Raw genomic sequence first — 57,671 nt, forward strand, 5'->3', positions numbered from 1 at the left:
TCAATCATTTGATGAATGATACGCTCGACTGCACCGAGTGCTAAAATCGACCACATATCTTAAGCCTTACAATTTGAATCCGCGGTGAACTGCAACAATACCACCGGTTAAGTTGTGGTAGTCACAGCTTTGGAAGCCTGCATTTTCCATCATGCCTTTGAGGGTACGTTGGTCTGGATGCATACGAATTGATTCTGCAAGATATTTATAGCTCTCAGAATCATTTGCCACTAATTTACCCATGATTGGAAGTGCGGTGAATGAGTAAAAATCGTAGAGTTTTGAAAATGGTTCAAAAACAGGTTTTGAGAACTCAAGTACCAATAAACGACCACCTGGCTTAAGTACGCGGTACATCGCTTGTAAAGCCGCATCTTTGTCCGTCACGTTACGTAAACCAAAACTGATTGTCACTAAATCAAAACTATTATCGGCAAATGGTTCTAAAGTTTCTGCATTGGCCAGTACGAAATCAACATTGGTACAACCTGCATCAATTAGACGATCACGACCAACGTTCAGCATTGATTCATTGATATCTGAAAGAACAACATGTCCTTGAGGACCCACTTCACGGCTAAACACTTTGGCTAAGTCACCAGTACCGCCAGCGATATCTAGCACGTGCTGACCACGACGAACGCCTGACATATTGATCGCAAAGCGTTTCCATAAACGGTGAATACCAAATGACATCAGGTCATTCATGATGTCGTATTTGCTCGCCACGGAATGAAAGACTTCTGCAACTTTTTGTGCTTTTTCATCACTGCTTACGGTTTGGTAACCAAAGTGTGTGGTTTCACCGACATTGCCTGTATTGGCACCACGCGGCAAGTTGTATTTCGGTACTGAACCTGTAGGTGTCGAAGCAAGACCTTGTTGTAATGATTGTTGCTGACCTTGTGGTGTGCCTTGAGGCAGTGGCGAGCTTAGGAATGGACTGACTTTGTCTGAACTTGGTTTTTGCTCAACTTCTGGGGTAGGCTGTTGGTTTTCGTTAGACATTGTTTTCTCCTAAACTTTCGTTCTAGCGGCACGAATCAGCATGCATAATGACAGATTTTGTATTTTTTTACAGGCTTTGCTGCGTAATTGTTATGAATAATATACAGAAACTCATTTTCCCAAAAGTTTTTTTAAATTGAATTGGCGAGTGATAAATCTCCCTCTACATTGAGAGGGAGCAATGCATCACTTTAAGCTTGGAACGGGTTTGGATGTCCAGCATGGACTTTATCAATAATTTCACGTTCTTTTTCTGTAAAGGTTTGGATAAAGCTGGCTGCTGACTTCATCGGTTTCATCGCTGCAAAACCTTCTTGAATAAAGGCATACATGCGTTCAAATTGATATTTATTGGCGATCCCTTTACACATTTTAAACGCAGCATACATCATGGTCGAGCGCATATATTTGTCTAATGTTAGGCCTAGCTCATCCAGTAACTGTAATTGTTCATATCGAGCTTCACCTTGATCCAATTTGATTAAGGTTTGACGCATGATTTCATCTGTGAGCGGTGTGTCCAAAGGGTAATCTTGTAAGAGCTGAATCGCGACTTGTTCATCCAATTGTGTTGCGAGGACTGCAAGACTGACCGATTTGGTTCCTGTTTTGATTGCATTTTCAGGGAGCAGGCTTTCTGCTTTATGCGCATATTTCAAGAGACGTTCGATTTGCTGAGCCATGGCATCAAAATCAGGCCCGCCATATAAACGATTTAAAAAATACTGAGCCATCAGTTGATTCTCAGGTAGGGCAAAAAACGCTTGGTGTGTAGCCGCGATACGAGTCTTCATCCATGCTTGAACTTCATGCAGACGTTGTGCAATCGCTGGATCTTGGTGGTAATTTAAATTTTGATATTTTAATAAAAGATCATCAAATGCAGCGAGTTTTGACATATTTGAACTCTATGAAAATAAAACCATGAAATCATAGGCTGCATCATACCCAAGAACTATGACAGCATAAACGTTAAATGTTTAACAATTGGTCACTGTGGCTATACACTGACAATATCTACAGAAATTGTACATTTGTGTTTCTAAACACCAAAGCAGTTATGACTATACTCGATGTTATTAAATCATGCACTTAGGGTGAAAAATGAATGCGCAAACCCCTGTATTTGAATTGCGAGATGAAGATGAGCTGTCTTTAGATTTGATCGAAGCACAATATGCTTTAAGAGAGAGTCGGGACCAGAAAAATGCAAAAAGTGTTTTGGTCTTGGTGAGTGGGATTGAGTTGGCCGGAAAAGGTGAAGCCGTTAAACAATTGCGAGAATGGCTGGACCCTCGTTATTTGCGAGTAAAAGCGGATGCTCCTCAGCGCTTATCAAACGATCAGGCATTTTGGCAGTCTTATACTCGATTCATCCCCGCAGAAGGACAAATTGTGGTGATGTTTGGCAATTGGTATAGCGATTTACTTGCAACCGCGATGCAGGATCCCAAAGCATTCAAAGACAGTACCTTTGATCAATATGTTCAGAAGATGCGTGATTTTGAAAATGATTTGCGACAAAATCATGTCCATGTGATCAAAGTTTGGTTTGATCTCTCATGGAAATCCTTACAAAAGCGTTTAGATCAGGTTGATCCATCTGAACAGCATTGGCATAAATTGCATGGATTAGATTGGCGTAATAAAAAACAATACGATACTCTGCAAAGTTACAGTCAGAGATTTACGGATGATTGGTTCATCATCGATGGTGAGGATGAAAAGCGCCGTGATCAATACTTTGCTCAATATATATTACAAACCTTACAGGCTTTACCAGAGCATCCAACACAAGTCGAGCAGACATGGCAACAGGCCAGTATTCCTAAAGAATTATTAGTACCAGATCAGAACATATTGGAAAAAGAGCAATATAAAGATCAGTTAAATGAACTCACCCGTAAAGTCGCTGAAGCGATGCGTTGTGATAAGCGGAATGTCATTATTGCCTTTGAAGGCATGGATGCTGCAGGTAAGGGTGGGGCTATCAAACGTATCGTCAAGAAACTTGATCCACGCGAATATGAAATTCATACCATTGCAGCACCAGAGCGTTATGAGTTACGTCGTCCATATTTATGGCGGTTTTGGAATAGATTGAATGATAGTGGCAAAATCACCATTTTTGACCGAACTTGGTATGGGCGTGTCTTGGTGGAGCGAATTGAAGGTTTTGCATCCACAGTGGCGTGGCAACGTGCCTATGATGAAATCAATCGGTTTGAACAGAATCTAACGGATTGTCAGACGGTGATTGTCAAAATCTGGTTAGCAATCAGTAAGGATGAGCAAGCGCGTCGTTTTAAAGAACGCGAACAGACCTTGCATAAGCGCTTTAAAATTACGGAAGAAGATTGGCGTAACCGAGATAAATGGGATCAATATTTAGAAGCCGCCGCAGATATGTTTGAACGAACGGATACTGCAAATGCACCTTGGCATGTGATTGCGACAGATGATAAATACACTGCAAGAATTGAGGTTTTGAAAGCGATATTAAAACAGCTGAACGTTGATTAAGCGTTCAGCTGTAAAAGGTGCATACGCTTTTATTTATCAGAAATAAGTGCAGCGTGTTGATCAATTGAATGTTGATGGGTTGAGACGTTGCCACGAATCATTTGCTGTTGGCGGAAAATGATTAAGGTGGCAATCAAGCTAATGATTGCAGCAAGCATTAACCAAAAGGCTGGCATACTTTTGCTACCAGAACTTTGTACCAGATAGGTCGCAATCATTGGCGTTAGCCCACCAAATACCGAGGTCGCTAAACTATAAGCAACCGAGAAACCTGCGATTCGAACTGAGCTTGGCATGATTTCGGTGAGAGAAACCACCAGTGCGCCATTATAAAAACTATAAAGTAGTGATAACCACAGCAATGCGAGCAGCATATGAGCCAAACTGATGTCATGGGCTAACCAGTTCAGTAAAGGATAGGCACTCAGAAAAATCAGTACCGAGGTGATAATCAGTAATGGTTTTCGACCAAATTTATCAGAAAGATGACCACCAATAGGGAGGAGCAAGAAGTTACTTGCGCCAACCATGACGGTTGCAATTAAACTTTCAGTGCTGCTGAGGTTGAGGACTTCTTTACCATAGGTCGGTGTGTAAACAGTAATGAAATAAAACATGGTGGTGGTGGTTGCAACCATGCACATTCCAAGCAACACAATTTTCCAGTTTGCTGCCAGCGTGCGCATGATTTGTCGCGTGGTTGGATGTTCCTTACGAGCACTAAATGCTTCGGTTTCTTGCAATGATTTTCGTAACCAAAAAATGAAAGGAATAATTGCGCAACCGACGAAGAACGGAATACGCCACGCCCACGCATCGACTTGCGCCTTGGTGAAAATGAGACTGACAATATAGCCCAACGTGGCGGCAAAAATGACAGCGACTTGTTGGCTAGCGGATTGCCAACTGGTAATAAAACCACGATTATGAGGTGCTGCGATTTCTGATAAATATACTGAAACACCGCCAAGTTCTACGCCTGCTGAAAATCCTTGAGCGAGTCGACCGATGAAAATAAGAACGGTGGCTGCAAACCCAATGCTGGCATAACCAGGCGTCAGTGCGATCAATAATGAACCGGCTGCCATAATACTTAAGGTGACCATTAAGCCTTTGCGTCTTCCGATGCGATCAACGTATGGACCAAGGACCAAAGCACCAATTGGACGCATTAAAAAACTCACCGCAAAGATCAAAAAAGTTTTCATCAGTGCGGCATAGCTACTATCAGCGTGGAAAAAGGTTTCTCCTATGGCTTTTGCGTACAGCCCAAATAGAAAGAAATCATATTGTTCGAGGAAGTTCCCACTTGTGACATTAAAAATGGCACGTATTTTTGACGTTGTTTGTCCGTGTTGCACAACGACTCTCCATCATTTATTTGTCATCGTGGGATGGAGAATAAAAATATAATCTTGATCTAAACTTAAAAAATTAAGTGAATATTAACGTTTCTGTAGTTTTTGTGTATGTGATCGCCGTCCTTTGAATCTATCGTTTCAAAGGACGGCTTTGATGAATATTTTTATTAGGTCGAAGCAAAGTTAGTTCGGTGCAAGACTTTTCTGTTGGATTCTTTTCGCAAGGTTATAACAGTCTTGGATGTGTAATTCGGTAATTTTTTTCATCATAAAATAACCTAAACTTGCAGCAACGATTTGCCCGCCTAAAGGAATAAATTTGGTGACTTGCTTGGTTGCGATTTTTGCAAAAAAGCCGTTAAAGGATTTTTTCATAGCAGTACGCGCGACCAATAAGCCTGAAAACTCAAATCCACGCTTACGAAGTTCATTCCAATGAATTTTTTTAGTTTCAGGGTCATATACACTGATGTGTTCGGGTGCAAGACCAAAACGGGCATTAATCTCTGGAATAATGTGAGTGAGCATACTGAGATCGACCACCACATCAAAGAAAGGAATCGGAACAATCGCTGCTCCTGCTGAGTAATAAGCAGTTTTTTTGGTACGTTCTAAGCATTCTTGGCGAATTTGTTCCAAATTTAAATTTGGGTCAATAAAGTCAGGCGCTTTTTCAATTTTCATAAAGTAATACCTAAGTTTGTCCCTTGAATATTGGATTTTGAAGTGTATATATAACGAGTAAGCAATCCATTATTCAATCGTATTTAAAATAAATTTATATTTCATGTTGCCTAACGTGACATAGTTCTACAAGCTTGTATAGTGATGATTGTGTACGAATTTGTGCATAAATAGGGTGTTTTTGATCAATGGGGTTCAGTTAAGCATGGGTATTCATGTTATTCAAAGTCAAAGCCTTGAGGTGTTATTAAAAGGCGTGATGACAGCAATCACCCAACCAAGTCACTCTCCATTGCAAGTATTTCATACGCAGCATTTTATTGTGCCAAGTCCTGCTCAAGAACAGTGGCTGACCCAGAAGATTGCTGAACAGCAGGGAATGACGGCAAACTATCAGTTTCATCATCGTATTCGCGGATTTCAATGGTTTGCCTATCAACAGGTCCTTGATAATAAGGAAAAAGTACGTAAAGCCAATATTCCACGTCTGATTTTAAAATGGCGTATTCATCAAGCTTTGCAACCCTTTATTCAGGCTGAACAGATCACTCTTGAGCCTGAACATCCTCTCTATTCGATTGTGCAACGAATTTATAATAGTGCGGACCAGTTGCAACAAAGCACTGAAAAGCAACTCAAAAAACAAAGCATGTTGTATTGGGTCGCTGAACAAGTTTCGCATTTATTTAATAACTATATGATCTACAGGGGACATTGCCAAAGAGGCTGTGGTGATGCTTGTACATGCTTGACCAATTGGCTTTCGACTTGGGGGCAAAATAAAGCACTCGATATCGAAAATTTGATCTCAAAAACGGATCAGCAGATCTCAGCATTTAGCTTACAACAAACGCAACAATTAGAAGCATGGCAGCGTTGGTTATGGCAAAACCATTTTCATGATGACTATGTGGAAATGCAAACGATCGATGCGGAGTTTTGGCAGCTTTTAGACAACCAACAGAGCCGTGCACAAGCATTGGAGCAATTACCAGCACAAGTGATTGTGTTTACCTTATTAGATTTGCCGCCCAGTCAATTACAGTTTTTACGCCGTTTGGGACAATATCTAGACGTGTTGATTTTGCACTATAACCCCTCTCAGGAATATTGGGCAGATAGTGTCGATCCGTTGTGGAAGCAGCGTTATGACTTGGGGGTGAAAGAACGTTTTATTGGCAAAAATCCAAAAGCCACTGACGCTGAAATCTCAGCATTTTTTGAAAGTTTTAGTTTAGGTTTTAATGCGTTAAATCGTGAATCGCGACATCCGCTTTTGACGCGTTTGGGTAAACAAGCACGAGATCATTTCTCCTTGTTGTCACAATTGGCAACGGGAGAGGAAGGGAAGTGGGTCGATGCTTTTATTGATCATTTTCCTGAAACTTTACTCGGAAGAATTCAGTCTGATATTTTTTATTTAGCCGAACCTAAAGCCGAACAATATGAATTGGCTGCTGAAGATCATTCGGTTCAAATTCATGTGTGTCACTCCAGTTTAAGGCAACTGGAAGTCCTCAAAGAGCAATTAATTCACTGGTTATCACAAACGGATGCAGTACCACGCCGTCCGAGTGATGTCTTGATTTTAACGCCAAATTTGGCGGAATTAGAACCTCTGATTCGCAGTGTATTTCCTGCGGTTCCAAATGAACACGATGTATTTTTACCCGTCAAAATTGCAGGCGTGGCACAACTGGATGCTTTAAATGCTTGGCGTGCAGTAGTAGGTCGGTTGCAGCTGACACAAGGTCGTTTTACACAAGATGATTTTGCCGATTGGCTCAATCTTGCTGCGACCCAACAACGCTATGGTTTGGATTACACACAAACCCAGCGGGTTTTAGATTTACTCAATGATGCAGGCTTTAAACGTGGTTTAGATGAAGCACATCTCAAACAAACACTTAGTGCTGAGGATAGGGATTACCGCTATAGCTTTAAGTTTGCTCTAGATCGCTTGGCCTTAGGTATTGCTGTACCTGCACATGTGATGGTGCAGCAAACCTTGAGTTATGCGTTGGTGCAGCCCAGTGATTTTGAATTGATTGGTATTCTGATTCAGATTTATCAGGATCTGTCTGCGCGCCGAGATTGGTTGGTGGTGCATGAACAGGGACAGCGTTTACCTGTAGAAATATGGTTAAAACGACTTAAAGAAGATATACAAGAATTTGAGCAAGCTGACATTGTGGCATTAAAAACCGTTCGTGAGATTATTCAAAAACAAGAACGTATGCTGACTTTGGCAAGCTATTACGATGATGCTGAAACACAGCTTCGCGAAATATCTTTACCGTTGCCTTATATCCTCGAGGAAATCCAACGCACTTTAGAGAGTCAATCTGCGCAAGTGGAACCCACAGGACAAATCACGTTTAGCCAAATTGGACAGATCCGCCCGATTCCTTATCGCTTAATTGTGTTGTTAAATTTAGATACAGGTAAATTTCCAAATCGCGATAGCCATATTCCATTTGATTTGATGGATGCACTACGCCAACAACTGGGTGATCGTTCTCGTTTAGAAGATGATCAAGGGGCTTTTCTGGATGCGGTGCTATTGGCGCAAGAGCAATTATGGTTGTTCTATAATGGCTTTGATATTAATGACGGTGAGGTCCGAGAACCTTCAAGTATTTTGCAAGGTTTCCGTGATCACTTGGCATTGGTTGTGAAAGCCCCTCTCTCTAAATCTCTCCCAGAGGGAGAGACTTCCTTTAATTCTTTTGGGGAAGACTATGAGAAACTCCAGATTCCACCACAGCTCTACCCACTTTATCATCTGCATCGCTTGCAACCTTTTGATCCACTCGGTTTTTTAGCAGAGCAAAGTTATACGCGTTTTCAAGATCATTGGTTTAAAGTGGCATCACAAATTCAGCAAGTCAAAGGTGAGCGCCAAGCTTGGGTCAATAGTACTTATCCAATTGAGCTGAATGAAATGGTGATCTTAGATAGTCAGCAATGGATTCAGGATGTTACCTTTCCAGCAAGACTATATCTAAAAACATTAGGGGTAGAGAATCTCAGTGCCACTGACTTGGTTGATCAAAACGAGCCTTTGCTATTAGATGGTTTAGGTAAATATACAATCCGCCATTTTTTACAACAACAGGATAATCAAGCGACGCCAGCAGTTTTGCAAGATCAGTTGCCTGTAGGGAAAGTGCAGCAAAGTGCTTGGCAACAAAGTTGTCTAGAACAACAGCGTTTGTTGGAGCGACTACAACAATATGCAGTCGCACCGACTGAAACAACGCAGCGAGTTTGGCGCATTTCCAAACAACTTCAGATGAGTTGTGTAGTCCCAAAACAAAATACACAAGACTGGGTTAGCTTAGATGCATCGAGTGCACGTGCTAAACGCTTCGCTAAAGTGTGGCTGGAATATTTACTGTGGTTGGCGATATTGAATCATGATTCAGCAGTCTCGAAACGCCGTATCGTAGTGTTTAGCGATCAGACTGTGATTTGCGAAGGTTTAAGTGCTCAGCAAGCGCAGCAGTATTTACAAGCATGGTTACAACTTTGGCAAACTGGGCAACAACAACCAGTGGTGTTGCCAGCAGCTTTACTGCTTAAGCCGCTGGAAAAAGGCAAACACTATGATTGGGTTGAACAGGATAGCCAGCAGGTTTTAGTCGACGACAGCCAAAGGCAGGTGTTGAAAGATTGGAATGATACCGGTGATTTTTCAGGTTTTGATATGACACAAAATGAAGCCTGTAAACTGCATCGAGATTGGCAATTTATTCTACAAGAACAAGATGCGAGCGCATTATTGCAATACGCCTGTGATCATTATAGCTATGCGCTGTATCAACCCATTTTTGAATTTTTACGCGTGGAGTAAGGCATGAGTTCAAAATTTCCTGTGTCTTATCAACCCATCTGTGATATTCAATTTGAAGGTTTGCATCTGATTGAAGCATCGGCTGGAACAGGTAAAACGTATACTTTATCGAGTTTGATGGTTCGCATTTTCTTAGAAAAATATTTACCGAATCAAGTGATTGCCACGACCTTTACCCGCGCTGCTGCTGCGGAGTTAAAGAGCCGTATCCGTGCTCGATTGATTGAAGTACAACAATATTTAGAACCATTACGTACGGTATTGGAAAGTGATATTTACACTCGTGCAGCACAAGAATCTGATCCGTTAAAGCAGCATTTACTTAAAACTTTTGCTCCGCGTATTGCCTATGCCTGTGAACGTTTAAAACTGGTGGTCGACCAGTTAGATGAGCTGTTCGTAGGAACACTGGATAGCTTTAGCCAAAAGTTATTACGTGAGTTTGCCTTTGAAAGTGGCAAGATCGAACGTGCTCAAATCACTGAAGATGCGAAAGCTTATACACGTCAATTGATCCATGATGTATTACGAGAATGGATTCAATCACAACCCCAACATGTCATTGATGCACTTTATAGTGTGGGTGCGCTTAAAAGTGTGGATCATTTTGTCGGGATGGTTGAGAGCTCTTTAAATTTTAGCTCCGCACACTTTAAATTACCTGACATGCCTGAAATTGAACTGGCTCAATTACAACAGTGGCAACAACAAGCACAGCAAATTGAACTCAGTGCTTTGACCGAATATTTTAATTTAGATGGGGCATATTATTCTCATATTAATGGCACCTCTTTTCGTAACAATGCTTTTAATAAACTCTTTTGTGAGTCTTTACCGCAGCTATTAAAAGCGCTTGCAGATTCGCAAAATGTACAGGTTTTTGATGGTTATCTTTCTGATGCTCGAGAGACTGTTTTTAAATTCTTAGACAAGCTCGACAGTCAGAAGATTTTTAAAAAATGTCCCGCTGAAGTTTCGGATGGGTTTTATCAGCATCCTACGATTCTACACATTCAAAAACTTTGCCATTCTTTAAAAGAAACACAACAACAATTTGAACAACTCCAGGTGTATCTAAAAGCGTATCTGTGTATTGAAGTCAAAAAACGCTTACCGCAAGTGTTACAGCAAAAAGGCGAAACCACTTTTGCACAACAAATCAAAACCTTGTCAGAAGCATTAAAAGGTGAGCAAGGTCAACGTTTTGCGGTATTTGTACAGGCACATTATCCCTTGATTTTGGTGGATGAGTTTCAAGATACCAACCAAGATCAGGATGATATGTTGGCGACCATTTGGCGACATCCACAACGTTACCAAAAAGGCTGCATGATCATGGTGGGCGACCGTAAGCAGGCAATTTATGGTTTCCGCGGTGGTGATATGCTGACCTTTTTAAATGCTTATCAAGATATTATGTCGAAGCAGGGTCGTGAATATAAGCTGATTCATAACCATCGCTCAGTCAAAGAGTTAGTTGAAGTTGTGGATGTGTTGTTTCAACGGCAAATGGATTTTGGTGAACAGGTAGTTTATGACCCAATTCAAGCGGGGGCACGTCCGCATCCAGCATTGATTGAAAATGAACAAGTCAATCCTGCACCATTACGTTGGTTACAACTACAAGATGGCAATGAACAAGCAACCCAAGTGGCTTGGAAGATTCAAAGTTTACTCAATCAAGCCCATTTGCAACAGTTATATCTAGATGGAGAAAATCACCAAGTCATCAGTGAAGATGACATTGCGGTACTTTCACGTAGTCATCGTCAGCTAGATGAAGTTCAATATGCTTTAGAGCGATTAGGTATCCGTGTCAATCGTCCATCAAAGCGCAGTGTGTTTGATTCAAAGATCGCGCAAGATGTTGGCGCATTACTCACCGCATTGTTGCATCCTTATGATGAAGCGAAGTTGAAGCGTGCTTTACTCAGCCGTTTATTTGGTTTTGATCTGTCACAACTAGTCGCACTTGAGCAAAGTGCAGAAGGGCTGAGTCATTATATTCAGCAGTTCGATGACATCCGCGAAATGTGGCGCAATCAAGGCTTCTTGGTGGCATGGCAACGTTGTTTAAATCAATTTGAAATTTGGCAGCAATTGGTCGCAACGCAAAGTAAAGATAATGAACGGGCAGTGGTCAACTTACGCCATCTCACTGATATTTTGAGTCAGCACAGTGAGCATGTTCAAGGTATTCACAACCTCTATCATTGGTATTTAAAACAACTCCACTCTCCAAGTGACCGAGAATGGGAGTTGGAGCATAAGCTATCCAGTGAAGCGGGTGTGCAGTTGATGACCATTCATCAATCCAAAGGTCTAGAATTTAAAATTGTATTTTTACTTGGCGCGAACAAAGCATTTTCTGAAATGCAGAAGACCTTAAATTTCTCCACCACTGAAATTCAAATCCCTGAGACAGGACAGACTCGAACCCAGCGTGTAGTGGCAATTGCAGATAAAAACTTTTTGCAACAAAATGAACTCGATCAGCATAAGCAACGTGCGCAGGCTGAGCAAAATCGATTATGGTATGTGGCATTAACGCGTGCGAGTCACCGTGTTTATGCGATATTTGAACCTGAAAAAGGCGATAAAAATAAATTATCAGGTTTGGCATTTTGGAAAAACCAAGGGGATATTTTTCAGCATCCATATAGTGTTGAAGATCATTTGTTGTTGGAACAGCCAGCTTCATTACGAACACAAGAAACTCAGCCAGAGCGATTATTAGCCGCTGAGCCTTTACCTACACAACGTTTTTATGCGCGCGGAAAAACCAGTTTTAGTTATTTGGCGCAGCATCTTAAACATAAAGCCAATCGCCTTGATCGTTTAGCGAATGCAGATCAACAGTTTGATCAGGCTGAAGATGAGTTTGATCTTTTAACAGTTGAAAGTGGTGCGGTATCACAGCCGATTGCTTGGATTAAACACTATTTTCCAAAAGGAACATTGGCAGGAAATTTCCTGCATGAGATTTTTGAGCAGATTGACTTTCAGCATCCTGAAACATGGATCGAGGAAATTCGCCGCCGTTTTAAAAATACTTATCAAGGTTTATGGGTCGCATTATTAGAACAATATCAGCAACATTTTCCTGAGCAAGAGAATGGTGAGCAGCAGTTATATCAATGGATTGCGTTGTGGTTAGCAGATGTACTGCAAACACCACTCAACCAAGGTTTTCAATTACAACAATTAGTCGCAGGACAGTATTTATCAGAGTGTCCGTTTTACTTAGCGTTATCTGATCGTGTGTTAGCGATGCAGCGCGTACAACAGTTATTTGAAGAATATGACATTCAAATGCCTGAGTTTATTGATGCGAAATCAGCACGTTATTTGAATGGTTCGATTGACTTAGTTTTCTTTGATGGACAGCGATATCATATTGCTGATTATAAGAGTAATTATTTGGGTGAGAATCAAGCAGATTATCAATCTACACAAATTGCTGAAAGCATGTCTTTATCCAGTTATTGGCTTCAAGCCGCTTTATATTTGGTGGCATTGCACCGTTATTTAAGCGTGAAATTACAAAATTATCGTATTGATCAGCATTTAGGTGGTGCGTCTTATTTATATTTGCGTGGTATGAATGGACAAGCAGATCAAGGCTATTTTTATTGGAAACCTGAGGATGAGTTTGTCTTGCGTTTAGACGCAATATTGGGATATTTCTCTGAGGATAAACTAGGAAAAGGTGTGTAGATAAAATGGCTAAATTTAAATTAAACAAAATCTTATCTTGTGGATAAGCTTGTTTATAACCTTGTGGACAAGCGTGTGGGTAAGTTTGAGGATAACTCTGTGGACAAGCTAATCAGTGATCAGTCAGAACAAATGACTTGGATAAATATGTGGAGTCGTTATCTCACACAAGCTCCATTTTCTCAATCTGCTCAAGCAGATAGCGCTGCACATGTGTTACAACAACTGATTGAAGCCAGTTTAAATGGCGATAGTTGTATTCAAGTTGATTTAGTTCAACTGGAAGCCTTGGGTGATTTAGCAATTCCAAGCGAAAAAGCAGCCACTCAAGTTGCCCCATGTGTCTACGATCAGCAGGGCTTGGCATTATACCGATATTGGCAGTTAGAACAACGCCTCGCACAGCAGATTTGCCGATTAAAGCGACAAATGACACCAGTAATCGATATTTCTGAGTATGAATCATTGCTTGAAGATGAATTTCAACAAGCCGCTCTGAAAATGGTATTGCAACAATGGCTCAGTATCATCACAGGTGGACCAGGTACAGGTAAAACTTATACCTTGGCACGTATCATTGCGGCACTCAACCAAATGATTCCTGATATCCGAATTGCTATGGCTGCACCCACAGGAAAAGCTGCGCAGCGAATGCAAGAAGCACTACAAAATTCATTTAACGATCCAAACTTGATTGCATCGGGTTTAGTGACTGATGAATTGCGTAATCAAAGCACACAAACCTTGCATCGTTTATTGGGAATGGGGAATCGACAAATTCCTCGCTTTAACGTGAAGCAGCCTTTGCCTTATGATGTGATTGTTGTCGATGAAGCATCGATGTTGGATTTAAGTCTTGCCACTGCATTGTTTGAAGCTGTGCCTGATTCTTGTCGAATCATATTGTTGGGGGATGCTAATCAGTTGGCCTCCGTCGATGTCGGGTCTGTTTTAGCTGACTTACAACAAGTCGAGGGTTTGGCAGAGAATCGTGTTCAACTGCAAAATAGTCGCCGCTTTTCAGATAAAGCAAAAATTGGTCAATTGGCGCGCTTTATTCAAGCACAACAAGCTTCATCTGAATCGGTCTTAACTCAGCTTGAACAGGAAATTGTAAAGCCAGCTTCTTTGCAAGAAATGAGTTTGAGTACAGCAATGCCTGATGCGATTCAGTTGGAATATCTACCTGAGCAATTGGATATAGAGATTGAACAATATCAGCAGAAATTAATGTATGGATTCAATGATTATGCTGAAATATTAAAATCTTATTTACATGCAGATCAACCAGAACAATACATTCAAGACGTGATACGTGTGTTTGATGATTATCGAATTTTGGCGGCAGTGAAACACGGCGCATTAGGTATTGAACAACTCAATCGCTATGCTGAGCGATGGTTGAATCAACAGCTTAAACAAATCGCTGTTGCAGAATGGTATGTCGGTCGTCCTGTAATGATGACTTATAATGATTATCAGCTCGGGATCTCAAATGGTGATATCGGGATTTGTTTTAAACATCGGACTCAAGCACAGCAATTTGAAGTATTTTTCCCTAGTTTAAATAAATGGATTGCAGCGCATCGTTTGCCACGTAATATGCAAACAGCTTTTGCATTGACTATTCACAAGTCTCAAGGCTCTGAGTTTACACATACCGCAATTGTGTTAGATTCAAATGCGAAAAAACTGCTTAGTCAGGAACTGATTTATACAGCAGTTACACGTGCTAAAAAAGTGGTCACGTTGCTGGCAGATCCAAATGCGCTGTTACAAGCCCTTACAGTACGCACAGTTCGTCGCAGTGGTTTAGTACAAAAGATCAATTTTCAAGGATTGTAAACTTATTCTTCAAAATTCACATTTTTGTAAGAAAAAGCTTACAAGGATTCGAGATATTGTCGCTAGAGCAATTTGCTGGTTTTTGAGATTATGGACACACAAAGAACCTAGCATGGAAAGTTAGGTAAATCGCAAAAAGAATAATAATAATGTCGTGATGACAGCGGGCTTACAGTGAAGTAAGTGATAAAAGAGGAAATTTACAGCCGCTAAGCCTTGTAGTTTTGGGAGAGACTACAGGGCTTTTTTATTTTTATCATTTCTTGAAGCAATTATCTAACAAAATATCGTTCATCAAATTCCATAAAGAGAACAGATAATATTGTGTACAGTTTTTGCATAAAAAAATAGGGGCTGTAGTAGATTATCACAAGGCTAATCTACTACAGCCCCAAATATTTTTACGAGATTGCAATGCTTTAAAACAACAATTTAAGTGGCAAACCATTGTTAGACAGTTTTTTTTAATTATTAAGTTAATTGTTATACAGAATCGTACGTTTTTGCTTACACGCAGATAAGAAAAAAGCTATTTTTCTCCACAATTGATTGTGACAGAATAGTCGGTATAAAGAGAAGAGATTTTTTAATTAAATAACAAAAACGATGTGTAAATTGCATGCAGAGGGTAAAAGGGCAAGCGAATACAAAAAAGATAAATCATAAAAAGAAATTAAAATAAGAATAATAAAAACTTCAGCGCAAAAGCCCGAGTGTAACTTGGGCTTTTTTGTATGCTTGAATTATAGATTACACCAAATCATTTTCCGTACGATCAGTTGCAAACAATGAACGACGTTGATCCTTTGGAATCTTTGGACAGTTGGTTGAGATTTGATAGAGCGTTTTGGCTAAGGCGGGTAAATGTGTTCCTACTACAGATTTTCCTGTCGTGAGTAATGACACACTGATGTCACGCTCAGGATCAGCCCAACATAAAATGTTAGAAAAACCAATATGACCGAATGCTTGCCCTGTCATTGGGCCAAATAAGCCGATCGGGTTACTGCCTAACATTGGTCCAAGCGCATAACGCATCGGCGCGAGTAAACTGCGATCAATGCTAATTCCTGATGTCGGTAGTGTCGAACGGAAAACGGTCTTGGCACTCATAATTTGCTTACCTTGATACTCTCCACCACTCAGTAACATTTCAAAAAAGCGTCCTGCTTGCTCTGCACTGGTGTAAATATTTCCAGCAGGGCAAATGGTATCCATGAAACGGCTATCATTGGTAATATCGACTGCCATCTGTAGTCCAGCGCCGAGTACGTGCTCCAAATAACGATCTGTGCCTAAACTCGGATGAATCCCTGTTGCATAGTTCATTGCAACATCAGCACGATATTCTGGTTTCAAACCATAGTTGAAATAGTCCAATCCCATCGGTTTTTCAATTTGTTCAGCTAAAAATTCACGTACAGTTTGCCCTGTCACACGATGAACAATCTCCCCCAAAATATAACCAGCGGTAACCGCATGATAGGCAAGGTGAGTACCCGAAGGCGAAACGGGTTTAGCTGCACATAGGCGTTTTAAAATTTCTTCTTGATCAAACAATAGTTCTGGTGTGACTTCGCCTTCAACGCGAGGAATACCTCCGCGGTGGGAGAGTAAATGAAATAGTGTCGCGCGGCGTTTGCCATTCACTCCATATTCAGGAATATAGTAACTAATCGGGTCAAGTAAATTGAGATCACCACGCTCATCTAACATATGAATCAGCATGGCAGTGACCATTTTTGAAGCTGAAAATAGACAGATTGGGGTATCAGGTGTTCCAATTTTAGCATCGGCAGCCAAACCATCAGGCGAATTTCCCTGTGCATGGCCTATACTGCGATTAATTAAGATTTCCCCTTTGCGACGTAAACACAACGTAATCAGTGGATAGTTGCCTGTTCGATATAATGATTCGACACTGGTCCAAATTTTGTCAACTTGAGCATGACTCATTCCACCAAGTTCTGCTGAAACTTCATCCTTTGAGCGAATGACTTGGCTGAGATCATGAGGAACATAACAGGTGTTAGCGGATAAAAGTTTCACGATTCCCTCGCATTTTTTCGTTTTCTTTCGTATCTGTCATAAACTGAAAACAGATTCCGGCTAGTGTGCATCTTTTAATCTGAGTTGTCAGCTGCCGAATTGCCCGCCAAGTTAAAACATTTTTGCAATATAAGGACAGATCACTTAAAATAGGCGACTTGCTGTAGTGATGCACGGCAGTCAGTTCTCGTAACTGATCAATATCGTTTATTTTATTAAGCATCTCGGAGAAATCGAATGGCTTTAACTAACGCAGATCGCGCAGAGATCATTGCTAAATTTGCTCGTGCTGAAAATGACACTGGTTCACCAGAAGTACAAGTTGCTTTATTGACTGCACAAATCAATGATTTGCAAGGTCACTTTAAAGAGCACAAACATGACCACCACAGCCGTCGTGGTTTGATTCGTATGGTTAACCAACGTCGTAAATTACTTGACTACTTAAATGGTAAAGATCACGGTCGTTATGTTGCTTTGATCGGCGCATTAGGTTTACGTCGTTAATTCGATTTGGCTTTGTTTTCGGTATTTCGCATGTTGCTATGCTTTATCGCTGAAAAGAGAGTTTCATCTAATTCACATTAGATGATTGTTAGAAGGGGCGCTTGTTCGCTCCTTCTTTGCGTTTAACTTTTTTAAATTTTGGTCTAGTGTGATGGCTTCTAAGCTTTGTCATTTATCTATAATCGTTGTAGTCTGAATGCCAAACCTTAGGGGTCTCACTAGAATTAAAACTAGGAAAATACAATACATGTCTATGTTTAATATCATTCGTAAAGAATTTCAATTTGGTCAACACCAAGTTGTTTTAGAAACGGGTCGCGTTGCACGTCAAGCAAATACAGTTTTAGTCACGATGGGTGGTGTAACTGTTTTAGTCGCAGTTGTTGCGCAACCTAAAGCAAAAGCGGGTCAAGATTTCTTCCCACTTACTGTTAACTATCAAGAAAAACAATATGCGGCTGGTCGTATCCCAGGTGGTTACGGCAAACGTGAAGGCCGTGCTTCTGAAGCTGAAACCTTAATCTCACGTCTAATTGACCGTCCAATTCGTCCGTTGTTCCCAGAAGGTTACTTCAACGAAATCCAAGTGACTGCAACTGTGGTTTCTTCAGACAAGACCATGGATGCTGACATCGCAGCGATGCTTGGTACTTCTGCAGCATTGTCTATTGCTGGCACACCTTTCCGTGGTCCAATTGGTGGTGCGCGTGTTGGTTTGATCAATGGCGAATATGTTTTAAACCCGAACTTTGAACAACTTGCACAGTCTGATCTTGACCTCGTAGTTGCAGGTACAGAGTCAGCAGTATTAATGGTTGAGTCTGAAGCGAAAGAACTTTCAGAAGACCAAATGTTGGGTGCTGTGCTTTTCGGTCATGACGAAATGCAAATTGCGATTCAAGCAATTAAAGAGTTTGCTGCCGCTGCAGGTGCAAAAGAGTCTGATTGGGTTGCCCCAGCTAAAAATGAAGCGTTGCTTGAACAATTGAAAACTGCGTTCGAAGCGAAGATTTCTGAAGCATATACCATTGCAGTAAAACAAGATCGTTATGTGGCACTAGATGCGCTTTATGCAGAAGCAGTTGCTCAGTTCGTTCCTGAAAATGACGAAACGGGTATTGCTGACGAAGTAAACGAATTATTCGAAGACCTCAAATACCGTACCGTACGTGACAACATCCTATCAGGTAAGCCACGTATTGATGGTCGTGATACGAAAACTGTTCGTGGTATCGACGTTCAAGTCGGTGTATTAGATCGTGCACACGGTTCTGCATTATTCACACGCGGTGAAACTCAGGCGTTGGTAACAACAACTTTGGGTAACACACGTGATGCATTGATGGTAGATACCCTTGCTGGTACTAAAACTGACAACTTCATGTTGCACTACAACTTCCCTGCATACTCTGTAGGCGAAACAGGTCGTGAATCAGGTCCTAAGCGTCGTGAAATCGGTCATGGTCGTTTAGCGCGCCGTGGCGTTCAAGCAGTTCTTCCTGCAGCTGATCGCTTCCCGTATGTGATTCGTATCGTATCTGACATTACTGAATCTAACGGTTCATCTTCAATGGCTTCTGTATGTGGTGCTTCATTATCACTTATGGATGCAGGTGTTCCATTAAAAGCACCAGTTGCGGGCATCGCAATGGGCTTGGTGAAAGAAGGCGAACGTTTCGCAGTTCTTTCTGACATCTTGGGTGATGAAGATCACTTAGGTGATATGGACTTTAAAGTCGCAGGTTCTGCAAACGGTATTACTGCGCTTCAAATGGACATCAAGATCGAAGGGATCACTGAAGAAATTATGGAAGTTGCATTAAACCAAGCATTTGCTGGTCGTATGCACATCCTAAATGAAATGAATAAAGTGATTTCACGTGCGCGTGCAGAGATCAGCGCAAATGCGCCGACTTTTGAAGTGATTAATATTAATCCAGATAAGATTCGTGATGTGATTGGTAAAGGTGGTGCTACCATCCGTGCTATTACAGAAGAAACTAAAGCTGCGATTGATATCGAAGACAATGGTACAGTTCGCGTATTTGGTGAAACTAAAGCTGCTGCTCGTGCTGCGATTGCAAAAATCCAAGCACTGACTGCAGAAGTTGAACCAGGTAAGATCTACGATGGTAAAGTGATTCGTATCGTTGAATTTGGTGCGTTCGTTAATATCATGCCAGGTACGGATGGCTTACTTCACATTTCGCAAATCTCGAATGAGCGTATTGCAAATGTGACTGACGTATTGAAAGAAGGTCAGGAGTTGAAAGTACAGGTTGCTGATGTCGATAACCGTGGTCGTATCAAGTTAACGATGAAAGACATCGAACAAGCTTAATCACTGTTTGAAATACAAAAAGTCCGCTTCGTGCGGACTTTTTTATGGCATGATATTTTTAATTCCAACCTAAATATGAGCACTATGCAGCTTTATTATTTCTATCGCCACAATAGTGAAAATACAATTTTTATGAGCGTACAAGAACAACAACAGCATACGCTTGAATTTCTATGGGTGGATAGCTTAAGGCAAGATTTAGTGAATCACTCAGAGACTTGGCAAAACAATATTTACGAGCAGACAGGGATTGTCTTGAATGAATTTCATATGCGAGATTTGTTGAATATTGAGCATCCATGTGCTTTTGATACCGTCGAAGAATATGATTTATTGGTCTTTCGTAAGCTGATTAGTGCGGATGATCAGATTTATGAAAATGATCCTGTGCTAGATGTACATGAGAGTGTATTTGGTCTTGCAACAACCCCAATGAGTTTTATCTTGACGCCACGAATATTGGTGAGTGTTCGTGAACAGGGGAATATGGCAGTTGAAAACTATGTCCAACGTTTACAAATGGTCATGGAACGGGAAATTTTAGAACAAAACAAGCCTCGTAAATTACCGACTACCCCAGCAGATTTGTGTTTGCGATTGCTCAATAGCATGATTGATGGTTATTTGAATTTACGTACTCCTTTAACTCGTCGTGTGGAATATTGGCAGCAACAGTTATTACAGGGGAATCGCCGTTTTAAACAATGGCATCAATTGTTTCATGAAGATATGGCATTTCAGCAAATCGAAAATTTATGTGAAGAACAAATCGAAACTTTGCAGGAGTTTCGTGATGAGTTGATTGATAACTATCATCATGTTGTGGGTGAACGAAAATACAAAACGCAAGATATTCTTTTGGTTCGCCTAAATGATTTGATGAGTCATATTGAGCGTGTGCAAAAGCATACGCTTCGGTTGCGAAATGCGATTCAATCAGCAATTGATTTGCATTTTTCTGCAACGGCAAATCAGACCAATGAAAACATGCGTATTTTGGCGATTATCACAGCTGTATTCGCACCATTAACCTTATTGACGGGGATTTATGGAATGAACTTTGAGTTTATTCCTGGATTAAAATCACCTGTTGGATTTTGGATTATGCTGGGCGTGATGCTGATGACCACCATATTGCTGTTGTACTATTTCTATCAACAGCATTTAGTTGGACGAGGCGAGCGTAGTGTGATTGATTTATTGGCACAGCAGCACAAGCAACGTAATATTAATTTATTGTGGTTCTTGGATTATGAACCGATTAAGCAGACGCTGAAAGAAGTGGAGAAAATGACCAAGCTGAAATAGCTTATCTAAGCTCAGTCATTTTCTTTTGTTCAATGAAAATGTTTGAGCTGTTTACGCAATTGTTGTACTTCATCAATCAAATCCAGCATGACAGCAACTGCTGATAAGCTCGCATCGAAATCACGTTGTAAGCGATATGCTCGACGAGCACGGGCAACATCTTCACCGATGAATTGATAATTTTGCGGCTCGACTGTGATTTGCAAAATATCGTAATCAATCAATTTGAGTACCCATTCAGTACTTTGACCACATGCTTCTGCGAAATGTTCAAGATCAAGTGCCAATTGTTCATCAACGATTTCAACTTGGCAATGACCGTCATATTGAATTTCTTTGTATTGAATAGTTGTCATGATCTTGCTCCTTATGAGGTACGAGCTTTGAATGAAGAGAACGCTTCAGCGAATTGTTGATAAGCCTGTTGTTCTTGTTCACTCTGTGCAGCTGGTAAAACAATATTAATGATCAAATAAAGGTTACCTGCGGTTTTGCTAGGAATTCCTTTGTCTTTTAGGCGAAGTTGTTGACCATTTTTTGCATTTTTCGGTAAATTGACTTTAAGCTGACCCGCAGGGGTGCTGACTTCGATGCTTTGACCTAAGCCCGCTTCCCAAGGTGCAACATCAATGGTTTGATAAACGTCAGCACCTTCGACGCGGATTCGGTCGGTATCTTTGTATTGAATCTCAATATATAAGTCGCCATTTTCACCGCCATTGATTCCACTTTGTCCTTGACCTGTAAGGCGAATTTGTTGACCTTCTTTCATTCCTTTAGGGATTTTGACTTCTAGGGTCTTGCGCTGAATTTCAGGTTCACCATAAACATTATAGGTTGGAATCTGTAAGGTAATTTGCTGTGTAGAACCTTGATAAGCAATACTTATATCCACTTGAATTGAGGCATGTTGATCTTCACCCCGATAACTGCGTTGCTGACGTTGTGAGCGTTGTTGACCACCACCAAATCCAGCACCGAAGCGACCAAATAGATCTTCAAAACCGCTAAAGTCGGCACCATCGCCTGAGTTTTGACGATAAAATTGAGAGCCATCAAATCCACTGGCACCTTGGTTGAATCCACCTGTTCCTTGTCCAAAACCAGAAAAACCCTGTGGATGGTCCAGCGTCTGGTCATATTCAGCTTTTTTATCAGCATTGCTTAAGGTGTCATAGGCGACATTGATCGCTTGCATCTTCTCTTCGGCATCTGCTTCTTTGCTGATGTCGGGATGATATTTGCGTGCGAGTTTGCGATAGGCTTTTTTGATTTCATCTGCTGAGGCATCGCGGGTCACGCCTAGTTCTTCGTAGTAATTCTTTGTCATTGTTTATCGTCATAATCTATTACTTTTCATTCTATTATTTGACGATTAAGCAGGAAAAAACAGAGGGGATGTGTGTTGATATTGTTTCAGCAAGAACCTTTATACTTCACAGCATAAGGGTCATCCCAAACATCTTAAATGTAATTTAAAAGTAGGTTATCAAATGAATTCTCAAGAATTTGCAGAGAAAATAAACGAATATATTGTCGATGAAAATTTAATTCTTTATAAGAAATTATTTTTTAATACAAAAATAGAGGATGTGAAAGATCCATACTGGCTAAAGGCACAATCATTATTTGATTCTTTGCCTGAGGATAATAAAGAAGTTTTCTTTGAAATAATTCATCAAATTATGGTTGATACTCTTTCAACCTTTTTAGGAGTGCTTGATGGTACTACTGATTTAGGTGAAGCTGATTGTGAGTTTAATCCAAAAAATGGAGATGAAGCATTTGATGGTTATTTACAAGATTATTTTCTTTCTTTGATTGAGCAGAACAGAAAAAAATAATTTCAAAATATTGTTGAATTAAAAAGTATAAAAATTGAAAGTTGGTTACCACATGATTATATTTGAATGGAGTAACCGACTTTTGAATATCACTTCAAGCTAATATCAATTAACTCAAATGCTCACCAAACAAACCTAAAGCTTCTTCCGCAGTAAACTCATAACGGGTATTGCAGAATTGGCAATCCATTTGAATCGGATTTTGTGCTTCTAAGGTTTCATGTACTGCATCAACACCGATTTGAATCAGTGCATTGGCACAACGTTCTTTGGAACAGGTACAACCAAATTTTAGGACTTCGACTTCAGGTAAACACACTTCTTCCTCATTATACAAACGATAAAGAATTTCATTGGCTGACAGGTCGGTTAACTCTTCAGGTTTTAAGGTCTCAGTGAGCATAGTTAAACGTGGCCATAAGTCTTCATCAACGAACTCTTGTTCCTCTTCATTACGAGGAAGTAGTTGAATCAATAAACCACCTGAACGTTGACTATTGGTTGCTAGCACAATATGAGTTGGGATTTGTGCTGATAAATCATAGTATTGTATTAAACAACCTGCCAAAGTTGGTTGATCAAGTGGAACAATACCTTGATAACGCTCGCCATGTTCAGGTTCAATATTAATGAACAGAACAGGATTGGTTAATGATGCAAGCACAGTGCGACTATCAGTACCTTCAGCGAAACGAGGATCTTCTTCATAATCAGCCAAAGCACGGACTTCACCTAAATGGTTACACTCAGCCATTGCCCATTTGAACGTACCAGTTGCTTGAATTTGTAAGCTAATACGCCCTTGGATTTTCAAGGTGCTTGCAAGTAAAGCTGTTGCACTTAACATTTCACCCAATAAGCTTTGTACCGCAGGCATATATTCACGTTTCGCCAAAATGGTTTGTAGTGCTTCTTCCAAATGAACTATTTCACCGCGAATAGGACTATCTTCAATAAAAAAGCGTTGGCGTAAATCAGACATTTTTTTCTCCAGCTCCTCAAATGAGGAAAACAAAGCGGTGCTTTGCCTTGAAAGCTTATACGATGGTGAACGGTTATCCATTCAATAATGGTGTCATTTTACGAAAACTCAAGTTGTTCCATGCGGTGAATTTGCATCACTTTGTTGGTTTTGTTCATTGCTCATTCGATCAGTATTTAAAGTTTTTGTATTTTCAAATAAATATTCCAACTCTGCGATTACACTCGGATAAGCTTCAATTGAGTCAAAATCATCACCAGTCGAATAGCGTAAATCAAATAATCGCTGATCATGGCTTTGAAATTGTTCGATTTGGGCTTTAGATTCTTCACTTGAAAGTCCTGTCTCTGTCAAAGCCTGTTGCGCCATACTCAAGGATGAGGCATAGGTTTCACGCCAGATATGCTGAATCCCCATATCTTTTAATAAGTGCGCATGATGACGATCACGTGCCCGAACAAATAAGACTAAATCAGGATAGTTTAGACGGAGGTGACGCGCCAGATTCATGCTGTCTTCAACATCATCAATCGCAAGGATCAGCAATTTACAATATTCGATCCCTGCTGCTCGTAGGTTTTCGACCTGAGTGACATCTGCATCAAAAAAACGATGTCCGTATTGCTCAATAAAATCAGCATCTGGTTGATTGCTATCAATCACACTCAACTGTTGACCTTGTGCATGTAAGGCACGTGCCACCACTTGACCAAACCGACCAAATCCAACAATCAAAATTGGATGTTGGGGAATATCTGGTGTCTGTGCTGCTATTTTCTTATGCAATATTGGTAGTCGTTTGTTATTCACCAACCAGAAAACTAGAGGCGTCAGAAGCATCGAGCCAAAGATCACCCATAGCGCAGATTCAAAAATCGGTTGAGCAAGAATTTGTTCTGCGACAGCAATATTCAACAGGATAAAACTCAACTCGCCACTCTGAGCAAGGGCAGTAGCAGAAAGAAGGCTGAGTTGTTTGTGGCGCTGGTGATAATAGCTGATCGCTGCGATGACCACAGTTTTGATCAATACTAAAGAAAAGATTGATCCCAAAATTAAAAGTGGTGATTCGAATAAAGGAAGTACTGAAAGATTTAAGCCGATTGCAAGGAACAAGAGTCCTAGCGCTATATCTTTATATGGATGAACAATACGTTCAACTTCAGTGTTGAATTCAGTATCTGCGAGTAATAATCCTGCTAAAAATACGCCAATTAAAATATGAATATTTAAAATATCCATGATGACAATAATAGAGAGGATTGTTACAAGACCTAATACAGGAATAAGTTCAATACTATTGCGCTTGGCTAAATAGCGAAACGCAGGTCGTATCAGAAAACGACTGGCTAAGAACAGTCCTGAAACTGTCGCAATGATGGCTGCAAAATACGCGATACCATGTCGTGTGGTCGCCGTATCATCCCACACAGGAAACAAGACAATAAATAATATCGCTACAAATACTTGCATCTGTATAGCACTTAAAATGGATTGTCCAAGTGTGCTATTTGATTTTTGTTGGTAATGCAGTAATTGTTGAACCAAGGTTACAGCGGAAAGTGCTAGTGCTACACCAAGAACGATACTGCTGGCAAAATTATCAAAGAGGAAAAAGCAGATACTGGTTAAAATTAAACTGATGATCAGTAAACCTAAACCACTATTTTTTAAAATGGTATAGCGTTGTATCCACAGCTGGATTGGGCGAAATGCTAAACCGAGAAAGAACATCAGCAAGAGCATGCCTAATTCGGTAATTTGAGTAATAAATTGGGTATCTGTGATCAGTGCAAAGCCACTTGAGCCGAGTAAAAGCCCAGCAATTAGATAGCCCAAAACAGTATTTGAGGTATATCGTTTTGTGAGTGGGACAATAATTAAAGCCGCAGTTAGTAAAAAAATGATGGATAGCAGTAAGGACATCTATTGCCTCAAATTTTTCTGTTTTGCATATGGAATTAGACTAACTAAACTCTTGTGGATCAACATCGATGGATAGCCTGAGTTGGTGCTGACGAGGTAAATGTACCACTTGTTGCCACCATTGACGCAAATAAAAATGCAGTTTGGCGCGATCGGCCGACAAAATCACCATGTGGGCACGATAACGTCCAGCTTTACGTTCCATCGGTGCGGGAATTGGCCCCCAAATATCAACTAAATCGCCAGCCATTGTTCTCAGTTGTTGCGCAATATCCGCCAAAAAGTGCTGGCTATATTCTCGATCTTTCGACTCCACACGTACCAATACTGTATAACGATACGGAGGGAGCATTGCAAGTTTACGCTCAGCCAGCATTTGTTTGGCAACCGTACGATAGTCATGTTCAATTAATGTGGTGAGCATAGGATGATCAGGGCGAAGACTTTGTAAATAGACATTCCCTTTATGTTCGCCTCGTCCTGCGCGTCCGGCCACTTGTACTATTAATTGTGCGGTACGTTCAGGGGCGCGGATATCCACGCTCAGTAAACCAGCGTCAATATCTAAAATAGCCACTAAGGTCACATGTGGAAAATGATGCCCTTTAGCAAGCATTTGTGTGCCCAATAAAATACTCGGTTTATTTTGTTGGATACGGTCATAAATTTTCTGCCAACTTCCGACGCGGCTGGTACTGTCACGATCAACTCGAACCACTTCATTATGAGGAAATAACTCTTGTAAATGCTCTTCAAGCTTTGCCGTTCCAGCACCAATCGTTTTTAAACTTTGTTTCTGGCATGCTGGGCAATGATCAGGGAGGCGATTGATGGTGCCGCAATGATGACAATGTAAATAATGATAAGGCTGAGAATGAAGGGTGAAATGCGCATCACAATGGGGGCAATTGGCTTGCCAACCACAACTTTCACACATCAGAATCGGTGCATAACCCCGACGGTTGAGAAAGATCAACACCTGTTCTTTGCGTTCTAAGGTGAGTTTGATCTGCTCAATTAAATTTTGGCTGATACCATGTTTTTTCTTGGCAATTTTTAAATCAATCACATGCATTTTAGGCAGGACAGCGACGCCAGCACGTTGATTGAGTTCCAGTAGATGTAGTTTGCCTGACTCGACCAGATGATAGCTATCGATACTCGGTGTTGCAGATCCAAGAATCACAGGACAGTGTTGTAAGTATCCTCTGTAGAGCGCTACATCACGGGTATGATACCGAAAGCCTTCTTGCTGCTTATATGAAAGATCATGCTCTTCATCAAGGATAATCAGTCCGAGATGAGGAAGCGGCGTGTAGATCGCAGAACGAGTCCCGATCACAATCGAAGCTTTACCTGTTTGCGCGTGTTGCCATGCTTGTAAGCGTTTCGAGTCATTTAAACCTGAATGTAATAAAGCAATATCACAATGAAAACGTGATTTAAAGCGAGCGACAGTTTGAGGGGTAAGACCAATTTCCGGAACCAGTACCAACACCTGCTTACCCTGCTTTAATACGTCATACATGACTTGCAGATAAACTTCAGTTTTGCCACTGCCTGTTAAGCCATCCAGTAAAAATGCTTGGTAATGATGCTGCTCTTTGAGGATTTGTTGAATCGCTCTTTTTTGATCCTCATTGGCTGTGAGTGGTACTTGCGCCAATTGTACAGGTGTGGGGCTAAAATCATGCGGTTCCAGACAACATTCAACTAACCCTTTCTTCTCTAAAGCTTTCAGTGTTGCAGTTTCAACACCACTGAGGTTCAAGACATTTTCAGTGGTGCCATGAGGATGTATTTTTAAGATTTGATACGCATCGTATTGTTTTTGTGAGCGTTTTAATAATGCATTCGAATCATCATTAGGTACGATTTTCCATAGATGAAATAAAATGTCTAATGCACGCCCTTGTCTGAGTAGTGTGGGAAGGGCACTTTGCATCACTTCGCCAATTGGGAATTGATAGTACTGGGCAGACCATGTCATCAAAGTTAAAACGTGTTGATCTAATATTGCTTCTTTATCAAGTAATTCAGTAATTGCTTTCAGTTTAAATTGACCTGTGAAAACTTCATTGGGATCAATTTTTTCAACAATGATGCCTACGAGATTTTGTCGTCCGAACGACACTGCAACACGCGCTCCAATCTGTGCTTGTTGATACTGTTCGGCACTGACCGTATAGTCAAACGTGTCATACACATATACGGGTAGGGCAACTCGAATACGGTACAAAATGGCGTTAGAATTTTCGCTAGGCATATTGGTTTCATTCACGTGTAAAATGGCATGACTGTATGTCATATAATTATGCTAAAGTGCTGAGCGTTATGTATAAATGAATATGAATGATTCCAGCATATGGATGCAACAGTAACGACAACTATTTTGGGACAATTAGAACAGAACCATGCCAGCTTATCAATTTACTGCTATTGATGCTTCTGGAAAGCAACATAAAGGTGTGCTTGAAGGAGATTCTGCACGTCAAATTCGTCAACAGTTACGAGATAAAGCATGGACGCCAATCGCGGTCGATGCCGTTGAGCAAAAAGACAAACAACAACATCGCTCATGGTTTAGAAAAGGTTTTAGTGCTTATGATCTGGCTTTGATGACACGGCAACTTTCTGTTTTAGTGGCGGCGGGTATTCCATTAGAAGAGGCATTGCGTGCGGTTAGCAAACAGAGTGAAAAATCGCATGTCCAAAATCTATTGATCTCAGTGCGTTCAAAGGTGTTAGAAGGGCATTCGCTGGCACAAGGGATGCAACAATCAGGTCGTTTTCCTGAGCTGTATATTGCCACAGTTGCTGCCGGTGAACGATCAGGGCATTTGGATCTGATTTTAGATCAGCTTTCAGATTACACTGAAAATCGTTTTGCCATGCAAAAGAAAATTCAGGGTGCAATGATTTACCCAATTATCTTGATGCTGATGTCCTTTGCAATTGTTATGGGACTGATGACCTATGTTGTACCCGAAATTGTGAAAACATTTGAGCAAAGCAAAGAAGCCTTGCCTTGGATTACCGTTGCCCTGATGAAAGCCAGTGCTTTTATTAAACAGACCTGGGTGGCAATGTTGATCATTGGGTTTATTGCTGTGATTCTATTTACCCGTTTCTTAAGAACGACAGCAGGTCATTATGCATTTGACCGATTAACGCTCAGATTGCCACTATTTGGTAAACTTTCACGTGGTATAAATGCAGCACGTTTTGCCAGTACTCTGTCTATTTTGACACGTTCTGGTGTTCCTCTGGTTGAGGCTTTACGTATTGGCGCAGAGGTGAGTAATAACTGGGTAATTCGTGATGCAATTACTGTGGCGATGGAACGTGTCACCGAAGGGGGGAATCTAGCAACACAACTAGAGCGTTGCGGCTATTTCCCACCAATGATGGTACAAATGATTCGCAGTGGTGAAGCTTCTGGTGAGTTAGATCGAATGTTGGATCGGGCATCAACCATGCAAGATCGAGAGGTCACCACATTTATCTCCACCTTGTTGGCATTACTTGAACCTTTAATGTTGATTTTTATGGCAGCAATTGTGTTGGTGATTGTGATTGCGGTAATGTTGCCAATTATTAATATGAACAATATGATCTAATGAGTGACATGAAAGAGATGAATATGAATAATTCAATGAATAAGCACAATGTTGAACAAAGCTTGAATACTTGCACTCAAAGCATAGCGGCGCGGTCGAGCGTTGTTCGAATGAAGCGTGCCTCAGGATTCACACTCATCGAAGTGATGGTTGTTATTGTAATTCTTGGTGTGCTTGCTGCGTTGATCGTTCCGAATGTGATGGGGCGTGGTGAAAAAGCAAAAGTGGATACCACACAAATTACTTTAAAAGGTGTGGCGGGAGCGTTAGATCAATATAAGTTGGACAATGGTCGATATCCATCAATGCAAGATGGTGGTTTAGATGCTTTAGTGAATCAGCCTGCATCTGCAAAAAATTGGTTGCCTGGTGGTTATGTGAAAGGTGGTTATCCAAAAGACAGTTGGGAAAATGATTTACAGTATGTCATTCCAGGCCGTGATGGACGCTCATTCGATTTATATTCATTTGGTGCAGATGGTAAAGAAGGCGGAGAAGGTAATGATGCCGATATTTATTATCAACCATAATTTTTAATTAAAAATATCACTTCACTCTTAAGTTAGATGAATAAGGAGTGAAGTGATAATGTTTCTTAATAATAAAACCAATCATAAGTTTTTGAAATAAAAAGAATTGATAAAATATTATAGATTTGAGATTTATAATAAGAATTATTCCTATATTTAATGGTTACAAGAAAAAAGAAATAAGCGTCAAAATAGACTTTTTCTTTAGATCAAAGCTTTGCATAATAAATTTAGATCATTGAGTTGATGTGTGGAGATAACAGATGAAAGCATTTTTTGTGTTGGATGAACTGAATCAGTTTCATTGGGCAATGCTGAAATCTGTGTTGCTTATTTTAACTTTATTACCGATTAGTCAAGGTGCTTTGACTTTATGGCAAACAACTGAAGGCAGTAGCCAAATTATGATTGGCTTTTTTGCACTGAGTATGTTGAGTGCATGGTTTGTCTTATGTTTTTTAAGTGCTTTGAAAACCAGTGTTTGGCATCATGCAGACTTGATTTCCAAATATGAGCAATTTTTATTTAAAACATATCGCTATATTCCCATGTTATTTTTGTCTAGTTTAGTTGCGTATTTATCTTTGCAATTGTCGTTGGTACTTTAACTCTAATTCGAGCTTTTACATCGTCTATTTTTTCTGAGGCAAATACAAAAGCTATTCGTAATGATGTAAATATTTTTGGGTAAAAAAAGAGCGTTTTACAATAAAACGCTCTTTTTCATATTATCGACGTGATTTGAAAGAAACATCGACCTTACGTGGACGATAGATCCAACCTAAGATTAATAAAAGTAATGAGAAGATCAGTATTGGATAATCACTTAAACGACTATATAAGGTTTGCCCTTGCATAGCAGGTAATTCCCCACGTAATACTGCTTCTTCATCGATAGGTGCTTGTTTAACAATATGTCCATGATGATCGATAAATGCGGTGACACCGGTATTGGTTGCACGAATAAACCAACGTCCATTTTCTTTGGCACGCATTTGAACCATTTGTAAATGTTGCCAAGGGCCTGCTGTACCTGTAAACCATGCATCATTCGAAACTGTAATGAGAAAGTCACTATTGAGTGCATTACGACGGGTTAGATTTGGATAGGCAACTTCATAGCAAATCGCTGCTGCTAAAGCATGACCTTTAACCATCAATGGTTTCTGGTTGGCTTCACCACGAGAAAATCCAGCCATACTGACATCATTTTGCATGGCTGGTAGTACCCACTTCAACATTCCTGATAGTGGAATGTATTCGCCAAAAGGAACTAAACGTTGTTTCTTGTATAAACCAGAAGAATCACTACCTGAAGCCATAATACTGTTGTAGTACATTGGCTCACCCGCTTGTTGCGACTGAGGGATATCCCAGTATGGGATACCTGTAACCCAAGCCGTGTCGGTCTTTTTGGCCTGAGCAGCCATGGCTTTTAGAAACTCAGGAATATCGGTTTGGAACAAAGGAATCGAAGACTCTGGCCAAACGATGAGGTCTTGTCCCCATTCTGTACGTGATAAATTGGCATAAATCTCAAGGGTCTTAATCTGATATTCAGTCAACCACTTGAGATCTTGGGGAATATTCCCTTGAAGTAAAGAAACCTTGAGTGGTTTTTCATCTTTAGGTTGAACAAATTGAATAAGCCCTGCACCCCATGCACCGATCAATAATAGTGCAGAAGGAATCGCCCAAAACCAGCGTCGATTCAGAATTTCCACCAGCGCGCAGGCAAGTACGATCACTACAAATGAGACGGCATAGATACCAAATAATGGGGCATAGCCATCTAAAAAGCGTTCAGTGAAGGCATAACCAGCAAATAACCACGGAAAACCAGTGAACACCCAAGTTTTGGTCCATTCAAACAAAACCCAAAGTGGGGCAAAGGTCAGAGGTGTTTCTGGGAAAAAGCGACGATATAGCCATGTTTGCAGGGCAGTAAACAGCCCCATTAACAATGCCATGATGCTGATCATTAAGACACTGAGAACTGCATTGGTATCGCCGTAGACATGAATGGACGTATAGAGCCAAAAAGCGCCTACAAACCATAGCCCAAAACCATAGGCCCAGCCTAATATGAAGGCTTGTTTAGGGTTTCGTTGTCTCAAAGTCGCATATAACAATGCAGGCGATAGAATCGCAAGCCACCAAAAATAATAGGGTGCCAGTGCCAAACTAAAGATCGCACCTGAAATGAGAGCAATCAATAAGGGAATAATAAAGGGCAACTGTTTTTGATTGTTAGCAGGGCTTAACAGCTTGTCAAAAAAGTTTCTCATTGACGGACTGCTCGAATCAGGTGAATCGTACGCGCATCTGCTTCAATAATCGTAAATTGCCATGTTCCAAGTTCGATGGTTTGACCTTGTAAATCACTAACAAGACCAATTTCTTGGAGTAATAGTCCACCCATGGTTTCAACTTCATCATCAGAAAAGTCTGCGTTGAGCACCGTATTGAAATGTTCAATTGGTGTTAATGCTTGCACAATCCATGTATTTGAAGTCGTAGGATCATTATCAGGAACGATAAATAATGCTTCTTCATCAGCAATATCATGCTCGTCTTCAATTTCACCTACAATTTCTTCGAGAATGTCTTCAAGTGTGACTAAACCAGAAGTTGAACCATATTCATCAATAACAATAGCGATATGCGTTTGTGTATTTTTAAGCATCCGCAGAACTTGATCGGAACGTGCACTCTCAGGAACAAATAAAGGTTGTCGCATTAAAGCACGAATATCAACTTTCACATTGCGATCTGTTAAGAACGGTAAAAGATCTTTAGCTAACAGAATCCCGACTACATTATCGCCTTGTTCCGATGAAAAAACCGGAAAGCGAGAATGTGCTGAGTCGATAAGAACATCTAAGATATCGAGTAATTGGTCATCTTCCTGCAAGCTAATAATCGCTGTACGAGGGGTCATGACTTCTCGAATCTTTGTTGCTGGCAGATCGAGAACACCCTCAAGCATAGCAACAGTATCTGGCTCTAAAAAGCGACGGGAGTCTTGAACTAACTTGAGTAATTCATCGCGGGTTTCGGGTGCGGTTCCTAACCATTTTCTTAAGCCACGCATACCCCACGACGGACTGGATTCCTCGATCATGATCTTTCCTAAAGACTCTCTATATCAATTAGATGATTTTCATCATACCGAAGATAAAGCCGATATGCATCAATAAAACGATGCAAGAAATGTACAGTTTTTCAAAATGCTGTTGATGATTTTTAGAAGTTCACTTTATGGTAAAATGTGAATATGAAAATATTTGAGCTTTATCATGTCTGAACAATCAAAACTTGCTACTGTTCAACTCAATACTAGAGGGTTACGTTGCCCTGAGCCTGTGATGATGTTGCATCAAGCGATCCGTAGAGCAAAGTCAGGTGATATTGTTGAGGTGTTTGCAACCGATCCTTCCACCTCATGGGATATTCCAAAGTTTTGTATGCATCTTGGACATGAGTTGTTACTCAAAGAAGAAAGTTTGGATGAAAACGGCAATACTGAATATCGTTATTTGGTGCAGAAAGGCTAAGCATCTCTTTTATTTTCAAAAAATATATAAAAAATCCGAGCTGTTCAGCTCGGATTTTTTATAAGGTCTTTACATATTCGGGTATGAGAAGCGACTAAAGCTTCGCAAGGACTACCTGAATATTACATATTCGGGTAGTTAGGACCACCGCCGCCTTCAGGCGTTACCCATGTAATGTTTTGTGAAGGGTCTTTGATATCACAAGTCTTACAGTGAACACAGTTCGCTGCGTTGATTTGGAAACGCTTCGAGCCATCATCATTTTCCATGACTTCATAAACACCCGCAGGGCAGTAACGTTGAGCAGGCTCGTCCCACTTCGGCAAGTTAACCTGAATCGGTGTTTCTGGATTAGTTAACTTTAAGTGCGCAGGTTGGTTTTCTTCGTGTACCGTATTTGATACGAATACTGAAGATAAACGGTCAAACGTTAACTTACCATCTGGTTTTGGATAGTTTGGTTTGAACGTCGATGCATCAACAGTCTTAAGCGCAGCAAAGTCTTGTTTCAAGTCATGCAATGTGAATGGGACTTTAAAGATATTTTGATCAATAAAGTTAAATGCACCACCAATCCATGTACCGAATTTATGCATTGCAGGACCGAAGTTACGCGCTTTATATAACTCTTCTTTTAACCAAGAATTGTTATATTTTTCAGTATAAGCAACCAATTCTTTTTCGAAGTGGTCTTCACCTTCAGTAACGCGTGCAATCGCAAGGTCACCACCTTTTGCAACACCCGCAGCGATCGCTTCAAATACTGCTTCACCACACAACATACCTGACTTCATTGCGGTATGTGAGCCTTTGATTTTTGAGAAATTCAAGAAACCAGCATCATCACCGATCAAGCAGCCGCCTGGGAAAGTGAGTTTAGGTAAAGAGTTAAAACCACCTTTTACAACCGCACGTGCGCCGTAAGAGATACGTTTACCGCCTTCAAGGAATTGTTTAATCGTTGGGTGTGTTTTCCAACGTTGCATTTCCATGAATGGATACATATGTGGGTTTTCGTAAGATAAGTCTACGATCATACCCAAAGTCACTTGGTTGTTTTCAGCGTGATATAACCACCAACCGCCTGCAGAACCTGTCTCAGACAATGGCCAACCTGCACCGTGCATTACAAGACCAGGTTTGTGTTTCGCTGGATCGATTTCCCAAAGCTCTTTGATCCCGATACCGTAATGTTGTGGATCAGCATCACGATCAAGTGCAAAACCAGCAATCAGGCGTTTACCTAGATGTCCACGGCAACCTTCTGCAAATAAAGTATATTTAGCATGCAATTCGTAGCCTGGTGCAAAGTTATGCGTTGGTTGACCATCTTTGCCGATACCCATATCACCAGTTTGAATCCCTTTTACCGTACCATCTTCATGGTAAAGGATTTCTGATGCGGCGAAGCCAGGGAAGATTGATACTTCTAATTCTTCTGCTTTTTGACCTAACCAACGAACTACGTTACCTAAAGAGATAACATAGTTGCCTTCGTTATGCATAGATTTTGGAACCATCCAATACGGCATTTTTTGTGCTTTCGTATCAGACAATAAGAAATAAGTTTCGTCTTCAGTAACAGGTACATTGAGCGGTGCACCTTCTTCTTTCCAATTCGGAAAGAGTTCATTCATGGCACGTGGTTCAAGTACAGCACCAGATAGGATATGCGCACCTACTTCAGAGCCTTTTTCAACAACACACACAGAAAGGTCAGGTAGGTTGTTTTCAATCGCTAGTTGACGAATTTTAATCGCAGCAGATAAACCCGCAGGGCCTGCGCCTACGATCACTACGTCAAACTCCATCGCTTCACGTTCGATGTGTTCCATGTAGGACTCCTCATATTTTATAGGGTGGCAACCGTAATGATGTAATTCGGTGCTGCCATGAGTATTCTCAATTACCAAACACAAATGCGACTAGTGTGCTTGCAAGTATTTGGGATAGTATAGTTTTAAACCTTGATCCCGCCAATTGGCTGAGCGGTCATATTTTTTCGTCAGCAAGGCATAAACTATGATAAATGAAAATGATTCTTCACAGAATACAGGAAAAATCGTGTTTTCTGATGATAAAAACTTAATGAACATTGCACAATACTTAAAAGATGTACAGCAAAGTCACAAAAGGTCAATTCCTCCGTTAGAGCAGTGGCATCCAAAGCATTGTGGCAAAATGGATTTGAAGATAAAAGCCAACGGTGAATGGTGGCACGAAGGTCAATTGATCAAACGACAAACATTGCTTGATCTGTTTAGCAAAGTATTGTGGAAAGAAGAAGGCAAATTCTATCTCAAAACACCCGTAGAACAGATTGAAATCGAAGTCGAAGATGAGCCATTATTGATTAATCAAGCGGATCAGGTTGAGATCGAAGGCAAGACTTATTTACAACTCACGACCACCAACCAAGATGTGGTGATTGTGGATGAACAGCATCCTATTTTTATGCGTGAGTTTGCGGGCGAATTACGTCCTTACGTTCATGTGCGATTTGGAATGAATGCATTAATTCAGCGACAAAGTTTTTATCATCTCGTTAACTATGGCAACTTGTCTGAAAATCAGCAAGGTGACACGGTTTTAACATTAAAAAGTGGTGATTTGGTCTTGCATTTAAGCACCTGAGGTTTAAGCTTGAAAGAGCAAATAAACCTATGTTCGTGTGTATGACAGCAGTGCAATTTTTAGCTCAATTACGTGACCCAATGCCGCAAGCATCAGCAGATGCACCGATTGGCATTTTTGACTCAGGGATCGGCGGACTATCGATAGCACAAGAAATTGCTCTGCATCTACCCAATGAGCGTATTCTTTATTATGCGGATACAGCACACGTACCGTATGGTGCGCGTTCAGATCAGGAGATACGGAATTTAACCGCACAAGCAATCGAATGGCTTTATCGGCAGGGATGTAAGGTTGCTGTAGTCGCGTGTAATACGGCTTCTGCATTTAGTTTGGACTATTTGCGAGATCATTACGGTGAGCGCTTTCCGATTATTGGATTAGTTCCAGCATTGAAACCCGCGGTGATTCAGACACAAACGAAGGTTGTAGCGGTTTTGGCAACACCAGCGACATTTCGCGGGCGCTTGATTAAAGATGTCATGTTAAATTTTGCTGAACCTGCAGGGGTAAAAGTACTCACGGTGACCAATTTGGCATTGGTGCCTTTTGTTGAAGCTGGGGAGCAAATGAGTGAGGCATGTAAAACGGTACTCAAACAGATACTACAACCTGTCATAGAGCAGGGTGCTGATTTTTTAGTACTTGGTTGCACACACTATCCATTTCTCAAACCCGCAATTCGTCAGGTTTTTGATGAAAAGTTGAAATTAATTGATTCTGGACAAGCAGTTGCGAGACAAACAGCGTATATTTTGATTAAAAATGGGTTATTATCTGACAAAATGCGTCATAATGTTTCACGTATTGAATGTTTTGTCAGCGGTAACAATGCTGCCGTACTAGAACCTGTACTTCAGCACCTTATACCCAAACAATTAACATGGACGATTCATAATTTGGGCGATGAAATACGTGAAAAAACGTAGTCAATCGAACTCTATTTTACAGTTTATCGGGGTTGTCTTTTAATAAAAATCAAGATTAGAACTTGATGCTATTGATAAATAAATTGGGGCTTCGCCTATGCAAGATACTCGTTATCAAGTCTTTATTTCTACCTCTGGCAATGAAATGCAACCAGAGCGAGCGGTTTTAGCACAAACTTTAGTTGGTATGGGTTTTTTCTCTTGGGGGTTGGAGCAACGTACGCCATTAAGTACTTCGATTGCACGTCGTCAGATTGATGATTGTGATTATGTGGTGATCTTATTGGGTAGTCAGTATGGTGAGCAATCTGTTTCAGGTGTGGGTTATATGCATTTAGAGTATATCTATGCAATGACCAAGCAAAAACCCGTAATTGTATTTATGCATGAAGATCCAGAGTCTCGTGAAGCCAAATTGCATGATCACAAAGCCGAACTTAAAGAGAAATTCAAAGAGTTTAGAAAGCAGTTACAACATGAAGTCGATCAGGTTTTTTGTTACCGTAGCTTAAGAGATTTAGAGCTCGCAGTACGCTCAAGTATGCCGCAAATGTTAGAGCGCTACCCTGTGGTGGGTTGGGTACGTCCACAAAATACCCAAGTATTACGTGATGAGATAGACAACTTACGTGCCAAAGTCAAACAACTTGAGACAGAGTTGGGGAGCCGTGAGGCAGATCCTCTCACCAGTTTGCCTAAAGTTTCAATGTATGAACTTTATTCTTTTGAATATCGTATGCATGCTTATCAAGATGGGAATTTTAAAGAGATTAAGCCACATCGTAAAATGACGTGGGCACAGTTATTACATGTCCTCGGTGCGACTTTTGTGGTTCCTACGCCAGAAGAATATTTTTCTAAACGTATGAATGAATATTTGAATGAAACGGGTTTGGATGATGCACGCAAAGAAATGCCCAGAGCACATGCGGTGTCGCGTGCACAAGTCAATATTCGAGCTTTGCATGAAATCAAATTACAAATGCGTCAGAATGAATGGATTATCCCAACCGGTCGAGATGATCGTCAACGCATGTTATGGCAATTAACCGCAAAAGGTCAGAAGCTTTTAGAGAGTAATGTCTTGGATAGTCATCGTGTTTTTCAGTTTAAGACGATGCATTAATTCAATTTAAAAAAGGGTGTGAAAACTGCTAAAGTAATTGAATAAATTCAGCTATAGCGGATGCGATCTATGTCAGCGACACCAAAACCCAAAGTGACTGTGGTTCTGGCAAATCTAGGTACGCCAGATGAAGCCACTGCGCCAGCAGTACGTCGTTTCCTTAAGCAGTTTTTATCTGATACGCGTGTCATTGAAATTCCCAAATTGCTTTGGTGGATCATTTTAAATTTATTCGTGTTGCCATTTCGCCCAAAACGAGTTGCAGAAGCCTATGCTTCGGTTTGGTCAAATGACTCCCCAATGCGTGAAATCGTACTTGAGCAAACGCGCTTGATCAAACAACGTTTAGAAGATGAAAATCATCATTTTGATCTGACCGTTGTTCCTGCGATGACTTATGGGCAACCCAGCATATATGGGGTTTTGTCCCAACTTGAAAAATCACCACAAGAACATGTGATTCTGTTACCTCTGTTTCCGCAATATTCTGCAACTTCTACAGCACCGCTTTATGATGCCTTTGCTAGATGGATTCCAAAACAACGTCATTTGCCCGGTCTCACCATTATGAAGGACTATCACCAACATCCGATGTTTATTCAGGCATTGGCAGATAGTGTGTTGAATTATCAATCCCAGCACGGTAAAGCTGAAAAGTTATTGATGTCTTTTCATGGGATTCCACAGCCTTATGCAGATAAAGGTGACCCCTATGCGGACCGTTGTCGAGTGACGGCACGTCTAGTGGCAGAAGCGTTGCATTTAAATGAAGATGAATGGGCAATTAGTTTCCAATCCCGCTTTGGTAAACAAGAATGGGTGAAACCATATACCGATGTACTGCTTGAGCAATGGGGGAAAGCTGGTGTGAAATCGGTGCAGGTATTAAGCCCCGCATTTTCAGCAGATTGTTTGGAAACGCTCGAAGAGTTGGCGATACAAAATAAAGAAATCTTTCAACATGCAGGTGGTGGCGAATATGCCTATATCCCTGCTTTGAATACAGATCCAGCACATATAGATTTGCTTGCGAGTCTGGTTCAGGCTAATCTTGATGGCTTAACTCATACCTTAGCCCACCGTTAACTGCGTTTTAGCCAGAGGTTTCTATGCTGCAAGTCAAAATTGTTCCTGTTACTGCTTTCGCCCAGAATTGTTCTATTCTTTGGGACAGTGAAACCAAAGAAGCGATTTTGATTGATGCGGGCGGTGATGCGGCTGTACTTAAAAAAGAAGTCGAGGATCTAGGCTTAAAGGTAAAAGCTTTATGGCTTACGCATGGCCACCTTGATCATGCTGGCGCAGTGGGTGAGCTTGCTGAAGCGTGGAAAATTCCAGTGATTGGCCCACACAAAGAAGATCAGTTCTGGTTAGACATGATTCAAGAAGTCTCAGCACGTTATGGCTTTCCGATTCCACAACCTGTCAAAGTAAATCAGTGGTTAGAAGGTGGTGAAGTACTGAAACTGGGTGAAGATGAGTTTGAAGTCCGTTTTGCTCCCGGACATACGCCAGGTCATGTGATGTTCTATAACAAGAAACATGGCTTGCTTTGGACAGGAGATGTACTGTTCAAAGGTTCAATCGGACGTACTGATTTTCCGAGAGGAAATCATCAGCAACTTTTAGATTCGATCCAACGTGAGTGCTTTAGCTTACCTGATGAGACTCAATTTATTTCAGGTCATGGTCCAATCAGTACTATTGGATATGAAAAACAATTCAATCCTTTTGTGGCGAGTAAAGCTGGTTAATGGGTTGAGTTATGCTTCTGTATCATCTCTATACAGAAGCATATCGATCGGTCAAATCGTTTCTAACCATTTTTGATTGGCAAGACTCAAATCAAAATTCAAACTATTACAGATAGTTTGCAAGTCAAAAGATGCCCTATCTTCTGGAATCTCAATCAAAATCGGTAAGCGCGTGATTCCATTATCGCCTGTTGGGAAGGCGTAGTGACGTTCTTTGTGGTTGACCGAAATCAGTGATTCAAATTCTAAATAGACGATCAAGGACGGGAAGCGTCGTTGCATCCGAATAATTTCCTGATGTGCATTTCTCTTAATTTGAATCGTTTTCTCTTTTAACTTGGTAATATTATCTTTAATTTTTTGCGGTTTATTTAACAACTTATTCAAAAATGAAACACTTTGCTTTAATAAGCGTTGGTTTTCCTTAAGTTCAGAAAAGGCGTCTTTGTATTCCTGAAGAGAATTAAGACTAAGGTCTTTTAGGAGATTGGTGGGTTCTAATGCTTCGGCATGGTGTTGTTTCCACGCTTCATAGGAAAACACAGTGAAAATATCAGTATGTCTTTTTTGTAATAGGGTCGCGTAAGATTTTAGTCTAGCAATAAACAAGTGAACTTGTTTATTGAAAATAATGGATGGCTGGGATTGAAATTCCATAAAGTGTCGAATTAAATCATCCAGTATTTGTTTAATATTGATATATAAATAATGACACTCATCAGTGTGATGCACAGAATGTTTTAATGCATCTGCAATGGGTTCAAGTACATGATTAGATAGTTTTTGCTCAAAATCGATGAGTCTTTGTTCTACTAACTTTTCAATAAAAATACCTCGTGGATTGAGCGGCGCCATAAGGAAAGGAATCAGCTCTTTGTGACAATATAACTCGATATTACGCACGATATCAGATACATATTGGTTCACTTGTTTATCAATGGTTATGATGTGATTGATCTGCCATTCAAAGTGTTGCTGATGGATAGGATCATCTATTTTTTCAAGTATTAAGATCGCTGCATTGATATAGATATTTTCACAGGCTTCGAATTTTTCTTCTTGTAAGAATCGTCGGATTGAAAACGTATTTACCATCCCTTCGGAGCTTGGAGCAAGTGCAAAAATATATTTGGATGTTTTTATAATATCGAGCTGTCTGGTTTTCTGTTGTTTATAAAGGAAATATTTAAGGATATGATTTTTTTCTTCTCTGAGTTGTTGCGAACGTAGGATATTAAAACTGTATTTCAAAAGTTGTTGTTTTAAGAATACTTCAGTAATAAAAGTTTTGATTACATCATTATTAATGTGACGGTGATTGATCGGTAAGGCAATATGATCTTTTTCAAAAATGATTTGTGCTGCCGCATAAATAAACTCTTTCAGAATCCTTTGCTTTTGTGCCTGTAAGTCAAGATCATCTTCAGTATCAATTTGATTGATTTGACCCAAAATATTTTCTAAATAATCAGATATTTGATAGATGTCATCATAAGTTTTCAATTTATCCAATGAGTCCGCAATTTGTTTGATTAGAATCTTGGTATAGGGAGAGTGCGTGTTTTCAATCAGTGAGTGAAAGTCATGTTTGGCAATGTAGCAAAAACTATTCTCTTTTCTATTCCAGTGGATTTTCTTTTGTTGCAGAATATGTTGGCAAATGATTTCACGCTGATGAGGTTGTATTTCTGCAAATAAGCGTTGCAAGGTGATCTGCCAATTTTGATCTAAATTTGGATCAACTTGGGTTGCCAATAATTTTAGAGGGTAAGGAATATCATTATTCATTTTAACATCCTGTTGAATCTAAATATTTTTATTAAGGCTGATCGAAAATAATGATGATTGAATCAGCTGAATACTTTGGTTGTTATGCATCATCTGAAAGTTTAGTGACAGATAAAATTGTTTGAATAAGATTTGCATAACGTCATGGAAAAGTAAATTACTGTGATGTAAGCCACATATTTAAAATATGTAAATTTTTATTAAATTTGAGTTGCGATTGAGTTTTGTTGATCAATGCTAAAAGTATGCTTTGTTAAATACTAAAATTTAGACAAAAATCACAATTATCGAACAATATCTTCAGTAGATACGGTCTACAAAGTTGAGTTTTTTATTTAGAATGAATTTTTGAATGCTTTATTTAAGTTGAATCAGATGTTTAATCTCAGACGATAAATACTGATTGGAGACGATTTTATGCAATGGACGAAACCCGCTTTTACTGATGTTCGGATTGGTTTTGAAGTGACAATGTACTTTGAAGCACGTTAATTATTCATATTTTCATTTGTCATAAGCCCTAGTTATTTCTAGGGCTTATCTCTTTCTAATAAGAACTTCATTTTTATGTATATTTATATTTTAGGTTCAGCTGCTGGGGGCGGATTTCCTCAGTGGAATTGCAATTGTCCTAACTGTCGTGGTGTACGTACAGGCACGATGAATGCCAAAGCTCGCACACAATCTTCGATTGCGATTTCTGAAAATGGAATGGATTGGGTTTTACTCAATGCTTCCCCAGATATTCGCCAGCAATTGTTTGATTTCAAGGCTGCACAGCCTGCCCGACAGTTAAGAGATACAGGGATTCACAGTGTAATCTTAATGGATAGCCAACTTGACCATACCACAGGGCTGTTGACTCTACGGGAAGGTTGCCCAATCGATGTGTGGTGTACTGACATGGTTTATCAAGATCTCACCACAGGTTTTCCAGTATTTAATATGCTGAAACACTGGAATGGCGGTCTTCAGTATCATCCTATTGATCCTAAAAAAGCGTTTAAAATTGATGGCTTTGGTCGTTTGGAATTTATCCCTTTTATTATTCAAAGTGCTGCACCGCCATATTCACCCCATCGCCACGATCCGCACGAAGGTGACAACATTGCCTTAATCATCAAAGATCATAAAACACAGAAACAGTTGTTTTATGCACCAGGGCTTGGAAAGATTGATGATCAAGTTATGCAGATTATGCAAAATTCTGACTGTGTCATGATTGATGGCACACTTTGGACCGATGATGAAATGCAGCAAACTGGTGTAGGTAAAAAAACTGGTAGTGAAATGGGGCATTTATATATTAGTGGTGAAGGTGGTTCGCTGTCTTATTTGAACCAACTCAGTACACCGAAGAAAGTACTGATTCATATTAACAATACCAATCCGATTTTAAATGAAGACTCTGCTCAATTTGCTGAATTAAAAGCAAATGGTGTAGAGGTTGCCTATGATGGCATGCAGATTGAACTCTAAGGTGCAACATGACTCAAACACCTGAAGCTTTAACAACTGAGCAATTCAAGCAGGCTATTATTGATAAGGGTCAGTATTATCATATCTATCATCCATTTCACGTGATGATGTATGAAGGGAAGGCCACTCAACAACAAATTCAGGCTTGGGTTGCGAACCGCTACTATTATCAGATCAATATTCCGTTAAAAGATGCTGCAATCATGGCAAATTGTCCTGATCAGCGTGTGCGTCAGGAATGGATTCAACGCATGATTGATCAGGATGGTGAATATCCTGATGGCGGTGGTCGAGAAGCATGGTTGCGCTTGGCAGAAGCGGTTGGGCTTAGTCGTGAACAGGTTATCTCTGAAGAATTAGTTTTGCCGGGTGTTCGCTTTGCGGTAGATGCTTATGTCAATTTTGCACGCCGTGCCTCATGGCGTGAGGCAGCGAGTAGCTCTCTAACCGAACTATTTGCACCTCAAATTCATCAGTCCCGTCTTGAATCGTGGCCACAACATTATCCTTGGATTGATGACAAGGGCTATGAATATTTCCGTTCTCGTTTAAGTCAGGCACGCCGAGATGTTGAACATGGTTTAACAATTACCCTTGATTCATTTACCACACATGAACAACAACAAAGAATGCTGGAAATATTACAGTTTAAACTGGATATTTTATGGAGCATTTTAGATGCGTTAACACTGGCATATGTACACAATCAAGCACCATATCACAGCGTGACCCAAGAATGTGTATGGCACAAAGGACTATTCAAATGAATAAAGAACAATTTGATGTAAATCTTGTGCCGACATGGCGACAAGGTTATCGCTTTCAATTTGAACCTGCTCAAAATGGTTTTGTGATTTTATATCCTGAAGGCATGATTACTTTGAATGAAAGTGCAGGCGCCATTGGACAGCATATTGATGGAAACAATAATGTTTCCGACATTATTACCCAGCTCAAACAGCAATTTGGCGATATAGCTGAAATTGACAATGATATCATTGATTACATGTTAGTTGCCCAGCAACAACATTGGATTGATTTTAGATGACCCATGGTGTTGGTTTGCCTCTATGGCTATTAGCGGAGTTAACTTATCGGTGTCCGCTACAATGTCCATATTGCTCAAATCCTTTAGACTACGCACAACACAAAAATGAACTGACCACGCAAGAGTGGTTTGAGGTTTTTGATCAGGCACGTCAAATGGGGGCTGTCCAACTAGGGTTCTCTGGCGGTGAACCTTTGGTGCGTCAGGATTTAGAACAACTGGTTGCACATGCACACCAACTTGGGTTCTACACTAACTTGATTACCTCTGGCATGGGACTTACCGAGCAGCGTATTTCTCATTTAAAACACGTTGGTCTAGATCATATTCAAATTAGCTTTCAAGCGAGTGATCCAGTCGTCAATGATGCTTTGGCAGGTTCAAAGCATGCTTTTGAACAAAAGTATGAAATGTGCCAACTGGTGAAGAAATATGATTATCCCATGGTCCTTAATTTTGTGATTCATCGGCATAATATTGACCAGATTGATAAAATTATCGAACTTTGCCTTGAACTTAATGCAGATACAGTCGAGTTAGCAATTTGTCAGTTTTATGGATGGGCTTTTTTAAACCGCCAAGGTTTATTACCGACACAAGAGCAATTGATCCGTGCTGAACGTATTACCAATGAATATCGGGAAAAGTTAAAAGCACAAAATCATCCTTGTAAACTTATTTTTGTGGTGCCTGATTATTACGAGGAAAGACCAAAAGCCTGTATGAATGGCTGGGGCAAAATCTTCTTTACGGTCGCTCCAGATGGTATGGCGCTGCCTTGTCATGCAGCAAGACAATTACCGATTTCTTTCCCGAATGTTCGTGAGCAGAGCCTCTCTAAAATTTGGTATGAATCGACCGGTTTTAACCACTTCCGTGGCGATGCATGGATGCCAGAAGGTTGTCGTAGTTGCCCTGATAAAGATCGTGATTTTGGTGGCTGTCGTTGCCAAGCCTATATGTTAACCGGCGATGCAAGCAATGCAGACCCTGTCTGTGGCAAATCGCCGTATCATCAAGTGATCGAACAGGCACGTGCCGAGAGTGAACTCGATTCAACGCTAGAAAGACTGGTGTTTCGTAATAGCCGAAATTCAAAACAATTTACGGTTCAACAAAACATTCCTGTTCAAAATATTGCGGATGAATAGCGGTGAGAACGTAAATATGAACCATGGCACGTTTCCTATTTTTGATGGCCATAACGATGTACTCACGCGTTTGTGGTTAAGTGATCATAGCAATCCTGCTCAAGCTTTTATCCACGATCGTTTAGCAGGACATCTCGATTTAACACGTTGCCAACAAGCCGGTTTTGTTGGTGGCATGTTTGCGATTTTCTTACCTCCATACAGCTATGTTCAGCAGTACCATCCCAACAAACTTTTTGATCCTACTGCATCTGACTTTACACAACAGCAAATTGAACAAATTTGTTTAGAACAACTCGATTTAGCAAAACAACTTGCTCAGTATTCCAACAATATCCAAATTTGCACAACGGTTCAGGATATTCAGCACTGCTTAACACAGCAAAAATTAGCGATGGTACTGCATATGGAAGGTGCGGAAGCTTTACAGCATAACCCCGATTTACTCGATGTATTTTATGAGACTGGGCTTCGTAGTATCGGTCCACTTTGGAATAGACCCAGTCGATTTGGTCATGGTTTAAATGCCAAATTTCCTCATTCACCAGATACAGGAGCGGGCCTTACACACGAGGGCAAAGTATTTATAAAACGCTGTGCTGATAAAAAAATGGCAGTGGATGTCTCACATATGAATGAGCGTGCTTTTTGGGATACAGTTGACATTCTTCAACAGCCAATCGTCGCGACCCATTCGAATGTCCATGCTTTATGTCCACAAGCGAGAAACTTAACAGACCCTCAGCTCAGTGCAATTCGAGATTCTAAAGGCATCGTCGGCGTAAATTTTGACGTTGCATTTTTGCGTAAAGATGGGCAGCGTGAAGCGAACACGCCCATTGATGTACTTTTAGAGCATCTCGAATATTTAATAGATCGAATGGGTGAAGATCATGTTGGCTTCGGCTCTGATTTTGATGGTGCACTGATTAGCACTGAAATCGAAGATGTTACTGGTCTATACAGACTTATCGAGCGAATGCAGGAACGTCGTTATTCAACAGAATTGATTACCAAAATTTGTTGGCATAACTGGTTGAATGTGTTGAATCGAATTTGGATGTAATCAAATGAGGACATTTAGTCCTCATAATCATCTTCACCACGCTTTAAATCCGCTTGAGGTGCATCTTGGGTTGGCAGTTTATATTCATCACTGGCCCAAGCACCTAGATCAATTAATTTGCAGCGTTCTGAGCAAAAAGGGCGAAATTCATTGCCTTCCCAAGTGCTGTTTTCGCCACAACGTGGGCAGGGGAATGTACGAGGCATAGAAAATTCCTAAAACAAAGAGGGTTTGTTGACATTTCAACCATGCATTGCGTTATTAGCTAAAACGACATAAACAAGGCATGAAACGTAGACAATGGTGATTCCCTTGTCAAGTTTCATAACGAAGTTTAGGGATGTTTTAGCCATAACCCTATGGGACAGCAGCATTTTTTGCTGCTACTGTGTTATGACTTATTCATTTAGAATAGCTAAACTTCATAAGTCATGCCTTGCATCAGCTAAAAAATGCTCTCTGTCGCAAGCATCTGTGAAATGTTAACAAACCCTAAATAGATTAGGCAAAAGTAAGGTGAGTTGTTAGACTTATGCCGATTTAGAGATAGTTTGATGTGAATATGTCGATTCGTCAATTTCAAGCCCACCGAATGCAGGCACCTCGAGATTTTGCTGTGATTCCCAATACGCCGATTTGCGTTGAAATCGGTGCTGGAAAAGGTAAACATGCATTGTTGTTTACAGGGCAGAATCCACAAACAATACTGTATGCAATTGAACGAACCAAAGAAAAATTTTTAGCGATGCAAAAACAGCATCAGCTCGAAGTACGTGAACACCTATATCCGATTCATGCCGATGCTTTACCTTGGATCGTACACGCATTATTCCCTGCTCAAGTAGAACAGGTTTTCATTCTTTACCCAAATCCAGAGCCGCATAACCCAGCACAGCGTTGGTTGAATATGCCGTTCTTTGAGTTTTTACTGTCACGTCTTCAGCCAAATGGTACGATTACCTTGGCGAGTAATATTCCTGAATATATTGCTGAAGCAGAGCAGCAGTTAATTGACGTGTGGAAGCTACCCTATCAGAAACAAAAAATTGCAGCGGATTCTGCAAGAACACATTTTGAAATTAAATATTTGGAACGTGGGGAACCTTGCCAACAGTTAGTCATCACAAAACCTGTTGCCTACTCAACCCGATTTGATGATTTTGCACCCTTACAAGGGAAAAATGAGCAAGAGCAACATGAAGTCTAAGCGTATTGCCATTATTGGAGCTGGACCTGCAGGTTTAATGGCTGCGGAAGTCCTTGCTCAATATGGTTATGAAGTTGATGTGTTTGAACAAAAACCTTCAGCTGCTCGAAAATTTTTAATGGCAGGTAAAACTGGTCTTAATATTTCTCATGCTGAGCCTATACAGGCATTCATCCAACGTTATGACCATGCTGAATGGCTAAGCCCTTGGATAACGCAATGGGATGCAAAGTGGATTCAAGACTGGATGAAAGGTTTGGGAATTGAATCTTATATCGGTAGTTCTGGGCGGGTATTTCCAATAGAGATGAAAGCCGCGCCGTTACTTCGCGCATGGTTAAAACGATTAGCTGTAGATGGGGTTAAATTTTATTACCGGCATCGCTGTGTGGGTTTATCTCAGAATCAACTGACCATCGAAAACCAAAGCCAACGCTTTACTGCAACTTATGATGCGATTGTGCTGGCTTGTGGTGCTGTGTCGTGGTCGCAATTGGGAAGTGATGGAGCGTGGCAGCAATGGTTGTCTAGTGATGAGATTACCCCCTTCCAAGCAAGTAATGTTGGTGTATTGAAAACATGGTCGCCATTTATGCAGGATTGTTTTGGTCAGCCCCTCAAGCGTGTTGATGCGTGGGTCGTCCCTGGACAAAAGACGCATGGTGATATTGTGATTACCCATTATGGTTTTGAAAGTGGCGTGATTTATAAATTAGGGCGTGATCTAAGATCACAGCTTGCTCAAGATCAAAACTTGCAGCTTCATTTAGACTTGTTACCTGATATCAGCCTTGATCAATTAACTAAAAAGTTACAAGGCAATAAGAAGCAGTCACTTACCAATCTTTGGCGCAAAGCAGGCTTGGATCATGTGAAAATTAATTTAATTCGCGAAGTGGTTGAGAAAAATTTATGGTCAGATGCGCATCAAATGGCCGAGCAGATCAAAGGACTTACAATTCCCCTTAGTGGATTTCGTCCAATCGAAGAAGCGATTAGCTGTGCTGGCGGGATTAAGCAAACGGCATTGTCATCACAGTTACAATTACAATCAAATCCTTACGTGTTCTGTTGTGGTGAGATGTTGGACTGGGATGCACCAACGGGAGGATATTTGTTGACCGCTTGTTTTGCAACAGGACGTGCAGCAGGTGAAGGGATACATCATTTGATCAAATGATATAAAATAGCTACTTTTTTCAAAATATTCGATATTATGCCTGAATAAAAAATCTAAATGAATTTTAAGAGGGTATATGAATACTGAAACAGCTGTAGACGTTTACGATAAACAAATCATTAAGCCATTCCAACCTAAGCAATTGCTGAGTTTGTTTTTTCAGCCGAAGCAATTTTTCTTACAATCTCCTCATTATCATTATAAAAGTATTCTGTTGATTGCATATCTCATTGGCGTTGTGGGAGTTATGGATCGGATTGACCAGCAATTACTGAGGGCTGAGTTTGGATCTCCTACGGCGATGGTGAGCATGATTCAAGCCTCATGGTGGAATTACTGGTTGTGGGTGCTAGGATTGGGATTTCTGGGGGCGGCACTTATTTGGTTAGTGCAAGGCTGGTGGTACAAGGTTCGTTTACAATTTTCTGGTGCGACCCATATTGATCCTCAGCTTGCTCGACAGGTATTTGTATTACAATCATTTGTTTATGTTCTACCTATCCTGATTATTACTCTCATTCAAACTAAGCTATATACAAATTATCTCGATGCTTTTAGTCATTCTTCAACTTTATCGCTAGTTCCTATTCCTTTTTTATTTTTGTCTTGTTGGGTCAGTTATCGAGGTGCAACGGTAGTTTTTAAAACAAATGGCTGGGCAAAGTTCTGGTTTTTGGGACTTCCTGTCATTTTTTATCTTTTTATCGCAGGATTATTTGCGATGATTATGGGGTGAGCCTTAAGGTTTTTTACTATTAGCTGGATAGATGATGGATTGTTGCTATAAAAACTTATCCACATATATGCTGGATGCTAGTGCGCATTTAAAAATGTTAGGTTTAAAAGATTAACAAGGAGAATTGCAATGTCTCAGACTTCACCTGTATATCATGGTAGTTGTTTATGTGATGGAATTCATTATGAGATTCATGGTGAAATAGGCGAGATCATTCAATGTCATTGTCAACGCTGCCGTAAAGCAAATGGAAGCGCTTTTGCCACGAATGCACCGATTAAAATAGCTGATTTTAAAATTACCAAAGGCGAGCATTTACTGAAAAAATTTCAGTCTACTGACACGACACAACGTTGTTTTTGTATGGAGTGTGGCTCCCCAATTATGAGTATAAAAACCGATACGCCTGAGTATTATCGTTTGAGAATTGGAACTTTAGATACACGGTTACAGCAAAAACCAAGTCTGCACATTTTTACGGCGTCTAAAGCGGAATGGGACAGCATCACTGATGATTTACCACAATACGCTGAGCGTCCTTAAAGTAGTCTTTAATTATGATTTTTGAAACAGCAAATTTACAAGCAAATGAAATCTATCGTTTGTTAAATGGTGGGGTTACGCCTCGTCCGATTGCTTGGATTAGTACCTTATCTGTGGATGGTGTAGCGAATCTGGCACCTTATTCCTTTTTCAATGTGGCAAGCTGTAATCCGCCGATCCTTTGGTATTCACAAGTGAATCCGAGAACAGGGCAGGACAAAGACACTTTGCGGAATTTAATTGAAACCAAAGAGTGTGTAGTGCATATCGTGAATACTCAGTTACTTGAGCAAATGAACTTGTCATGCGCGGCACTGCCATCCGAACAAAGTGAATTTGATTTTGCTGAAATCGAATCTTGTCCAAGTCATGGCGTAAAACCTTTATCGGTTAAAGGTTCTATGATTCGGTATGAATGTCATTTGCGAGAGGTGATTCAACTCAGCTCCTTGCCATCTGGTGGAACGGTTGTCTTGTTAGATGTGAAATCTATTTATGTCGATGATCGATTGTGGCAAGCCGATACAGGCATGATTGATCAACAGCAATTGGATAGTGTGGGAAGAATGGGGGGAGAGTTTTATAGCTTCACCACGGAATTACAAGCCCTCAAGCGACCATAAAATCAGATAGAAACAATAGGAGGTAAAATACCTCCTATTTTGTGATGGGTAGTTCATCCTTAAGCTGTGTTTCATTCCAGTGATGGTTGATAAATTCGTGAATTGTATTTGATTGTTCGGGTGGACTAATACGTGAAATGATAATGAATTGACAGTGATTAAAGTGTACAAATCGGTGTAGTGTTTTTAGAAATGGTGTTAGCCATGAGCTAAGATCAATTTCTGTATTTTCAATATGTAGGTGCACTAATTCAAATACACCACTTTTACGATGAGCTTTGCAATCAACTCTACCAACAAAAACATCACCAAACAAAATGGGTAAACAGAAGTATCCATATCACTGCTGTCCCATAGTTTTGTTTAAATAAAAAACCTGAGTCCAAAATAGTTAAAATATAAGTGCGAACAAACACTTTAACTACAAGGACTCAGGTTTTGTCACATCAGAATACCGTATTTCATCAATTACTTAAACCTATTTCACGATGTGATTTTGAACGTCTTGCCAAGCAGCATCATTGTGGACAAAAATTAAGATCAGCCACACGCTGGGATCAGTTTATTGCCATATTGATGTCCCAGCTGTCCTGTCGGCAAAGCTTAAGAGATATTCAATCCAATCTCGAATCACAGCAGGAAAAGCTCTATCACCTCGGTGCTAAGACTATTGCACGAAGCACCTTGGCAAGAATCAATCAAGAACAACCTGCCAGCCTATATCAGCAATTATTTACTCAGTTACTTCGGCATTGTGAAAACACAAAGATTGCACATAAATTTCGATTTAAGAATCCGCTGTATTCACTTGATGCAAGCCACATTGATCTTTCACTGTCCTTATGCGAATGGGCAAAAGTACATGAATCCAAAGCGAGCATTAAACTGACAGTTGGATTAAATCACAGCAATACGATTCCTGAATTTGTTGCACTCGGAGATGGTATTGAAAATGATATGGTGCAAGGCAGATTACTCAAATTTCCACCTGGAAGTATCGTAGTTTTTGACAAGGGGTATGTTGATTATCAGTGGTTTGCAGAGATGACTGACCGAAAAGTCAGCTTTGTGACACGGCTAAGACCGAAGACGGTTTATGAAGTAAAGTCAAAACGTGAAGTATACGCTTGCAAAGGAATTCTTGCGGATGAATATATTGAGTTGAGCAGTGATTATGCTAAAAAGCGTGGTGCACCGAAGCGATTAAGACGAATAGAATTTTATGATGTTGAAAAGAAAAGGACATTTGAATTTCTAAGTAACAACTTTCATCTAGCTGCATCGACTATTGCAGCAATTTACAAAGATCGTTGGAAAGTAGAATTATTTTTCAAAGCGATTAAACAGAATTTAAAATTGAAATCATTTCTAGGTCGAAGCCGAAATGCCATACAAACTCAAATATGGATTGCATTAATTGCCTATTTATTAGTGAGTTTTGCAAAACATATGGCTCATGAGGGATGGACTGTCCAGAGATTATTAAGAATTATTCAGGTCAATTTATTTGAAAGAAAACTTCTAAAGGCATTATTTTTACCCGATAAGAAGTGGCGAAAACAAGAAGAACCTCAATTGAGGTTCTTCTTGGAATAATTGTGGGACAGCAGTGGTATCCATATTTTCTTTTTAGTTCAGGGGTGTAACATTCAAGACGGAAGTCAAACTCGAAACAGGCTTTTATGCGTTCTCGATGGATGATTGAATTATCAAAAGGGGAGAGTAAGTGAAGGTTGCTATGATCGGTGTTATACGTTTTTTCAAGTAAATCGGTGCGCACATAGATTGTTTGTATTTCATTTCCTTCAAACTTTTGGATGATTTTATCCTCAAGCATTTGACTTAGAATTTTTTCAACATTTTGACGTAATATTTGTCCCTTTTTTAAATGTGTGATTTGCTTGATGGTGGTAAAGCCGTACGCTCTAAGATAAGTCTTGACGAGATATTCTGCGTATTCTAATGCGGTTGGTGGTGTTGTATTGATCGTGCTGGGCAGCACCCTTTCACTAAGATCATAAACTTTTTCTATACCATTTCGAGCGCTAATCATGAGATCCCCTTGCATAAAAAGCTGCTCAAGCGCGATTTTTGTTGGTTTCCAATTCCACCAACTACTATTACTTTTACTTAAGCTTTCAAAATCTCTAGCTTTTTGTGGTCCCTCAATACGGATTTTGTCGTACACATTGTGCATGATTTGAGAATCAGCTTTAAAATAACGAGATTCACCATTTTTAATGCTCAGCATTTGCGGTAAAGCATAACGAAAATCTTGCATGGGCAAATACGACGCAGCATGAAACCAATATTCAAATATCTGACGTTCTGCGACTAATTGATCAAGAAGTTTGGGCTGATAATCTGGGATTCGTGTCCAAAAAGTATGGTGATGTGCTCGAGAAACTACCGATAAAGTATCAATTTGTACATAGCCAAGCTGTTGTATGGCCGCAAGAACAGCCACTTTTCCTGAGCCAAAAGGTTTTTTGTGATTCAGACCTTGCGCTTCTAAAGTAATTAGTCGTAGTTTTTTTAATAGATCAGCTTGGTTAATCGTCATGATTTCCCTCAGGTATTTTTATTCAAACATTTGTTATTTCGCTGAATATTACATTTCTAAATTTCACACCTTCAGAAATCATTCAGGCGAAACTAAAAAAGTATTTCACGATGAGATGTGCGGTTGGTAAAGGCGTGCATTATTTTATCAAGTGATAAAGTGAAACTTCTTTTTCTACGCGGTATTGGCTATTATTAGAACATAAAATATTTTAAATCAAATTATTAAGAGTATTTATGAATACTGAATTATCTTTAGAGAAACAAGAGCAAAAAGAAATTTTACCATTTTCGCCCAAAAACTTATGGATGCTGTTCTTCCAACCGAAGACATTTTTTTCTTTGCCAGCAATCTATCATCATCGCAGTATTATGATAGCTGCCTATTTAATAGGTGTGTTTTCTGTCATGGATCGAGTCGATCAAAAGTTGCTTCAAGCAGAATTTGGAAATCGCACCTCGTTAATGCTTGATATTACAGATGCTTGGTGGAGTTATTGGTTATTCGTTTTAGGGCTGGGGACGATTTCTGCTGTAATTGTTTGGTTGATACACGGTTGGTGGTATAAAAAGCGTTTACAGTTTTCAGGCGCCAAAGACGCAGACCCACAACTGGCCCGACATATTTGGGCTTTACAATCTTTGGTTGCAGCTTTGCCTGTTATGATTGTCGTAATATTACAGACATTGATGTATAGCAGTTATCTTGATGCCTATCAAAACTCATCAATTTTGAACTTGGTGGTAATTCCTTTTATATTTTGGTCATGTTGGGTGAGCTATCGAGCAGCAACCTCAGTGTTTAATACCAACGGATGGGCGAAGTTTTGGTTTCTGGTATTTCCGATCACGTTTTATGTGCTAGCAATGGGGCTTTTGACCGCTTTAATGGCAAATGCGTGATCGGTATAGGATAGCAAGCAGGAAGGTTTCCCTTCCTGTCTTTTCAATATCAACGGGCAGTTAGTGCCTCACTTTCAAATTTCACACCATCCCAACCATTTTGCATAAATTGACGAATGTTTTGGTGGTCCGTTCCTTCTGGTGTTGCAAGCACAGAAGCATAATGCTCAGCAAATAAACTTAAGGTATCTTCAGCATTTAAGCCTTCAATTTTGGCGAAAGAGAAAACTTTGGCACTGCCTTGATTTTCCGTTGCAGCATTAAATTGTGCACCATTTTGAAAAGCAGTTGGGGTGTGTTGATAGCGTGCTTCAATAAATGCCAACACATCTGCAAATTTTGCTGAGCCATCTTTTAATTGTGCGAGTAAGCTTTGTGCCATGAGGACTTTCCATTGTTATTTCGTCAGCGGACAATCATAACATGATGTATCTGTGGATAACTTTGCCTTTATACACAGATTCAAAGATTCATTGAGTTGTTTAAAAATTATGTTATTTTAGGGCAAAGGAGATGGCATTCCTCCTGTAACAAACCGCCATTGTGGCTAATGATGCCTACGTTACTCTAAACAGGGGCGTAGGATCGTGCGTGCTCTGTTCTTTATTTAGAGGGCTCGCAGATGCATACTATCGATAAAAAAATTGATCACACCATGTCTTATCTTTGTTGTACTCCACATTTGGTTTTGGAGTAATTATGTATTATTCCTTGATTTCAATTGCATTAGGTTCTGTGCTCGGCGCATGGTTACGTTGGTTTATTGGCTTAAAACTCAATCCAATTTTTCCGCATATTCCACTCGGGACCGTAAGTGTTAATTTGGTTGGTGGCTTTATTATTGGTTTTGCGATTTCATATTTTTCGCAAAGTGCTTTAAGTCCAAATTATAAACTATTTGTGATTACTGGATTTTGTGGGGCACTCACCACCTTCTCAACCTTTTCCGCTGAGATTATTACGCTGTTGCAAAGTGGTAAATTGGAATACGCAGCACTAACCATTTTGATCCATGTATTGGGATCATTGTTGTTTACGATTTTGGGTATGAGTCTACATCAATGGTTGAATGCTGCTTAGTTTGGGAGGGTTAGATCGATGAATGGATTTTTAATTAGCTTTTATACTGCGCAAAGTCGTCAGTATGATGGACAATCAATCGTTGACTGGTTGCTAGCGATTGCAAAGCAAATGGATCTACGTGGTGCGACAGTGATGAATGCCAGTCAAGGGTTGGATCATAGAGGGCAGTTTCATTCAGCGGGGTTCTTTGAGTTGGCAGATCAGCCCGTACAGATCCAGTTTGCAGTCACTGAACAACAGGCCACAGCCTTACTTGACTATCTCAAGACTCAAGATATTTCATTATTCTATGTCAAAAGCCCAATTGAATTTGGCTTTATTGGCACTGCTTCTGCTTCGGATTAAACAATAATAATAAGTTTCAGACATAAAAAAAGAAGCCTAAGAGGAGGAGATTAGAGCCTTAGACTTCGAATTTTTTTTACTTTAATTGCTCAACCTTAAAATAAGATTAAGCCTTACGACTAAAACGACCAAAACGTTTGTTAAAGCTTGCAACACGGCCTTCATTACTCGCCTGACGTTGCTCACCTGTATAAAACGGATGTGAAGCACTTGAAATATCAAGCGTCACATAAGGGTAAACTTGACCTTGATATTCTTTGGTCTGTTTGGTTTGAATGGTGCTACCAATCAAGAAATACGCATCTGCATTGGTATCATGAAAAAGTACTTTTTGATAAACAGGGTGAATATCTTTACGCATATTGAATACTCCTACGAATTATTGAAATGTTATAACATAACTTAAATTCCGTCAATCAGAGTACGCTGTGTGTTGAGTTGTCAAAGCCTTTTCACGGCATGGGCACTAACTCTTCAAATAGATCATTTAGATTGTCATGTACCTTGAGATGAATAAGATTCCAGTAGTGACCAGAAATGGTACGGTTGACCATTAAGGTATCTGGCGATGGTTTAAAGACATCCCAATATTTCAATGATTTTTTAACCAGACGCATCCCATCATGATGTGAGGAGTTTTCTTCAAAGTCATAGTGCGTACTTAAAGGACGAAGCAGAATTTCGATCCATTGCAGATACAACTCACTTGGGAATTTCTGTTTTTCTGCAATTGAATGGAGTTCGACCAATAAATCTTCAACTTGATCAATGTCTTCTTGGCGAGCAGCATTCACCAGTGCTTTAAAGTGCTGAATAATTTCAGGTGAAAGGGTTTTGACGCTACCGTAATCGTAGATGATGACACTTCCATCTTCACGGAAGGCAAAATTTCCAGGATGCGGATCGCAGTGGAAACGTTTCAAGAAGAACATTTCCTGCCCTAAAGCACGAATCAAGCGACGACCGATCTGATTGCGGATATCAACTGACCAGGTACTTGCCGTTTCAATCGATTCACCTTGTTCAAGACTTAAGGTCAATACGCGCCGTGAAGAGTATTCTTTATATACTGTTGGGATAATGATTTGGTCATCCAATTTTTCATGGAAGGTTTTAAAAACTTCGAGATTCTGTGCCTCGATTTCATAGTTTAATTCTGCTGATAAACTGTCTTGGATCTCTTGGAATAATTGGTCTTGTAGTTTTTTGTCAATTTTGAGGACACCCATGAGACGTAAGGCAAGACGGACTTGTTTAAGATCACTCTCACATGCGTCATCCACTCCAGGGTACTGAACTTTGACTACCACAGCTTGACCATTTGGAAGTACTGCACGGTGAACCTGTCCAATTGAGGCTGCTGCAAAAGGTTCTGCTTCAAATGAGCTAAAAATTTGATTTAAAGGCTTGCCGAGTTCTTTTTCAACTTGTTGTTGAATGGAGGAGAAGGGCATTGCGGGTGCTTGGCGTTGTAACTTGGCAATCGCTTTTGCAACTTCAGGCGGGAAAATGTCTTTGTATTGTGAGGCGATTTGCCCAACCTTCATGACTGCGCCTTTCATTTCTCCTAGTGTGTCAGCGATTTGCAAGCCAATGTCTTGGAACAGTTGGCTACGTGCTGCATTTTTTTGCTCTTCGTCAGCAGTGAAGTTGCGAATGGAGTTTGCTACACTTTTACTGGCAATGCTTGCGGTCATGCCAGCCAGTTTTAAAAAACGTTTACTGGGTGAGCTTGCATGTTTTGCCATTTTGCTTGACCTCGGGTGATCCGCTGTTATCGTGATACTTTGATCATAGGCGACAAAGCTTAAATTGCCTATAACAAAATGTTAAGTCCTGTAAGTATTAAACCTTGC

The 57,671-nt window shown here is 40.2% G+C and carries 52 protein-coding genes, 1 pseudogene and 1 riboswitch (1 of these 54 cut by a window edge); of the genes and pseudogenes, 32 read left to right on the plus strand and 21 right to left on the minus strand.

The features are described from left to right. The 3 genes from AAC851_RS10980 to AAC851_RS10990 form a co-directional block, all read right to left on the minus strand. Nucleotides 1-56, minus strand: the 5' portion of a protein-coding gene (locus AAC851_RS10980; RefSeq protein WP_125501146.1) for a ubiquinone biosynthesis accessory factor UbiJ. The gene continues 613 nt to the left of window position 1, outside the view; only the first 56 of its 669 coding nucleotides appear in the window; its start codon is at nt 54-56; its stop codon lies off the left edge, out of view. A 10-nt stretch (nt 57-66) separates the two neighbouring features. Beyond that, the gene (ubiE, locus tag AAC851_RS10985; RefSeq protein WP_005083811.1) at nt 67-1,008 is read right to left on the minus strand and encodes a bifunctional demethylmenaquinone methyltransferase/2-methoxy-6-polyprenyl-1,4-benzoquinol methylase UbiE; all 942 of its coding nucleotides are present in this window, start codon (nt 1,006-1,008) and stop codon (nt 67-69) included. A gap of 191 nt (nt 1,009-1,199) precedes the next feature. Next, nucleotides 1,200-1,907 carry an FFLEELY motif protein gene (locus tag AAC851_RS10990; protein WP_005083809.1) on the minus strand — a complete coding sequence of 236 codons (708 nt, stop codon included), beginning with the start codon at nt 1,905-1,907 and terminating at the stop codon, nt 1,200-1,202. A 205-nt stretch (nt 1,908-2,112) separates the two neighbouring features. Between AAC851_RS10990 and pap the strand changes: the two genes are divergently transcribed. Next, on the plus strand, nt 2,113-3,531 hold the full coding sequence (pap, locus tag AAC851_RS10995) for a polyphosphate:AMP phosphotransferase (protein ID WP_125501145.1): 1,419 nt from the start codon (nt 2,113-2,115) through the stop codon (nt 3,529-3,531). Nucleotides 3,532-3,560: 29 nt separating this feature from the next. Here the strand turns inward: pap and AAC851_RS11000 are convergent, their stop codons facing one another. Beyond that, the gene (locus AAC851_RS11000; protein ID WP_125501144.1) at nt 3,561-4,892 is read right to left on the minus strand and encodes an MFS transporter; all 1,332 of its coding nucleotides are present in this window, start codon (nt 4,890-4,892) and stop codon (nt 3,561-3,563) included. Nucleotides 4,893-5,075: 183 nt separating this feature from the next. Continuing rightward, nucleotides 5,076-5,576, minus strand: a complete 501-nt coding sequence (locus AAC851_RS11005) for a hypothetical protein (RefSeq protein ID WP_004637719.1) — start codon at nt 5,574-5,576, stop codon at nt 5,076-5,078. 205 nt (nt 5,577-5,781) lie between these two features. On the opposite strand from AAC851_RS11005, the gene AAC851_RS11010 reads away from it, so the two are divergent. The 3 genes from AAC851_RS11010 to recD all read left to right on the plus strand — a co-directional run bounded on the left by AAC851_RS11010 (nt 5,782) and on the right by recD (nt 14,994). Then, on the plus strand, nt 5,782-9,432 hold the full coding sequence (locus AAC851_RS11010; RefSeq protein ID WP_125501143.1) for an exodeoxyribonuclease V subunit gamma: 3,651 nt from the start codon (nt 5,782-5,784) through the stop codon (nt 9,430-9,432). Between the two features lie 3 nt (nt 9,433-9,435). Continuing rightward, entirely contained in the window at nt 9,436-13,149 is a 3,714-nt protein-coding gene (locus AAC851_RS11015; RefSeq protein WP_100834102.1) for a UvrD-helicase domain-containing protein, read from the plus strand. 99 nt (nt 13,150-13,248) lie between these two features. Next, nucleotides 13,249-14,994 carry an exodeoxyribonuclease V subunit alpha gene (recD, locus tag AAC851_RS11020; RefSeq protein WP_409449425.1) on the plus strand — a complete coding sequence of 582 codons (1,746 nt, stop codon included), beginning with the start codon at nt 13,249-13,251 and terminating at the stop codon, nt 14,992-14,994. A 750-nt stretch (nt 14,995-15,744) separates the two neighbouring features. Here recD and AAC851_RS11025 read toward each other — a convergent pair. Further along, complete coding sequence (locus AAC851_RS11025; RefSeq protein WP_100834099.1) at nt 15,745-17,043, minus strand: serine hydrolase domain-containing protein; 1,299 nt, start codon at nt 17,041-17,043, stop codon at nt 15,745-15,747. A 237-nt stretch (nt 17,044-17,280) separates the two neighbouring features. Between AAC851_RS11025 and rpsO the strand changes: the two genes are divergently transcribed. From rpsO to AAC851_RS11040, 3 genes are all read left to right on the plus strand, one after another. Continuing rightward, the gene (gene rpsO / locus AAC851_RS11030; protein ID WP_004637724.1) at nt 17,281-17,550 is read left to right on the plus strand and encodes a 30S ribosomal protein S15; all 270 of its coding nucleotides are present in this window, start codon (nt 17,281-17,283) and stop codon (nt 17,548-17,550) included. A 253-nt stretch (nt 17,551-17,803) separates the two neighbouring features. Further along, nucleotides 17,804-19,891: a polyribonucleotide nucleotidyltransferase gene (gene pnp, locus AAC851_RS11035; protein ID WP_340601044.1), complete on the plus strand. Its 2,088-nt coding sequence runs from the start codon at nt 17,804-17,806 to the stop codon at nt 19,889-19,891. Nucleotides 19,892-19,975: 84 nt separating this feature from the next. Continuing rightward, nucleotides 19,976-21,199 carry a magnesium transporter CorA family protein gene (locus AAC851_RS11040; RefSeq protein ID WP_075316291.1) on the plus strand — a complete coding sequence of 408 codons (1,224 nt, stop codon included), beginning with the start codon at nt 19,976-19,978 and terminating at the stop codon, nt 21,197-21,199. A 29-nt stretch (nt 21,200-21,228) separates the two neighbouring features. Here AAC851_RS11040 and AAC851_RS11045 read toward each other — a convergent pair whose 3' ends face one another. Together AAC851_RS11045 and AAC851_RS11050 are read right to left on the minus strand one after the other, a co-directional pair. Beyond that, nucleotides 21,229-21,555, minus strand: coding sequence for a chaperone modulator CbpM (locus AAC851_RS11045; RefSeq protein WP_004637727.1), 327 nt, complete (start codon nt 21,553-21,555; stop codon nt 21,229-21,231). Between the two features lie 11 nt (nt 21,556-21,566). Further along, the gene (locus AAC851_RS11050; RefSeq protein ID WP_125501142.1) at nt 21,567-22,529 is read right to left on the minus strand and encodes a DnaJ C-terminal domain-containing protein; all 963 of its coding nucleotides are present in this window, start codon (nt 22,527-22,529) and stop codon (nt 21,567-21,569) included. Between the two features lie 163 nt (nt 22,530-22,692). On the opposite strand from AAC851_RS11050, the gene AAC851_RS11055 reads away from it, so the two are divergent. Then, nucleotides 22,693-23,043, plus strand: a complete 351-nt coding sequence (locus AAC851_RS11055; protein WP_075316288.1) for a hypothetical protein — start codon at nt 22,693-22,695, stop codon at nt 23,041-23,043. Between the two features lie 109 nt (nt 23,044-23,152). On the opposite strand, the gene hslO is transcribed toward AAC851_RS11055, so the two are convergent. From hslO to AAC851_RS11070, 3 genes are all read right to left on the minus strand, one after another. Continuing rightward, nucleotides 23,153-24,025 (minus strand): Hsp33 family molecular chaperone HslO, encoded by an 873-nt coding sequence (gene hslO / locus AAC851_RS11060; protein WP_125501141.1) that lies wholly within the window; start codon nt 24,023-24,025, stop codon nt 23,153-23,155. A 108-nt stretch (nt 24,026-24,133) separates the two neighbouring features. Continuing rightward, complete coding sequence (locus AAC851_RS11065) at nt 24,134-25,951, minus strand: cation:proton antiporter domain-containing protein (protein WP_125501140.1); 1,818 nt, start codon at nt 25,949-25,951, stop codon at nt 24,134-24,136. A gap of 40 nt (nt 25,952-25,991) precedes the next feature. Next, nucleotides 25,992-28,217, minus strand: a complete 2,226-nt coding sequence (locus AAC851_RS11070) for a primosomal protein N' (RefSeq protein WP_340600863.1) — start codon at nt 28,215-28,217, stop codon at nt 25,992-25,994. A gap of 148 nt (nt 28,218-28,365) precedes the next feature. Here AAC851_RS11070 and gspF point away from each other — a divergent pair, with 148 nt between their 5' ends. The 3 genes from gspF (at nt 28,366) to AAC851_RS11085 (ending at nt 30,709) form a co-directional block, all read left to right on the plus strand. Next, complete coding sequence (gene gspF / locus AAC851_RS11075) at nt 28,366-29,571, plus strand: type II secretion system inner membrane protein GspF (RefSeq protein ID WP_004637733.1); 1,206 nt, start codon at nt 28,366-28,368, stop codon at nt 29,569-29,571. Further along, nucleotides 29,571-30,101 carry a type II secretion system major pseudopilin GspG gene (gspG, locus tag AAC851_RS11080; protein WP_005088059.1) on the plus strand — a complete coding sequence of 177 codons (531 nt, stop codon included), beginning with the start codon at nt 29,571-29,573 and terminating at the stop codon, nt 30,099-30,101. The genes gspF and gspG overlap by 1 nt, the downstream gene beginning before the upstream one ends. A 263-nt stretch (nt 30,102-30,364) precedes the next feature. Beyond that, entirely contained in the window at nt 30,365-30,709 is a 345-nt protein-coding gene (locus AAC851_RS11085; RefSeq protein ID WP_153568434.1) for a hypothetical protein, read from the plus strand. A 120-nt stretch (nt 30,710-30,829) separates the two neighbouring features. Here the strand turns inward: AAC851_RS11085 and lnt are convergent, their stop codons facing one another. After that, nucleotides 30,830-32,389, minus strand: a complete 1,560-nt coding sequence (gene lnt / locus AAC851_RS11090; RefSeq protein WP_153568435.1) for an apolipoprotein N-acyltransferase — start codon at nt 32,387-32,389, stop codon at nt 30,830-30,832. Further along, the gene (locus tag AAC851_RS11095; RefSeq protein WP_004637737.1) at nt 32,386-33,225 is read right to left on the minus strand and encodes an HlyC/CorC family transporter; all 840 of its coding nucleotides are present in this window, start codon (nt 33,223-33,225) and stop codon (nt 32,386-32,388) included. Before AAC851_RS11095 ends, lnt begins: the two co-directional genes overlap by 4 nt. A 175-nt stretch (nt 33,226-33,400) precedes the next feature. Here AAC851_RS11095 and tusA point away from each other — a divergent pair, with 175 nt between their 5' ends. Continuing rightward, a complete protein-coding gene (gene tusA / locus AAC851_RS11100; RefSeq protein WP_153568436.1) occupies nt 33,401-33,658 on the plus strand; it encodes a sulfurtransferase TusA in 258 nt (85 codons plus the stop codon). Between the two features lie 122 nt (nt 33,659-33,780). On the opposite strand, the gene AAC851_RS11105 is transcribed toward tusA, so the two are convergent. Continuing rightward, entirely contained in the window at nt 33,781-35,493 is a 1,713-nt protein-coding gene (locus AAC851_RS11105; RefSeq protein ID WP_004637739.1) for an electron transfer flavoprotein-ubiquinone oxidoreductase, read from the minus strand. 187 nt (nt 35,494-35,680) lie between these two features. Between AAC851_RS11105 and AAC851_RS11110 the strand changes: the two genes are divergently transcribed. The 5 genes from AAC851_RS11110 to AAC851_RS11130 all read left to right on the plus strand — a co-directional run bounded on the left by AAC851_RS11110 (nt 35,681) and on the right by AAC851_RS11130 (nt 40,101). Then, on the plus strand, nt 35,681-36,292 hold the full coding sequence (locus AAC851_RS11110; protein ID WP_005083755.1) for a DUF1285 domain-containing protein: 612 nt from the start codon (nt 35,681-35,683) through the stop codon (nt 36,290-36,292). A 41-nt stretch (nt 36,293-36,333) separates the two neighbouring features. After that, entirely contained in the window at nt 36,334-37,221 is an 888-nt protein-coding gene (gene murI / locus AAC851_RS11115; RefSeq protein WP_115736142.1) for a glutamate racemase, read from the plus strand. A gap of 97 nt (nt 37,222-37,318) precedes the next feature. After that, nucleotides 37,319-38,347: a DUF4062 domain-containing protein gene (locus AAC851_RS11120; protein ID WP_004637742.1), complete on the plus strand. Its 1,029-nt coding sequence runs from the start codon at nt 37,319-37,321 to the stop codon at nt 38,345-38,347. A 69-nt stretch (nt 38,348-38,416) separates the two neighbouring features. Next, complete coding sequence (gene hemH / locus AAC851_RS11125) at nt 38,417-39,433, plus strand: ferrochelatase (protein ID WP_161421885.1); 1,017 nt, start codon at nt 38,417-38,419, stop codon at nt 39,431-39,433. A gap of 23 nt (nt 39,434-39,456) precedes the next feature. Further along, nucleotides 39,457-40,101, plus strand: coding sequence for an MBL fold metallo-hydrolase (locus AAC851_RS11130; protein WP_004637744.1), 645 nt, complete (start codon nt 39,457-39,459; stop codon nt 40,099-40,101). Between the two features lie 51 nt (nt 40,102-40,152). Here the strand turns inward: AAC851_RS11130 and AAC851_RS11135 are convergent, their stop codons facing one another. After that, nucleotides 40,153-41,889 carry a hypothetical protein gene (locus AAC851_RS11135; RefSeq protein ID WP_340600864.1) on the minus strand — a complete coding sequence of 579 codons (1,737 nt, stop codon included), beginning with the start codon at nt 41,887-41,889 and terminating at the stop codon, nt 40,153-40,155. A gap of 417 nt (nt 41,890-42,306) precedes the next feature. On the opposite strand from AAC851_RS11135, the gene pqqA reads away from it, so the two are divergent. The 6 genes from pqqA to AAC851_RS11165 all read left to right on the plus strand — a co-directional run bounded on the left by pqqA (nt 42,307) and on the right by AAC851_RS11165 (nt 46,633). After that, nucleotides 42,307-42,381, plus strand: a complete 75-nt coding sequence (gene pqqA / locus AAC851_RS11140) for a pyrroloquinoline quinone precursor peptide PqqA (RefSeq protein ID WP_075316535.1) — start codon at nt 42,307-42,309, stop codon at nt 42,379-42,381. 75 nt (nt 42,382-42,456) lie between these two features. Next, nucleotides 42,457-43,368, plus strand: a complete 912-nt coding sequence (gene pqqB / locus AAC851_RS11145; protein ID WP_340600865.1) for a pyrroloquinoline quinone biosynthesis protein PqqB — start codon at nt 42,457-42,459, stop codon at nt 43,366-43,368. An 8-nt stretch (nt 43,369-43,376) separates the two neighbouring features. Next, nucleotides 43,377-44,135 carry a pyrroloquinoline-quinone synthase PqqC gene (gene pqqC, locus AAC851_RS11150; RefSeq protein ID WP_340600866.1) on the plus strand — a complete coding sequence of 253 codons (759 nt, stop codon included), beginning with the start codon at nt 43,377-43,379 and terminating at the stop codon, nt 44,133-44,135. Further along, nucleotides 44,132-44,416, plus strand: a complete 285-nt coding sequence (gene pqqD / locus AAC851_RS11155; RefSeq protein ID WP_340600867.1) for a pyrroloquinoline quinone biosynthesis peptide chaperone PqqD — start codon at nt 44,132-44,134, stop codon at nt 44,414-44,416. The genes pqqC and pqqD overlap by 4 nt, the downstream gene beginning before the upstream one ends. After that, entirely contained in the window at nt 44,413-45,567 is a 1,155-nt protein-coding gene (gene pqqE, locus AAC851_RS11160) for a pyrroloquinoline quinone biosynthesis protein PqqE (protein WP_340600868.1), read from the plus strand. Before pqqD ends, pqqE begins: the two co-directional genes overlap by 4 nt. Nucleotides 45,568-45,583: 16 nt before the next feature. Then, on the plus strand, nt 45,584-46,633 hold the full coding sequence (locus AAC851_RS11165; RefSeq protein ID WP_340600869.1) for a dipeptidase: 1,050 nt from the start codon (nt 45,584-45,586) through the stop codon (nt 46,631-46,633). 14 nt (nt 46,634-46,647) lie between these two features. Here the strand turns inward: AAC851_RS11165 and AAC851_RS11170 are convergent, their stop codons facing one another. Then, complete coding sequence (locus AAC851_RS11170; protein ID WP_004637751.1) at nt 46,648-46,839, minus strand: DNA gyrase inhibitor YacG; 192 nt, start codon at nt 46,837-46,839, stop codon at nt 46,648-46,650. 350 nt (nt 46,840-47,189) lie between these two features. Here AAC851_RS11170 and AAC851_RS11175 point away from each other — a divergent pair, with 350 nt between their 5' ends. The 5 genes from AAC851_RS11175 to AAC851_RS11195 all read left to right on the plus strand — a co-directional run bounded on the left by AAC851_RS11175 (nt 47,190) and on the right by AAC851_RS11195 (nt 50,922). Next, entirely contained in the window at nt 47,190-47,840 is a 651-nt protein-coding gene (locus AAC851_RS11175; RefSeq protein ID WP_323126763.1) for an SAM-dependent methyltransferase, read from the plus strand. Next, nucleotides 47,830-49,020, plus strand: coding sequence for a TIGR03862 family flavoprotein (locus AAC851_RS11180; RefSeq protein ID WP_161420397.1), 1,191 nt, complete (start codon nt 47,830-47,832; stop codon nt 49,018-49,020). Before AAC851_RS11175 ends, AAC851_RS11180 begins: the two co-directional genes overlap by 11 nt. A 76-nt stretch (nt 49,021-49,096) precedes the next feature. Further along, entirely contained in the window at nt 49,097-49,756 is a 660-nt protein-coding gene (locus tag AAC851_RS11185) for a hypothetical protein (RefSeq protein WP_100834082.1), read from the plus strand. Nucleotides 49,757-49,885: 129 nt separating this feature from the next. Further along, nucleotides 49,886-50,299 (plus strand): GFA family protein, encoded by a 414-nt coding sequence (locus AAC851_RS11190; RefSeq protein ID WP_100834081.1) that lies wholly within the window; start codon nt 49,886-49,888, stop codon nt 50,297-50,299. Between the two features lie 14 nt (nt 50,300-50,313). Further along, complete coding sequence (locus tag AAC851_RS11195) at nt 50,314-50,922, plus strand: flavin reductase family protein (protein WP_340600870.1); 609 nt, start codon at nt 50,314-50,316, stop codon at nt 50,920-50,922. A 34-nt stretch (nt 50,923-50,956) separates the two neighbouring features. Here AAC851_RS11195 and AAC851_RS11200 read toward each other — a convergent pair. Beyond that, nucleotides 50,957-51,262: pseudogene (locus AAC851_RS11200) on the minus strand (winged helix-turn-helix domain-containing protein); the annotation flags it as partial. A gap of 98 nt (nt 51,263-51,360) precedes the next feature. On the opposite strand from AAC851_RS11200, the gene AAC851_RS11205 reads away from it, so the two are divergent. Next, a complete protein-coding gene (locus AAC851_RS11205; RefSeq protein ID WP_008942576.1) occupies nt 51,361-52,518 on the plus strand; it encodes an IS4 family transposase in 1,158 nt (385 codons plus the stop codon). On the opposite strand, the gene AAC851_RS11210 is transcribed toward AAC851_RS11205, so the two are convergent. After that, nucleotides 52,421-53,485: a winged helix-turn-helix domain-containing protein gene (locus AAC851_RS11210; protein WP_340600871.1), complete on the minus strand. Its 1,065-nt coding sequence runs from the start codon at nt 53,483-53,485 to the stop codon at nt 52,421-52,423. The two genes, AAC851_RS11205 and AAC851_RS11210, sit on opposite strands and share 98 nt — an antisense overlap. Nucleotides 53,486-53,721: 236 nt before the next feature. On the opposite strand from AAC851_RS11210, the gene AAC851_RS11215 reads away from it, so the two are divergent. After that, nucleotides 53,722-54,387 (plus strand): hypothetical protein, encoded by a 666-nt coding sequence (locus AAC851_RS11215; RefSeq protein WP_125501124.1) that lies wholly within the window; start codon nt 53,722-53,724, stop codon nt 54,385-54,387. A 49-nt stretch (nt 54,388-54,436) separates the two neighbouring features. On the opposite strand, the gene AAC851_RS11220 is transcribed toward AAC851_RS11215, so the two are convergent. Then, the gene (locus AAC851_RS11220) at nt 54,437-54,769 is read right to left on the minus strand and encodes a HopJ type III effector protein (protein WP_004637761.1); all 333 of its coding nucleotides are present in this window, start codon (nt 54,767-54,769) and stop codon (nt 54,437-54,439) included. Between the two features lie 118 nt (nt 54,770-54,887). Further along, nucleotides 54,888-54,954, plus strand: a riboswitch (Fluoride riboswitch). A 132-nt stretch (nt 54,955-55,086) separates the two neighbouring features. On the opposite strand from AAC851_RS11220, the gene crcB reads away from it, so the two are divergent. Together crcB and AAC851_RS11230 are read left to right on the plus strand one after the other, a co-directional pair. Then, nucleotides 55,087-55,467, plus strand: coding sequence for a fluoride efflux transporter CrcB (gene crcB, locus AAC851_RS11225; protein WP_161421504.1), 381 nt, complete (start codon nt 55,087-55,089; stop codon nt 55,465-55,467). 18 nt (nt 55,468-55,485) lie between these two features. After that, the gene (locus AAC851_RS11230; RefSeq protein ID WP_004637763.1) at nt 55,486-55,815 is read left to right on the plus strand and encodes a DUF190 domain-containing protein; all 330 of its coding nucleotides are present in this window, start codon (nt 55,486-55,488) and stop codon (nt 55,813-55,815) included. A gap of 106 nt (nt 55,816-55,921) precedes the next feature. Here AAC851_RS11230 and AAC851_RS11235 read toward each other — a convergent pair whose 3' ends face one another. Continuing rightward, on the minus strand, nt 55,922-56,176 hold the full coding sequence (locus AAC851_RS11235) for a type B 50S ribosomal protein L31 (protein WP_005083719.1): 255 nt from the start codon (nt 56,174-56,176) through the stop codon (nt 55,922-55,924). A gap of 91 nt (nt 56,177-56,267) precedes the next feature. After that, on the minus strand, nt 56,268-57,563 hold the full coding sequence (locus AAC851_RS11240; RefSeq protein ID WP_161420399.1) for an ABC1 kinase family protein: 1,296 nt from the start codon (nt 57,561-57,563) through the stop codon (nt 56,268-56,270). Between the last annotated feature and the right edge of the window lie 108 nt (nt 57,564-57,671).

It is taken from the genome of Acinetobacter sp. HZNU-JH01, assembly GCF_037996845.1.
GTDB classification, from domain to species: Bacteria; Pseudomonadota; Gammaproteobacteria; order Pseudomonadales; family Moraxellaceae; genus Acinetobacter; species Acinetobacter haemolyticus.

What these genes read in the sequence shown, in the direction of transcription:
- AAC851_RS11120 (WP_004637742.1), top strand. Translation starts at nt 37,319, where the DNA reads ATGCAAGATACTCGTTATCAAGTCTTTATTTCTACCTCTGGCAATGAA.
- hemH (WP_161421885.1), top strand. Translation starts at nt 38,417, where the DNA reads ATGTCAGCGACACCAAAACCCAAAGTGACTGTGGTTCTGGCAAATCTA.
- AAC851_RS11065 (WP_125501140.1), bottom strand. Translation starts at nt 25,951, where the DNA reads ATGTCCTTACTGCTATCCATCATTTTTTTACTAACTGCGGCTTTAATT.
- AAC851_RS11070 (WP_340600863.1), bottom strand. Translation starts at nt 28,217, where the DNA reads ATGCCTAGCGAAAATTCTAACGCCATTTTGTACCGTATTCGAGTTGCC.
- AAC851_RS11095 (WP_004637737.1), bottom strand. Translation starts at nt 33,225, where the DNA reads ATGATCGAGGAATCCAGTCCGTCGTGGGGTATGCGTGGCTTAAGAAAA.
- AAC851_RS11015 (WP_100834102.1), top strand. Translation starts at nt 9,436, where the DNA reads ATGAGTTCAAAATTTCCTGTGTCTTATCAACCCATCTGTGATATTCAA.
- ubiE (WP_005083811.1), bottom strand. Translation starts at nt 1,008, where the DNA reads ATGTCTAACGAAAACCAACAGCCTACCCCAGAAGTTGAGCAAAAACCA.
- AAC851_RS11230 (WP_004637763.1), top strand. Translation starts at nt 55,486, where the DNA reads ATGAATGGATTTTTAATTAGCTTTTATACTGCGCAAAGTCGTCAGTAT.
- AAC851_RS11165 (WP_340600869.1), top strand. Translation starts at nt 45,584, where the DNA reads ATGAACCATGGCACGTTTCCTATTTTTGATGGCCATAACGATGTACTC.
- AAC851_RS11045 (WP_004637727.1), bottom strand. Translation starts at nt 21,555, where the DNA reads ATGACAACTATTCAATACAAAGAAATTCAATATGACGGTCATTGCCAA.
- AAC851_RS11215 (WP_125501124.1), top strand. Translation starts at nt 53,722, where the DNA reads ATGAATACTGAATTATCTTTAGAGAAACAAGAGCAAAAAGAAATTTTA.
- hslO (WP_125501141.1), bottom strand. Translation starts at nt 24,025, where the DNA reads ATGTCTGATTTACGCCAACGCTTTTTTATTGAAGATAGTCCTATTCGC.
- AAC851_RS11235 (WP_005083719.1), bottom strand. Translation starts at nt 56,176, where the DNA reads ATGCGTAAAGATATTCACCCTGTTTATCAAAAAGTACTTTTTCATGAT.
- pqqB (WP_340600865.1), top strand. Translation starts at nt 42,457, where the DNA reads ATGTATATTTATATTTTAGGTTCAGCTGCTGGGGGCGGATTTCCTCAG.
- AAC851_RS11180 (WP_161420397.1), top strand. Translation starts at nt 47,830, where the DNA reads ATGAAGTCTAAGCGTATTGCCATTATTGGAGCTGGACCTGCAGGTTTA.
- murI (WP_115736142.1), top strand. Translation starts at nt 36,334, where the DNA reads ATGACAGCAGTGCAATTTTTAGCTCAATTACGTGACCCAATGCCGCAA.
- AAC851_RS10990 (WP_005083809.1), bottom strand. Translation starts at nt 1,907, where the DNA reads ATGTCAAAACTCGCTGCATTTGATGATCTTTTATTAAAATATCAAAAT.
- AAC851_RS11105 (WP_004637739.1), bottom strand. Translation starts at nt 35,493, where the DNA reads ATGGAACACATCGAACGTGAAGCGATGGAGTTTGACGTAGTGATCGTA.
- AAC851_RS11170 (WP_004637751.1), bottom strand. Translation starts at nt 46,839, where the DNA reads ATGCCTCGTACATTCCCCTGCCCACGTTGTGGCGAAAACAGCACTTGG.
- AAC851_RS11130 (WP_004637744.1), top strand. Translation starts at nt 39,457, where the DNA reads ATGCTGCAAGTCAAAATTGTTCCTGTTACTGCTTTCGCCCAGAATTGT.
- AAC851_RS11220 (WP_004637761.1), bottom strand. Translation starts at nt 54,769, where the DNA reads ATGGCACAAAGCTTACTCGCACAATTAAAAGATGGCTCAGCAAAATTT.
- AAC851_RS11085 (WP_153568434.1), top strand. Translation starts at nt 30,365, where the DNA reads ATGAAAGCATTTTTTGTGTTGGATGAACTGAATCAGTTTCATTGGGCA.
- AAC851_RS11005 (WP_004637719.1), bottom strand. Translation starts at nt 5,576, where the DNA reads ATGAAAATTGAAAAAGCGCCTGACTTTATTGACCCAAATTTAAATTTG.
- lnt (WP_153568435.1), bottom strand. Translation starts at nt 32,389, where the DNA reads ATGAGAAACTTTTTTGACAAGCTGTTAAGCCCTGCTAACAATCAAAAA.
- AAC851_RS11050 (WP_125501142.1), bottom strand. Translation starts at nt 22,529, where the DNA reads ATGACAAAGAATTACTACGAAGAACTAGGCGTGACCCGCGATGCCTCA.
- AAC851_RS11135 (WP_340600864.1), bottom strand. Translation starts at nt 41,889, where the DNA reads ATGAATAATGATATTCCTTACCCTCTAAAATTATTGGCAACCCAAGTT.
- AAC851_RS11010 (WP_125501143.1), top strand. Translation starts at nt 5,782, where the DNA reads ATGGGTATTCATGTTATTCAAAGTCAAAGCCTTGAGGTGTTATTAAAA.
- AAC851_RS11110 (WP_005083755.1), top strand. Translation starts at nt 35,681, where the DNA reads ATGATAAATGAAAATGATTCTTCACAGAATACAGGAAAAATCGTGTTT.
- AAC851_RS11195 (WP_340600870.1), top strand. Translation starts at nt 50,314, where the DNA reads ATGATTTTTGAAACAGCAAATTTACAAGCAAATGAAATCTATCGTTTG.
- pap (WP_125501145.1), top strand. Translation starts at nt 2,113, where the DNA reads ATGAATGCGCAAACCCCTGTATTTGAATTGCGAGATGAAGATGAGCTG.
- rpsO (WP_004637724.1), top strand. Translation starts at nt 17,281, where the DNA reads ATGGCTTTAACTAACGCAGATCGCGCAGAGATCATTGCTAAATTTGCT.
- crcB (WP_161421504.1), top strand. Translation starts at nt 55,087, where the DNA reads ATGTATTATTCCTTGATTTCAATTGCATTAGGTTCTGTGCTCGGCGCA.
- AAC851_RS11055 (WP_075316288.1), top strand. Translation starts at nt 22,693, where the DNA reads ATGAATTCTCAAGAATTTGCAGAGAAAATAAACGAATATATTGTCGAT.
- AAC851_RS11185 (WP_100834082.1), top strand. Translation starts at nt 49,097, where the DNA reads ATGAATACTGAAACAGCTGTAGACGTTTACGATAAACAAATCATTAAG.
- tusA (WP_153568436.1), top strand. Translation starts at nt 33,401, where the DNA reads ATGTCTGAACAATCAAAACTTGCTACTGTTCAACTCAATACTAGAGGG.
- gspF (WP_004637733.1), top strand. Translation starts at nt 28,366, where the DNA reads ATGCCAGCTTATCAATTTACTGCTATTGATGCTTCTGGAAAGCAACAT.
- gspG (WP_005088059.1), top strand. Translation starts at nt 29,571, where the DNA reads ATGAGTGACATGAAAGAGATGAATATGAATAATTCAATGAATAAGCAC.
- AAC851_RS11210 (WP_340600871.1), bottom strand. Translation starts at nt 53,485, where the DNA reads ATGACGATTAACCAAGCTGATCTATTAAAAAAACTACGACTAATTACT.
- pqqE (WP_340600868.1), top strand. Translation starts at nt 44,413, where the DNA reads ATGACCCATGGTGTTGGTTTGCCTCTATGGCTATTAGCGGAGTTAACT.
- AAC851_RS11040 (WP_075316291.1), top strand. Translation starts at nt 19,976, where the DNA reads ATGCAGCTTTATTATTTCTATCGCCACAATAGTGAAAATACAATTTTT.
- pqqD (WP_340600867.1), top strand. Translation starts at nt 44,132, where the DNA reads ATGAATAAAGAACAATTTGATGTAAATCTTGTGCCGACATGGCGACAA.
- AAC851_RS11240 (WP_161420399.1), bottom strand. Translation starts at nt 57,563, where the DNA reads ATGGCAAAACATGCAAGCTCACCCAGTAAACGTTTTTTAAAACTGGCT.
- pqqC (WP_340600866.1), top strand. Translation starts at nt 43,377, where the DNA reads ATGACTCAAACACCTGAAGCTTTAACAACTGAGCAATTCAAGCAGGCT.
- AAC851_RS11190 (WP_100834081.1), top strand. Translation starts at nt 49,886, where the DNA reads ATGTCTCAGACTTCACCTGTATATCATGGTAGTTGTTTATGTGATGGA.
- pnp (WP_340601044.1), top strand. Translation starts at nt 17,804, where the DNA reads ATGTTTAATATCATTCGTAAAGAATTTCAATTTGGTCAACACCAAGTT.